The organism is Mangrovitalea sediminis, from assembly GCF_002514725.1.
Taxonomy (GTDB): Bacteria; Pseudomonadota; Gammaproteobacteria; order Pseudomonadales; family Oleiphilaceae; genus Mangrovitalea; species Mangrovitalea sediminis.
On sequence record NZ_NTLB01000008.1, the window covers coordinates 57672 to 115342 of the forward strand.

General features: G+C 57.9%; 49 protein-coding genes and 1 riboswitch (2 of these 50 cut by a window edge). Of the genes, 18 read left to right on the forward strand and 31 right to left on the reverse strand.

Features of this window, described 5'->3' with window-relative positions; genetic code table 11:
* The 15 genes from ehuA to CLR77_RS19105 form a co-directional block, all read right to left on the reverse strand.
* Positions 1-407 carry the 5' portion of an ectoine/hydroxyectoine ABC transporter ATP-binding protein EhuA gene (ehuA, locus tag CLR77_RS19035; protein WP_097462303.1) on the reverse strand. 376 nt of this gene lie to the left of the window's left edge, so 407 of the gene's 783 nt are visible here — the first part of the coding sequence; its start codon is at positions 405-407; the stop codon falls past the left edge of the window.
* Positions 404-1096 (reverse strand): ectoine/hydroxyectoine ABC transporter permease subunit EhuD, encoded by a 693-nt coding sequence (gene ehuD, locus CLR77_RS19040; RefSeq protein ID WP_097462304.1) that lies wholly within the window; start codon positions 1094-1096, stop codon positions 404-406. Before ehuD ends, ehuA begins: the two co-directional genes overlap by 4 nt.
* Positions 1096-1746, reverse strand: a complete 651-nt coding sequence (ehuC, locus tag CLR77_RS19045; protein ID WP_097462305.1) for an ectoine/hydroxyectoine ABC transporter permease subunit EhuC — start codon at positions 1744-1746, stop codon at positions 1096-1098. Before ehuC ends, ehuD begins: the two co-directional genes overlap by 1 nt.
* Positions 1747-1876: 130 nt before the next feature.
* Complete coding sequence (ehuB, locus tag CLR77_RS19050; protein ID WP_097462306.1) at positions 1877-2746, reverse strand: ectoine/hydroxyectoine ABC transporter substrate-binding protein EhuB; 870 nt, start codon at positions 2744-2746, stop codon at positions 1877-1879.
* A 425-nt stretch (positions 2747-3171) separates the two neighbouring features.
* Positions 3172-4239, reverse strand: a complete 1068-nt coding sequence (gene hemE / locus CLR77_RS19055) for a uroporphyrinogen decarboxylase (RefSeq protein WP_097462307.1) — start codon at positions 4237-4239, stop codon at positions 3172-3174.
* 111 nt (positions 4240-4350) lie between these two features.
* A complete protein-coding gene (locus CLR77_RS19060) occupies positions 4351-5769 on the reverse strand; it encodes an FAD-dependent oxidoreductase (protein ID WP_097462308.1) in 1419 nt (472 codons plus the stop codon).
* Positions 5770-5819: 50 nt separating this feature from the next.
* A complete protein-coding gene (gltB, locus tag CLR77_RS19065) occupies positions 5820-10268 on the reverse strand; it encodes a glutamate synthase large subunit (RefSeq protein ID WP_097462309.1) in 4449 nt (1482 codons plus the stop codon).
* A gap of 509 nt (positions 10269-10777) precedes the next feature.
* A complete protein-coding gene (locus tag CLR77_RS19070) occupies positions 10778-12523 on the reverse strand; it encodes an SPOR domain-containing protein (RefSeq protein WP_158227245.1) in 1746 nt (581 codons plus the stop codon).
* Positions 12498-13610 carry a 3-dehydroquinate synthase gene (gene aroB, locus CLR77_RS19075; protein WP_097462311.1) on the reverse strand — a complete coding sequence of 371 codons (1113 nt, stop codon included), beginning with the start codon at positions 13608-13610 and terminating at the stop codon, positions 12498-12500. The genes CLR77_RS19070 and aroB overlap by 26 nt, the downstream gene beginning before the upstream one ends.
* Complete coding sequence (gene aroK / locus CLR77_RS19080; protein WP_097462408.1) at positions 13603-14169, reverse strand: shikimate kinase AroK; 567 nt, start codon at positions 14167-14169, stop codon at positions 13603-13605. The genes aroB and aroK overlap by 8 nt, the downstream gene beginning before the upstream one ends.
* Positions 14170-14320: 151 nt before the next feature.
* The gene (gene pilQ, locus CLR77_RS19085) at positions 14321-16423 is read right to left on the reverse strand and encodes a type IV pilus secretin PilQ (protein ID WP_227520006.1); all 2103 of its coding nucleotides are present in this window, start codon (positions 16421-16423) and stop codon (positions 14321-14323) included.
* Positions 16424-16437: 14 nt separating this feature from the next.
* Entirely contained in the window at positions 16438-16983 is a 546-nt protein-coding gene (locus tag CLR77_RS19090) for a pilus assembly protein PilP (RefSeq protein ID WP_097462313.1), read from the reverse strand.
* Positions 16984-16987: 4 nt separating this feature from the next.
* Complete coding sequence (pilO, locus tag CLR77_RS19095) at positions 16988-17605, reverse strand: type IV pilus inner membrane component PilO (RefSeq protein ID WP_097462314.1); 618 nt, start codon at positions 17603-17605, stop codon at positions 16988-16990.
* The gene (locus CLR77_RS19100; protein ID WP_097462315.1) at positions 17602-18168 is read right to left on the reverse strand and encodes a PilN domain-containing protein; all 567 of its coding nucleotides are present in this window, start codon (positions 18166-18168) and stop codon (positions 17602-17604) included. The genes pilO and CLR77_RS19100 overlap by 4 nt, the downstream gene beginning before the upstream one ends.
* The gene (locus tag CLR77_RS19105) at positions 18168-19232 is read right to left on the reverse strand and encodes a pilus assembly protein PilM (RefSeq protein ID WP_097462316.1); all 1065 of its coding nucleotides are present in this window, start codon (positions 19230-19232) and stop codon (positions 18168-18170) included. The genes CLR77_RS19100 and CLR77_RS19105 overlap by 1 nt, the downstream gene beginning before the upstream one ends.
* Positions 19233-19424: 192 nt before the next feature.
* Here CLR77_RS19105 and CLR77_RS19110 point away from each other — a divergent pair, with 192 nt between their 5' ends.
* The gene (locus tag CLR77_RS19110; RefSeq protein ID WP_406564976.1) at positions 19425-21899 is read left to right on the forward strand and encodes a penicillin-binding protein 1A; all 2475 of its coding nucleotides are present in this window, start codon (positions 19425-19427) and stop codon (positions 21897-21899) included.
* Positions 21900-22189: 290 nt separating this feature from the next.
* Here CLR77_RS19110 and CLR77_RS19115 read toward each other — a convergent pair whose 3' ends face one another.
* Positions 22190-23464: a malic enzyme-like NAD(P)-binding protein gene (locus CLR77_RS19115; RefSeq protein ID WP_406564974.1), complete on the reverse strand. Its 1275-nt coding sequence runs from the start codon at positions 23462-23464 to the stop codon at positions 22190-22192.
* Between the two features lie 307 nt (positions 23465-23771).
* Positions 23772-23999: a 50S ribosomal protein L31 gene (gene rpmE, locus CLR77_RS19120; protein WP_097462319.1), complete on the reverse strand. Its 228-nt coding sequence runs from the start codon at positions 23997-23999 to the stop codon at positions 23772-23774.
* 179 nt (positions 24000-24178) lie between these two features.
* Here rpmE and CLR77_RS19125 point away from each other — a divergent pair, with 179 nt between their 5' ends.
* The 6 genes from CLR77_RS19125 to CLR77_RS19150 all read left to right on the forward strand — a co-directional run bounded on the left by CLR77_RS19125 (position 24179) and on the right by CLR77_RS19150 (position 31468).
* A complete protein-coding gene (locus CLR77_RS19125; RefSeq protein WP_097462409.1) occupies positions 24179-26377 on the forward strand; it encodes a primosomal protein N' in 2199 nt (732 codons plus the stop codon).
* Positions 26378-26549: 172 nt separating this feature from the next.
* Positions 26550-28304, forward strand: coding sequence for an arginine--tRNA ligase (gene argS, locus CLR77_RS19130; RefSeq protein ID WP_097462320.1), 1755 nt, complete (start codon positions 26550-26552; stop codon positions 28302-28304).
* A 138-nt stretch (positions 28305-28442) separates the two neighbouring features.
* Positions 28443-28967, forward strand: a complete 525-nt coding sequence (locus CLR77_RS19135) for an SPOR domain-containing protein (RefSeq protein WP_097462321.1) — start codon at positions 28443-28445, stop codon at positions 28965-28967.
* Positions 28968-29163: 196 nt separating this feature from the next.
* Positions 29164-29694 carry an ATP-dependent protease subunit HslV gene (gene hslV / locus CLR77_RS19140; RefSeq protein WP_097462322.1) on the forward strand — a complete coding sequence of 177 codons (531 nt, stop codon included), beginning with the start codon at positions 29164-29166 and terminating at the stop codon, positions 29692-29694.
* A 14-nt stretch (positions 29695-29708) separates the two neighbouring features.
* On the forward strand, positions 29709-31037 hold the full coding sequence (gene hslU / locus CLR77_RS19145) for an HslU--HslV peptidase ATPase subunit (RefSeq protein ID WP_097462323.1): 1329 nt from the start codon (positions 29709-29711) through the stop codon (positions 31035-31037).
* Positions 31038-31093: 56 nt separating this feature from the next.
* Complete coding sequence (locus CLR77_RS19150) at positions 31094-31468, forward strand: gamma-butyrobetaine hydroxylase-like domain-containing protein (protein WP_097462324.1); 375 nt, start codon at positions 31094-31096, stop codon at positions 31466-31468.
* Positions 31469-31483: 15 nt separating this feature from the next.
* On the opposite strand, the gene CLR77_RS19155 is transcribed toward CLR77_RS19150, so the two are convergent.
* The 3 genes from CLR77_RS19155 to CLR77_RS19165 form a co-directional block, all read right to left on the reverse strand.
* Positions 31484-32740 (reverse strand): patatin-like phospholipase family protein, encoded by a 1257-nt coding sequence (locus CLR77_RS19155; RefSeq protein WP_097462325.1) that lies wholly within the window; start codon positions 32738-32740, stop codon positions 31484-31486.
* 363 nt (positions 32741-33103) lie between these two features.
* Positions 33104-35410: a phosphoenolpyruvate--protein phosphotransferase gene (gene ptsP / locus CLR77_RS19160; RefSeq protein ID WP_097462326.1), complete on the reverse strand. Its 2307-nt coding sequence runs from the start codon at positions 35408-35410 to the stop codon at positions 33104-33106.
* 14 nt (positions 35411-35424) lie between these two features.
* On the reverse strand, positions 35425-35952 hold the full coding sequence (locus CLR77_RS19165) for an RNA pyrophosphohydrolase (RefSeq protein ID WP_097462327.1): 528 nt from the start codon (positions 35950-35952) through the stop codon (positions 35425-35427).
* A gap of 274 nt (positions 35953-36226) precedes the next feature.
* Here CLR77_RS19165 and CLR77_RS19170 point away from each other — a divergent pair, with 274 nt between their 5' ends.
* Positions 36227-36913: a histidinol-phosphatase gene (locus tag CLR77_RS19170; protein ID WP_227520007.1), complete on the forward strand. Its 687-nt coding sequence runs from the start codon at positions 36227-36229 to the stop codon at positions 36911-36913.
* Between the two features lie 25 nt (positions 36914-36938).
* On the forward strand, positions 36939-38042 hold the full coding sequence (locus CLR77_RS19175) for an imelysin family protein (protein WP_097462328.1): 1104 nt from the start codon (positions 36939-36941) through the stop codon (positions 38040-38042).
* Positions 38043-38045: 3 nt separating this feature from the next.
* Here CLR77_RS19175 and CLR77_RS19180 read toward each other — a convergent pair whose 3' ends face one another.
* On the reverse strand, positions 38046-39239 hold the full coding sequence (locus tag CLR77_RS19180; protein WP_227520008.1) for a class I SAM-dependent rRNA methyltransferase: 1194 nt from the start codon (positions 39237-39239) through the stop codon (positions 38046-38048).
* A 156-nt stretch (positions 39240-39395) separates the two neighbouring features.
* On the opposite strand from CLR77_RS19180, the gene CLR77_RS19185 reads away from it, so the two are divergent.
* Positions 39396-40274: an HDOD domain-containing protein gene (locus CLR77_RS19185; RefSeq protein WP_097462330.1), complete on the forward strand. Its 879-nt coding sequence runs from the start codon at positions 39396-39398 to the stop codon at positions 40272-40274.
* Between the two features lie 27 nt (positions 40275-40301).
* Here the strand turns inward: CLR77_RS19185 and gcvH are convergent, their stop codons facing one another.
* The 6 genes from gcvH to thiC all read right to left on the reverse strand — a co-directional run bounded on the left by gcvH (position 40302) and on the right by thiC (position 45600).
* The gene (gene gcvH / locus CLR77_RS19190; protein WP_097462331.1) at positions 40302-40697 is read right to left on the reverse strand and encodes a glycine cleavage system protein GcvH; all 396 of its coding nucleotides are present in this window, start codon (positions 40695-40697) and stop codon (positions 40302-40304) included.
* Positions 40698-40798: 101 nt separating this feature from the next.
* Entirely contained in the window at positions 40799-41428 is a 630-nt protein-coding gene (locus tag CLR77_RS19195) for a YqiA/YcfP family alpha/beta fold hydrolase (protein ID WP_227520009.1), read from the reverse strand.
* Complete coding sequence (gene cpdA / locus CLR77_RS19200) at positions 41400-42200, reverse strand: 3',5'-cyclic-AMP phosphodiesterase (RefSeq protein WP_097462333.1); 801 nt, start codon at positions 42198-42200, stop codon at positions 41400-41402. The genes CLR77_RS19195 and cpdA overlap by 29 nt, the downstream gene beginning before the upstream one ends.
* A gap of 190 nt (positions 42201-42390) precedes the next feature.
* On the reverse strand, positions 42391-42843 hold the full coding sequence (locus tag CLR77_RS19205) for a DUF1249 domain-containing protein (RefSeq protein ID WP_227520010.1): 453 nt from the start codon (positions 42841-42843) through the stop codon (positions 42391-42393).
* Positions 42840-43481: an NUDIX domain-containing protein gene (locus CLR77_RS19210; protein WP_097462334.1), complete on the reverse strand. Its 642-nt coding sequence runs from the start codon at positions 43479-43481 to the stop codon at positions 42840-42842. Before CLR77_RS19210 ends, CLR77_RS19205 begins: the two co-directional genes overlap by 4 nt.
* A gap of 238 nt (positions 43482-43719) precedes the next feature.
* Positions 43720-45600: a phosphomethylpyrimidine synthase ThiC gene (thiC, locus tag CLR77_RS19215; RefSeq protein WP_097462335.1), complete on the reverse strand. Its 1881-nt coding sequence runs from the start codon at positions 45598-45600 to the stop codon at positions 43720-43722.
* 173 nt (positions 45601-45773) lie between these two features.
* A riboswitch (TPP riboswitch) is annotated at positions 45774-45905 on the reverse strand.
* A gap of 279 nt (positions 45906-46184) precedes the next feature.
* On the opposite strand from thiC, the gene CLR77_RS19220 reads away from it, so the two are divergent.
* Complete coding sequence (locus CLR77_RS19220) at positions 46185-47594, forward strand: TolC family outer membrane protein (protein ID WP_097462336.1); 1410 nt, start codon at positions 46185-46187, stop codon at positions 47592-47594.
* A gap of 45 nt (positions 47595-47639) precedes the next feature.
* Here CLR77_RS19220 and waaA read toward each other — a convergent pair whose 3' ends face one another.
* Positions 47640-48905 (reverse strand): lipid IV(A) 3-deoxy-D-manno-octulosonic acid transferase, encoded by a 1266-nt coding sequence (gene waaA, locus CLR77_RS19225; protein ID WP_097462337.1) that lies wholly within the window; start codon positions 48903-48905, stop codon positions 47640-47642.
* Between the two features lie 119 nt (positions 48906-49024).
* Between waaA and lpxL the strand changes: the two genes are divergently transcribed.
* The 7 genes from lpxL to astE all read left to right on the forward strand — a co-directional run bounded on the left by lpxL (position 49025) and on the right by astE (position 54732).
* A complete protein-coding gene (gene lpxL, locus CLR77_RS19230) occupies positions 49025-49975 on the forward strand; it encodes an LpxL/LpxP family Kdo(2)-lipid IV(A) lauroyl/palmitoleoyl acyltransferase (RefSeq protein ID WP_097462338.1) in 951 nt (316 codons plus the stop codon).
* Between the two features lie 377 nt (positions 49976-50352).
* A complete protein-coding gene (locus CLR77_RS20480) occupies positions 50353-50484 on the forward strand; it encodes a hypothetical protein (RefSeq protein ID WP_264754708.1) in 132 nt (43 codons plus the stop codon).
* Positions 50485-50623: 139 nt separating this feature from the next.
* Entirely contained in the window at positions 50624-51394 is a 771-nt protein-coding gene (locus tag CLR77_RS19235) for an ABC transporter ATP-binding protein (RefSeq protein ID WP_097462339.1), read from the forward strand.
* A 45-nt stretch (positions 51395-51439) separates the two neighbouring features.
* On the forward strand, positions 51440-52195 hold the full coding sequence (locus CLR77_RS19240) for a transporter substrate-binding domain-containing protein (RefSeq protein WP_097462340.1): 756 nt from the start codon (positions 51440-51442) through the stop codon (positions 52193-52195).
* 64 nt (positions 52196-52259) lie between these two features.
* Positions 52260-52964, forward strand: a complete 705-nt coding sequence (locus tag CLR77_RS19245) for an ABC transporter permease (RefSeq protein WP_097462341.1) — start codon at positions 52260-52262, stop codon at positions 52962-52964.
* A gap of 4 nt (positions 52965-52968) precedes the next feature.
* Positions 52969-53691, forward strand: coding sequence for an ABC transporter permease (locus CLR77_RS19250; RefSeq protein WP_097462342.1), 723 nt, complete (start codon positions 52969-52971; stop codon positions 53689-53691).
* Between the two features lie 3 nt (positions 53692-53694).
* The gene (gene astE / locus CLR77_RS19255; protein ID WP_097462343.1) at positions 53695-54732 is read left to right on the forward strand and encodes a succinylglutamate desuccinylase; all 1038 of its coding nucleotides are present in this window, start codon (positions 53695-53697) and stop codon (positions 54730-54732) included.
* 16 nt (positions 54733-54748) lie between these two features.
* Here the strand turns inward: astE and astB are convergent, their stop codons facing one another.
* The 3 genes in view from astB to astA are tightly spaced (at most 25 nt apart) and all read right to left on the reverse strand, a layout consistent with a single transcriptional unit that may run on beyond the window.
* Entirely contained in the window at positions 54749-56086 is a 1338-nt protein-coding gene (astB, locus tag CLR77_RS19260; protein ID WP_097462344.1) for an N-succinylarginine dihydrolase, read from the reverse strand.
* A gap of 25 nt (positions 56087-56111) precedes the next feature.
* Positions 56112-57590 carry a succinylglutamate-semialdehyde dehydrogenase gene (astD, locus tag CLR77_RS19265; protein ID WP_097462345.1) on the reverse strand — a complete coding sequence of 493 codons (1479 nt, stop codon included), beginning with the start codon at positions 57588-57590 and terminating at the stop codon, positions 56112-56114.
* Positions 57587-57671, reverse strand: partial view of an arginine N-succinyltransferase gene (gene astA / locus CLR77_RS19270; RefSeq protein ID WP_097462346.1) — the 3' end only. The gene runs 986 nt beyond the window's last position; only the last 85 of its 1071 coding nucleotides appear in the window; its start codon lies beyond the right edge, outside the window; its stop codon occupies positions 57587-57589. Before astA ends, astD begins: the two co-directional genes overlap by 4 nt.

Sequence of the window (57671 nt, forward strand, 5' to 3'; positions counted from 1 at the left end):
AACAGTTCCCGCGCCCTCTCCTGGGCCTCCTTCCGGGAAAGCCCCAAAACACGGACAGGTGCTTCTGTAAGGTTCCGCATGACGGTCATATGCGGAAACAGGTTAAATTGCTGAAACACCATCCCCAGCTTTTTTCGCATCTGCCGCAGATGCGCTTCGCTCGCGGGAACCAGCTCATGGCCCCGTTTCTCATGCCATAACGGGTCACCGTCCAAATAGACGACACCCTCGTTGATCGGCTCCAGTGTCATCAGCACGCGCAGAACCGTCGATTTACCGGATCCTGACGGCCCGATGATCGTCACCTTTTCACCGCGTTTGACTTTGAAATCGAGGTTTTTCAGCACTTCGAAATCACCAAAGCGTTTGGTGACCTTGTCGAAATGAACCAGCGTGTCATCACTCATTTCAATGGAATCCCCCGTTTCGGCAAGCGCGTATCGAGAGCGCGAACCAGGAAAGATGCAAATAACGTCAAGAGAAGATAAAGCCCACCCACCATGGTGAGCGGAATCAGATACTGGAAGGTCCGGTCACCGATAATTTTTGCCACGTTCAGCATTTCCAGGACCGTGACAACGGAGAGAACCGGTACATCCTTCATGATGGATATCAGGTAATTGCCCAGCGCGGGGATAATCCGGGGAACAGCCTGGGGCAGGATGATCCGTGTAAACGTATCGGCACGGCTCAGGTTGAGCGCGCGGGAGGCTTCGGTCTGTCCACGCGAGACCGCTTCGATGCCAGCCCGATAGACTTCCGAGGTATAGGCGCTGTACTGGATCCCCAGCGCCACAGCCCCGGTCATAAAAGCCGGCAGCAAAATGCCGTAGTTCGGCAACACAAAATAAAGGAAGTACAGTTGAACCAACAGCGGGGTATCGCGAAAGAATTCGACGATAAACGCTACCGGATAGGAAATCAGCCGCGTTGGCGAACCGCGAAGAACCGCAAAGACCAACCCCAACACCGCCGCGATGAAGAATCCCAGCAGAGTGGCCTCTATGGTCACCAGCATCCCATGCAACAGGATGGGTAGAATGGAAAGGGCGAAAGTCCAGTTGGACGTCAGATCCCAATGGTAGCCAAACAGCATCAGCGACCTCCCCCGGCTTTCCAGCGCCCAATGCGTTTTTCCAACACTTTCATCACAGCCGTCAGAACCAGCGCCAGGGCAAAGTAGATAAGCAGAGTCATCCCGTAGATTTCAGTGCTCTTCTGCGTCAGGTTGCGAAGGCTTTCCGCCCTGAAGGCCAGGTCGCTCAGGGTAATCAGCGACACCAGCGCAGTATCCTTGAGGTTCTGTACCGCCAGATTGCCGAAGGGCGGCAACATTTCAGGCAGGGCCTGGGGCAGCGCGACATACCATAAGGCCTGCCAGGAGGTGAAATTCAGCGCTCGCGATGCCTCATACTGCGACTTGGGAACCGCCTGGATGGCCCCCCGCACAACTTCTGCACCGTAGGCGCCGATATTCAGAGACAAGGCGGCAATCCCGGCCGTCATCGGAGACAGGCTGACCCCCATCAAAGGGAGCGCGAAAAAAATCCAGAACATCTGGACCAACAGCGACGTGCCCCGGAACACCTCGATGTATGCCACGGAAACGGATTTGACGACAGGGTTTCCGGACAGACGCCCGATACCGAAGGCAAAGGAGCAGAGAGCACCGATCAGCGTCGACCAGAACGTCAACTCAACGGTAACCCAGGCACCGCCCAGCAAGGTCGGCAGCATATCCAACATAGATCGTTATCCCTTTCCAGCGCCGCCAGGACGGCTTGTCGGTCGCATGCCGGGGCGCCGCCAAAGTGGTCGCCACCGACTGGAAGGAGGTGTTGGCCAGGACCTCAGCAGAGACCTGGCCGATGCCCGGTTACTTGCCCGAACAGAGTTGCTTCGTGGTCTTCTTAAAGGACCCTTCGATATCGGCCTGAGGGAAACCGTACTCACTCAGGATCTTCTTCCAGGCAGCCGTCTTTTTAAACGCGACCAACTTCTTGTCGAACGCGTTACGAAATGCCGTTGAAGATTTGTTGAAGGTGAACCCCCCCCAACTACGCACTTCCTTGCCATCGATAACAGGGTCGGTAAACGGCTCGGCGACCTGCACCTTGTCACTCTTGCTGGCCAGGTTGCTGGCCGTCAGCCCGGTCGCCGCATAGGCAGCCGCACGACCGGTAGACACGGTGGAGATGGCATCGGCGTTGCTGTTGATCGTCACCATGTTGCTACTGGGCACCCCCAGTTTCTGCAGCATATCCAACTGATCGGCACCGGCCATGATCGCCACTTTCTTATCGCCGGTCTTGAAATCGCTGTAGGAGTGAACATTGCCGGGATTACCCTCTGGCACCAGAAGGCCTTCACCGTAACTGGTATTGGGTTCTGAGTAGATCACCTGCTTACAACGTGCCGGTCGGATCGCCATTTCGGCCGCGACCATGTCGAACCGGTTGGCCTTGAGCCCCGGTATCAGAGAACCGAACTGGGTCACAACCCATTGTACGTTGTCGATCCCCATTTCTTTCAGAACGGCGCGAGCAACCACGGGACCGGCACCTTCGGCTTCCCCCTTACCATTCATAAAACCGTAGGGAATTTCGTTGGCGATCGCCACACGGATATAGCCGCGTTTCTTGATTTCTTTCAGCGTTACAGCGCTGACACTGACGGCAAATACACAGCCCAAGAGCGCGATGACAGCAGAGGCAATAAGCTTTGATCTGCAATTAATAACGTTCATTATTCTTCCCTCGTATGTCTGAATTTCAAACGGGCAATCAAATAATACAACCCGTTAACAGAACCTCCAGGTTCAAGATTGTTGAACTATTATATTTAGATGTCAAATCATTAAGGTTGCCATACCAACGAAAACGAAGTACAAAAAACACCCGCCACGCGAACAAGCCACCCGGCAAGTGGCGCCTTTGATCGCACTGGTTTTCACGATAGGCCGCGGCAGCGGGCCCCAAAACAAAGCACAGCCCGGAGACAGATTTCCGGCCTAAAGACTCAACTTTTAGGGGAGGGGCTTAGCGATGCACGGGGACAGCAAGTCGTGCCGACAGAGGCATGAAGAGAGATCGATTGGACGGGGAAAACAAGACTGCGGGGAGACCGTGGTCACGGAGATCCTTACACCCAGAATCTCCGCAACTTCACAGATCAGGCGGTGTGGTATTGCGCGCTCAGCTCATGCACCGCATCGACAAAAATCCGCGGCGCCTCTGGGTCGACATCCTGTCCGATTCCATGTCCCAAATTGAATACATGCCCACTTCCCGAACCGAAACGCTGCAAAATGTCAGACACTTCTGCCCGGATACGCGACGCCGGCGCATACAGGGTTGCAGGATCCATATTCCCCTGTAGGGCGACACGATCACCGATACGGGATCGCGCCTTGTCGATATCCGTGGTCCAATCGAGACCGACCGCATCGGTACCGCTATCAGCAATCATCTCAAGCCACTGGCCGCCGTTTTTGGTGAAGAGGATAACTGGAACCTTGCGCCCCTCGTGCTCCGGGATCAGGCCGCCAATGATCTTACGCATGTAGGCCAGGGAGAACGCTTCGTATGCCGCGGTGCTAAGCACGCCACCCCAGGTGTCGAAGATCTGAACCGCCTGAGCACCCGCTCGAATCTGCGCATTGAGATAGTCGATAACCGCGAGCGCCAATTTGTCGAGCAATGCATGCGCCACATCCGGCTCAGCGAAGATCATCCGTTTGATGGTCCGAAAATCCTTACTTGAACCGCCCTCAACCATATAGGTCGCCAGGGTCCAGGGGCTGCCGGAGAAACCGATTAGCGGCACCCGCCCATTCAAAGCCTGACGAATGGTTCGGACCGCCGACATAACATAATCCAGGTCGGCATCAGCCTTGGGAACGGGCAAAGCTGCAACGTCTGCCGCGGTCCTTACCGGCTTACGGAAACGCGGCCCCTCGCCTTGCTCGAAATAGAGCCCCAAGCCCATCGCATCCGGTATGGTCAGGATATCGGAAAACAGAATGGCCGCATCCAGCGCGTAACGCTCCAGCGGTTGCAACGTGACCTCACAGGCGAGATCCGCGTTCTTGCAGAGACTGAGAAAGTCCCCGGCCCGGGCACGCGTTTCGCGGTATTCGGGCAGATAGCGCCCGGCCTGGCGCATCATCCAGACTGGCGTGCAATCCACCGGCAAGCGCTGTAGCGCCCGCAAGAAACGGTCGTTCTTCAATTCGCTCATGGAACCCTCAACGAAGTCGAACAGATGTGAATGCCGGTGACATTATGCAGGATAGAGCAGCAGAGCGCCCATTTTGCAGGGCGCCCCGTGCTTTCTGGGGAGAAGCAGCGATCAGACGTCCAGGTAATCCAGAATGCCATCCGCTGCGGAGCGGCCTTCGGCAATAGCCGTAACGACCAAGTCCGAACCGCGAACCATATCACCACCCGCAAAAATCTTCTCGTGGGTGGTCTGGAACGGGAACTTGTGCTGAGCAGGCGCCATTACGCGACCACTGCCATCAGTTTCGATACCATACTCCGAGAACCAGGACGCGGGACTTGGACGAAAACCGAAAGCGACCAGAACCGCATCCGCCGGGATCACCTCCTCACTTCCCGGGACCACTTCCGGGCGCTGCCGACCTTTCTCGTCAGGCTCTCCCAGACGGGTCTGAATAACCTTGACCCCTTCAACCTGATCTTCGCCGATAATCGCAATCGGCTGACGGTTGAACAGGAACCGGACTCCCTCCTCGCGGGCGTTAGCCACTTCGCGACGGGACCCCGGCATGTTGTCCTCATCCCGGCGATAGGCGCAGGTTACGCTGCTCGCCATTTGACGGATGGCTGTACGGTTACAGTCCATAGCCGTGTCGCCACCACCCAGAACCACAACGCGCTTGCCCTTCATGTTAATGAAGTCTGAGGGATCCTGCTCAAACCCCAGACGTCGGTTGACGTTGGAAATCAGGTAAGGCAGCGCATCATAGACACCCGGCAGTTCTTCACCCGGGAAACCACCACGCATGTAGTTATAGGTTCCCATACCCATAAAGACGGCATCGTATTCCTCGAGCAGTTCCTGTATCTGCACGTCCTTGCCGACTTCCGTATTCAGGCGGAACTCGACGCCCATGTACTCGAAGATTTCGCGACGACGTGTCATGACGCCTTTTTCCAGCTTGAACTCTGGAATCCCGAATGTCAGCAAGCCACCGATTTCCGGATAGCGGTCAAACACGACAGCCTTGACGCCGTTACGCACCAGAACATCCGCACACCCCAGTCCCGCAGGCCCTGCGCCGATCACGGCAACTTTCTTGTCGGTCCAGACTACCCGGGACACGTCCGGACGCCAGCCCAAGGCAAAAGCGGTATCGGTGATGTACTTCTCCACCGAACCGATGGTGACCGCTCCAAAGCCGTCGTTCAGGGTACAGGCGCCTTCACACAGGCGATCCTGCGGACAGACGCGGCCACAGACTTCCGGCAACGAGTTGGTCTGATGACACAGCTCCGCGGCCTCAAGAATGTTGCCCTCAGAGATCAGCTTCAACCAATTCGGAATGTAGTTGTGAACCGGGCATTTCCATTCGCAATAAGGGTTACCGCAGGCCAGACAGCGATGTGCCTGGCTGGAGGCTTCCTCCTCGCGAAACGGCTTGTAGATTTCTGCGAATTGGCGCTTGCGCTCATCTGCGGAAACCTTCTCGGGATCGTGCCGCCCGACCTCAACAAACTGGAAATCGTTATTCAAACGCTCTTTCATTAATCGCACCTCTGGAATCCTTCACGCTCGACAATCAGCACAACCCGTCCTTATTCCGGACGGGCTCGGGTGCTTGCCAGCAGGACCTTCAGGTTGGCCGCCTTGGGCTTAACCAGCCAGAACCGGCCCACGTAATCATCAAAGTTGTCGAGTATGTGCTGCGCCCACTCGCTTTCCGTTTCGGCAACATGCTCGCCAATGACGCGGCGCAGATGGTTGCGATAGGGTTCCATTTCTTCACTCGAGATACGGTGAATCTCGACCAGTTCGTGATTATATTTGTCCACAAAACTGTTCTGCTGATCCAGGACATAGGCAAATCCGCCCGTCATACCCGCGCCGAAGTTGTAGCCGGTCTGCCCCAGCACAGTAACGATACCGCCGGTCATATATTCGCAGCAGTGGTCGCCAGCCCCTTCGACGACAGCATGCACGCCGGAGTTACGCACACCGAACCGCTCACCTGCCGTACCAGCCGCAAACAATTTGCCGCCCGTTGCACCGTACAGACAGGTATTACCGATGATCGCGGTTTCCTGGGTCTTGAAGCTACTATCACTTGGCGGACGAATCACCAGTTTGCCACCGGTCATCCCTTTGCCGACGTAGTCGTTGGCATCGCCGTCCAGATACATGTGCAGACCGCCCGCATTCCAGACACCGAAACTCTGACCCGCAGTCCCTTCGAAACGGACTTTGATCGGCTGGTCCGCCATCCCCTGGTTGCCGTGGCGCTTGGCAATTTCACCGGACACCCGCGCACCGATTGACCGGTCGCAGTTGGTGATTCGATAAGCCCACTCGCCACCCGCCTTTTGTTCAACAGCCGCCAGCATATCAGCCACCATCTTCTCGGCCAGGCTGCCCTTGTCAAAGGGCTCGTTGCGCTCCAACTGACAGGTCTGGGGCTTGTCCGTGGGAATATGATCGTTGCGCAGGATCGGCATCAGGTCCAACTGTTTCTGACGCGGGGTCTGGCCCGGCAATACCTCAAGCAGATCCGTACGTCCGACCAGCTCCTCCAGCGTACGGACACCCAGTTTGGCCATCCATTCGCGGGTTTCCGCCGCCACAAAGCGGAAGAAATTCATGGCCATCTCGACGGTTCCGTTGAAATGGTCATCACGCAACCCTTTGTCCTGAGTGGCGACACCGGTGGCGCAGTTGTTGAGGTGACAGATACGCAGATACTTACAGCCCAGCGCCACCATCGGCGTGGTGCCGAAGCCAAAGCTTTCCGCGCCCAGGATCGCCGCCTTGACCACGTCCAGACCGGTCTTCAGACCGCCATCGGTCTGCAGGCGAACCTTGCCGCGCAAATCGTTGATGCGCAGCGCCTGGTGCGCTTCGCTCAACCCCAGCTCCCAGGGCGAACCCGCGTAGCGGATGGAGGTCAGCGGACTTGCCGCCGTCCCGCCGTCATACCCGGAGATCGTAATCAGGTCCGCATAGGCCTTGGCCACACCGGCCGCAATGGTACCGACACCCGGTTCGGACACCAGCTTGACGGACACCAGCGCTTCCGGGTTGATCTGTTTCAAGTCGAAGATCAACTGCGCCAGATCCTCGATCGAATAGATGTCGTGATGCGGCGGCGGTGAGATCAGCGTCACACCCGGCACCGAATAGCGCAGGCGCGCGATCAGTTCGTTGACCTTGCCTCCGGGCAGCTGGCCACCTTCACCGGGTTTGGCGCCCTGAGCCACCTTGATCTGCATGACATCGGCGCTCATCAGGTATTCCGGGGTTACCCCAAAACGGCCCGATGCCACCTGTTTGATCTTGGAGCGTCGCTCAGTGCCGTAGCGAGCAGGATCTTCGCCACCTTCACCGGAGTTGGAGCGCCCACCCAGACGGTTCATTGCCGTCGCCAATGCTTCATGGGCTTCCGGCGACAGAGCCCCCAACGACATCGCCGCTGAGTCAAACCGGGTGAACAGGCCCTCAACCGGCTCAACTTCGTCGATATCGATCGGGCTGACCTTGTCACTGAATCCCAGAAGATCCCGCAAGGTGGCAACCGGACGCTCGTTGACCAGCGCGGCGTACTCCTGGTAACGACCGTAGTCACCGGTCTGCACAGCCGCCTGCAGCTTGCCGACAACATCAGGGTTGAAGGCATGGTACTCGCCACCATGGATGTATTTGAGCAAACCACCCTGCAAAATGGGCTTGCGCGACTTCCAGGCCATATCGGCCAGCAGAACCTGGTCTTCCTGGAAATCGTAGAAGCCCGCCCCCTGAATACGGCTGGCGACGCCCTTGAAACACAGGTCGACGACTTCATCCGCCAGACCAATCGCCTCGAACAACTGGGAACCGCGATAGGAAGCTACGGTCGAGATACCCATCTTCGACAGGATCTTGAGCAGGCCCTTGTTGATGCCCTTACGGTAATTGTTCTTCGCCTCAATCGGATCCATCAGCAATTCGCCGGTACGGATCAGATCATTGAGAACCTGATATGACAGGTACGGATAGACCGCTGTCGCACCGAAGCCAAAGAGTACGGCGAAGTGGTGCGGATCCCGGGCCCAGCCGGTCTCGACGATGATATTGGAATCACAGCGCAGTCCCTGTTCCACCAAACGGTGATGAACCGCGCCGGTTGCCATCAGCGCATTGATCGGCAACTCACCACGGACCAGCTGGCTATCACTGAGAATAATCAACACCTTGCCACTGCGCACCGCCTGCTCGGCCTGATCGCAGACGGACTCGACCGCCTGCTTCAACCCCAACTCCGGGCGATAGCTGAGCTTGATGCGCATTGCCTCGAAGCCGGGGCGAGTATTGTTCGCTATCTTGAGGAACTTGGCTGGCGACAACACCGGCGTCGACAGGATCATCCGGTTGGCGTGCTCTGGCGTCTCTTCGAAAACGTTGCGCTCCGCCCCCAGGCAGGTCTCAAGGGACATGACAACGGCTTCACGCAGCGGGTCGATCGGCGGATTGGTTACCTGCGCGAATTTCTCACGAAAATAATCGGCCACGTGGCGAACACGGCTGGAGAGGACCGCCATCGGCGTATCGTCGCCCATGGAACCAACGGCCTCCTGGCCGTTTTCGGCCAGCGGGCGCAGGATCTGGTCGCGCTCCTCGAAGGACACCATGAACATTTTCTGATAGATCAGCAGCTCATCGCGATCCATCAGTTTGAAGTCAGGCGTATCCAGGTTCAGTGTGGACTCGACACGCAATGCATTCTCACGCAACCAGCGTTTGTAGGGCTGAGCGGTCTTCAGGCGCTGATCAACGTCATGGGTATGCATGACATCGCCCGTTTCCGTGTCGATGGCCAACATCTGCCCGGGCCCGACGCGCCCCTTGGCAACGACATCTTCGGGCTTGTAACTGTAAGTGCCGATTTCGGAGGCCAGGGTGATAAAGCCATTGCGGTTGATGACCCAGCGCGCCGGACGCAGGCCATTACGGTCCAGCATACAAACCGCATAGCGGCCATCCGACATAACGAGGCCGGCAGGGCCATCCCAGGGCTCCATGTGCATGGAGTTGTATTCATAGAACGCACGCAGGTCGGCGTCCATGGTGTCAACGTTCTGCCAGGCGGGCGGCACCATCATGCGCGCCGCACGGAACAGGTCGACACCTCCGGCCAGCAATACCTCCAGCATGTTATCCATACTGGACGAGTCGGAACCGGTCCGGTTGACCAGAGGCTGAATGTCCTGCAGATCGGGCAGGTCAGGCGACTTGAACTTGGACGCACGCGCCACCGCCCAGTTACGGTTGGCCTCAATGGTGTTGATTTCACCATTGTGCGCCAGGAAACGGAAGGGCTGGGCCAGCGGCCAACGCGGCATGGTGTTGGTCGAGAAGCGCTGATGGAACACGCAGATCGCCGTTTTCATATCCGGGTCACCGAGGTCCGGATAGAAGCTGGTCAAATCCGCAGGCATCATCAGCCCTTTGTAGGACAGCGTCTTGTGGGACAGGCTGCAAATATAGAAATCCCTGTCCTCCTTCAGGTCCTGCTCTGCCAAACGGCGTGCAATAAACAGGCTGATTGCGAACGAGCGCTCATCCTTGCCGTTGGCGGAGACGAAGATCTGCTCGATACGTGGCAGACAGTCCAGCGCCATCTGACCCAGGCAGCTGGTATCCGTAGGCACTTCACGCCAACCATGGACCTTTAGCCCTTCCTTCTGAAGACGGGCTTCCAAGGCATCACGGGCAATTCCGGCAAGCGCATCGTCCTGGTTGAGAAACACCATGCCAACGGCATACAGGTCACCGAGATCGGCGCCCAGGGTTTCGCGACCGACCTTACGCAGAAAGGCATCAGGTTTCTGCAACAGCAGACCACAACCATCGCCCGTCTTCCCGTCTGCCGCGATACCACCCCGGTGTGTCATACAGGTCAGCGATTCGATGGCGGTTTGCAGCAGTTCATGGCTGACTTCACCCTGCATATGGGCGATTAGACCGAACCCGCAGTTGTCCCTGAACTCTTCAGGATGATACAAACCAGTCATCATAAGCGTTCTCTCGCAATAAGCTCTTTCCAATCAGAAACTTGTCGCCAAAAAGCACGAACGTCCAGCTTCTGACCCTGAAATTGGGGGCTGGCTATTTTACACGCACAGCCCTACCCACTCAAACCGGGCAAACTTTCGCTCCCTGCCACCAGCACTTCCCGCCCCGGCGCGGGCAGCCCGTCGCAGCGATACAAGGCGCCGCAACAGAGCGTTTTGATAGAGACTGGGGTCCACCGTTCACTGCCGCCCAGGGTACTGAAAAGGCCTTTCGGCCAGAAAGCAGACACTGACGGAGTTGAATACAGGCGCGGAACTATTTTGGTTATTAGGGGGATGCCGCCCAGCCCTTTGTGGGGCCCGGATAACGGCTATGCACCGGCGAGCGGCAAACGAGCGCGGCCAACTTCACCTTACCTGATGCATCGACACTCAGAGATCGATTGGCAGGCGCTGCTTCACTGACGGTGCATCCACAGTGCACACGCCGCACCGTGAAAATTCATCGGACTCTAGAGACCTGCCGTTCGGCGGACCCAGGGTCCCTGCTTTCGAATTGCCTTGGATAGCTGATCAAGCGCCTTGTGAGCCTCTTGAGAATCCCTATACGTTCCATGTACTACCACATACCAAGGCTTGCCCTTGTAGGACGAGCGAGTATACACCAAAGATACTGACGCATGCTGGTGTATAAAATCAATGGCTGTGCTCTCATTATGCCCCGCCGCCATCTGAATGGTATAGGCTCCGCGCGATTTGAGTGCATCGACCGCGACAAATTTCGACGGCATCGACGGCGAGAAAACGTTCCTCGACAGCGCCTTTTTCTCGGGAGCGGGAGCCTTCACCGTAGGCACCACCTGCTGGCGATCCTGCGACGCCGGCGCGGACGATGCAACCGGTTGAACGGGCCGGGGCAAAACACTTGGCTCCGCCGAGACATCCGGCTTAGGCGCCACTGACGTTGGCGTCACAGGGCGCGGAGCCGCCTGAGCAGTCTGCGGCTCCGTCATCGCAGCCGTGCTGGACGCCCCGGGGTTTTCTGACGCAGGCTCACCCGAAGAAGGTGCGGAAGACGACGACTCCGGCGAGGCCGCTACCCTCTCGGGCGACGAAGAAGCGGGAGCCTGCGCCACAGGCAGGTGAGACGGCGAAGCCCGGCCTTCGTCACCTGGCACAGCGGCCCCCGTTTCTGGAGATGGCACAGCCGGCTGAGCAGCAGGCATCTGTGGCGGTGACGCAGGCTCCGCCATATGAACCATGGGGCGCTCAGGAATCACCGTTGTCTGGACAAGCGAGGAACGTGATATATCCGGCTTGTAGAACCATGACACGGCAAGATAAGACACCAGCATGAGCAACACCACCAGCGCCAACCAGCGCGCCGGACCGAACCCGCCCGGGGTCTTTTTCGATTTCGGCGGACTGGGAGGCGTCCCCTGGCTCAATCCAGAGAGCACGGCCGGGGTGACCCGACGCAAGCGCCCCAGGGAGCCCTCGCTCTGCTGCAGGATCTGTTTCAACTTAGCCTTACTGGGAGCCTCTGCCCTCTGCCCGCCCCCAAAGCTAAGCGCCTGATCGACATACTCCGCGATATCATCGAGACTCAGGGGGTTTAAGGCGATCTGGTGCAGCCAGGGGGAACCTTCCGCATCCTCTTCGCCCGTCAGCGTTCGCACCAGCGATTCCTCGCCGGCCAGCAAAGGGATTGCTGCCTGACTCCGGCTGGCACGCCGAAAGGCGCTCACCAGAACTTTCAACACCTCTGGCGGAACACGCTCGGCATCATCCACCAGAAGAACCATTCGGCGGTCTTTACGCGCAGCGGTCTCACTCCACCGAAAAAAACCGGAGATAACCAGCTCAGGAGATTGCCCTAGCGGCAGTTCACTATTGGCTTGGGCCAGAAGGGCGGCCGCCAGCTCACGAATCGACGTTAACTGGGAGGCGGGAAGAAGCCTGAAATCGAGTTGAGTTTTCTCTCGCCGGCAAAGTTCGGCAAGTGTCCGCGTCTTGCCCGCGCCACGGGCGCCGCTGACCAGCAGCACCATGTCACCGAAACAGGCCAGGTGCCGCAGCGATTCAATACTATGCTGACGGCGGGCACCGGTGAAGAAGAAGCCCGAATCTTCAGTGAAAGGGTCTCGAGCCAACCCATATTGCTCTCTAAGACGGCCACGGACATCGTCTTCGGCACTTAACCCGCTGACAACATCCTCAGCGAGCGTTCCGCTAATTGTGACTCGATCCTCTTTCATGAGAGCAAAACGATTCCAGCGTTTGACGCAGCACAACCTGCGCCACATCGTCAGTTATTTCAGCACGTCCTAACGTTCTCATCAGCACGAGACGCAGGCGGCCATCCACATTCTTTTTATCTACGGCCATCAACCGCAGGAAATCGTCCGGCATCATACCCTTGGGAGGCAGGAGCGGCAAAGCGGACCGCTGCAGCAAGGCCTGGACACGCGACACATCCTCTGCGGACAACCAGCCAAGGCGTGCGGAAAGATCGGCCGCCATCAGCATACCGACAGCAACAGCCTCACCATGCAGCCACTCACTATAACCGGTATGGGTCTCGATAGCGTGACCAAAGGTGTGACCGAGGTTCAGAATGGCACGCAAGCCCCCTTCTCGCTCATCCAAGGCGACAACTTCCGCCTTACAGGCACAGGACCGGTATATCGCTTCACTCAATGCCAAGGGGTCCAGCGCGACAACGTCGTCCAGATGCTCGTCCAACCAGCGCAGGAAGGCAGGCTCACGAATCAGTCCGTACTTGATCACTTCCGCCAGGCCGGCGGCAAACTCTCGCGGCGGCAAACTCTTCAATGTGTCCGTATCGATCAACACAACGCCGGGCTGATGGAAGGCACCAATCATGTTCTTCCCCAGGGAATGGTTGATGCCGGTCTTACCGCCCACCGAGGAATCCACTTGCGACAACAGGGTCGTCGGAATCTGGATAAAATCGACGCCCCGCTGATAACAGGCCGCCGCGAAGCCGGTCATATCGCCAACCACACCGCCACCCAGTGCGACCAAAGTCGTTTTACGGGTGTGCCGATTGGACAACAAACCGTCGAAAATCAGGTTAAGCGTCTGCCAGTTCTTGTAGCGCTCTCCATCCGGCAGGACAACCGAATCAACCGCCTTGCCCGGCAGACTCCCCAGCAGAGATTCCAGGTAAAGTGGCGCGACAGTCTCATTCGTCACAACGAGGACCTGATTCCCCCGGACCCAGGGCGTCAGGTCAAAGTGCCCCAGCAGGCCCTGACCAATCACGATAGGGTAACTGCGTTCACCAAGATCCAAATCCAGACGCTTAACAATTTCAGGCATGATGCCGCCCCTCTTTTCTGGCTTTCCGGTAATGCCTTGGCGTCCTCGGTTTCAACCGGTTAATCACCTGACGAACGACCAGCCGAGGACTTTTGCGATCAGTCATCATCACCAGATTGGCAAGAGAGTGATACAGAGGATCCCTGCGCTCAAAAAGGTCTGTCAGGACGGCCAACGGGTCATCACGCTGGAGCAGCGGCCGATTGCGGTCTCGACGGGTACGTTCGTATTGCTGGGAAATGGAGGTCTTCAGGTAGATCACCATGGCATTGCGACTCAGGAGTTCGCGGTTCTGCTCCCGCATCACTGCGCCTCCGCCCGTAGCGATAACAACATGATCGAGCTGACACAACTCTTCCAGAATATGGGTTTCGCGATTGCGAAAGCCTTCCTCCCCCTCAACATCGAAAATCCAGGGAATATTAGCCCCACACCGCTCTTCGATCAGGCGATCGGAATCAATAAAGGTATATCCGAGCTCTCGGGCCAGCAGGCGCCCGATTGTGCTCTTCCCGGCACCCATCGGCCCCACCAGCACAACACGCTGAGGCAGTTCCATCATCATGCGCTACCAATTGGACTGGCCGCAGAGGATAGCACAGGGCAGCGGAGTGCATAAGCCGGTAAAACCATTACTGGGAGATGAAACGAAAAAGCCCCGAAGGAGAACCTTCGGGGCTTTGGATTGCAGCGCAGAGTAGCCGCCTTGCTTACTGAGTAAGGTCGCTCTTCACGATTTTAGGCGTGATGAACACCAGCAACTCGCTACGCTGATTACTCTTACTGGTCTGGCGGAACAGCCGGCCCAGGTAGGGAATGTCACCCAGGAACGGCGTCTTGGTGATTGTTGTAGTCTGCTGGGACTGGAAGATCCCGCCGAGAACAATGGTTTCGCCATTGTTGACCAACACCTGCGTTTTTACCGAATTGGTATCGATCGCAGGAACATTGTTCACCACCTGCCCCTCGGAATCCTGATGCACTTCCAGATCCATGATGATCTTGTCATCAGGCGTGATCTGCGGAGTCACATCAAGTGAAAGGACCGCATCCTTGAAGGATACCGAAGTCGCGCCACTGGACGAGGCCTCCTGATAAGGAATCTCGGTACCGGACTGAATCTTCGCCTGCTGACGGTCTGCCGTTACCACCTTCGGCTGAGCCACGATTTCCGCCTTGCCGTCACTTTCCAGAGCGGACAGTTCGAGATCGATCAGGTAGTCGCTCTTCAGGTAACCGAATGCGATAGAGCTGGTGCTGCTCTTGGTCACGCCAAGGTCAACCATCATGCCGGAGTTATTGAAGCCCGTGCCGCTGGACTGCAGAGTCCCCAGGTTGCTGGAACTGTTACCGACCACAAAGTTGTTGTTGGAATCACCCACATATTGAGCGCCCCAACGAACCCCCAGATCCGAGGATACCGTGGTTTGAGCCCGCACAATCCGCGCTTCGATCAGGACTTGTCGAACCGGAACGTCCCAGGTCGTCACCAGGCGGCGAATCTGCTCGAGCTTGTCCGTCGTTTCCCGCACGCTGATGGTATTGGTGCGGGAATCGGAGGAGATGAATCCGCGGGAAGAGATCAGGTCCTTGTCTTGCTTGAGCAGTTTGACGATGTCAGCCGCCTTCGCATAGTTGATCTGGATAATATCCAGGTGCAGCGGCGCCAATTCAGAGATCTGCTGATTGGCCTGAGCCTCCAGCTTCTCCTGTGCCGCCAATTCCGCAGCAGGCGCGACCAACAGCACGTTACCCACCTGACGCTTCGCCAGCCCCTTGGTCTTGAGGATCAGGTCCAGCGCCTGGTCCCAGGGCACATTCTGCAGACGCAGGGTGATATTTCCTTTAACCGTATCGCTCGCCACCAGATTCAGGCCTGTAAAGTCCGCAATCAACTGGAGTACGGAACGGACTTCGATATCCTGGAAGTTCAGCGACAGTTTCTCACCCGTATAGGGGAATTTCTCTTTCTGACGCTTGTCCGCTTCCTGCTGGGTCAGCTTCTCGACACTGACCGTAAACTGATTATTGGTCTGGTAAGCCAGATAGTCGTAAGTCCCCTCCGGCTTGATACTGATAACCGTGGTGTTGTCTTCGGTGTAGCTGTCGATTCGTTTGACGGGCGTGGCGAAGTCAGTAACGTCCAGCTGACGACGCAGCTTTTGCGGCAACGTCACACCGTGCGCACGCAGGATGATCTTTCCACCTTTTTCCGACATATCCACGTCGACTTTCGGGTTTGAGAAGGTCACCACGACCTGCCCCTGACCATGATCTCCGCGATGGAAGTCCACATTGGTCACGCTGGGCTCAGCCGCAGCAGCCGAATCACTGTTCGAAACCGGCGTGGCGGAGTCGGCGGACGCCACCATGGCAGCACCCTGCTGCCCACCGATGACGACCTTCAACTGATCGCCATCCACCTTGGCACTGTAGGGCACCAGTTGCACCAGGTTGAAAATCAGCCGTGTACGGTCTTTCGCATCGACCACCGTCAGACTCTGCGCATTGCCACCGCCGAGACTCAGGTAGCGAGACTTCAGCGCCGCATCCACGCCTTTAAGATCCAGCGCGATTCGCGCCGGTTGCTGGATGGTATAGCCGGTAGGCTGGGGAGGCGGTCCGCTGAATGTCAATGTCACCAGCGTCCGGTCACCCGGCAACGACGAAAAGTTTGCGTCCTTGAGGGTAACGCCCCAGGCCAGGTTGGCCACCATCGCCAGGGCGGTTACCGCCGTCCAACTCTTGAGTTTCCTGAACATCGTTAGCCTCAACCCCAAGCGTTTTTGTTCAATGTTTTTACGAGTATTCATGACAGCGCCCCAGGTCATCCTTCATTCAACGAAAGGGTTCTGGGTCTTTGCACCCAGCCGCCGTGACCATCAGGGACGATTTCCACCAACTGTATCTGTGTGTCCGTGATGCTGACGATACGGCCATAGTTCTTACCCATATGGTTACCGACTCGCACTCGGTGAATACCACCCTGCCCATCCGAAACCAGCGCCCAAAGCGTCTTGCTGCCAGCCTTGTGCAACGTGCCAACCATCTTCAGCTTGTTGAGATCGAAATTTTCCAGCACTTCCTTCGGCCGGTTGAAATCCGGCTTGATGGAGCTGGTGTTCTCCTTCTGCAGCATAGCCAGCTTGGCATCGACAGGCGGCTCAAACGGTGAGCGCTTACCAGCCTCACTGTAGGTGAACGCCTCATAAGCCTTAAATTGGGGCAGCGGCTCGACATGACCGCGCGGAGCCGAACGGGCCTGCGCCATGAATTTGTCGAGATCCCCATAGCCCTGATTCTTCGAACAGGCCGTCAATAACAGCAGCGCCGCCATCATTCCCAGAAGCCTAGCTGCATTCCGAAAATTCATGCGCTCAACCTCCCGACTTCTTGTTATACCGGTAGGTCTTGGCAAGGATCTGCATGGTCAGCCCATTCTCCTTCCCATTGGCCGGCTTGATCGTGAAGTCGTGCAACGTGACGATACGCGGCAACCCTGCGACACCGCTGACAAAAGAACCCAGTTCATGGTAAGTGCCTGTAACGTCGATATTTATCGGCAACTCCGCATAAAAGTCCTTCTTGATCACCGGTTGCAGCTTGACCTGCTTGAGACTCAAGCCGCTGCCAAGCGCCGTATTGGTGATGTCCTCAAGCAACCCGGGCACTTCGGTATCGCTCGGCAGCTGACGCACCAAGGCCCCAAAGGTCTGCTCCATCTCCTTCATCTGCTGGCGATAAACAGCGAGATTCGCGACCCGGTACGCCTTGGACTCGTAATCCTTTTTCAGCGTCTGTTCCTTGGCCTGAACCATAGCCAGTCGACTGTATTGGTCCTTGACGAAGAACCAGTAGCCACCGCCAAAGACAAGGCCGAATACGATAAGCAACACAATGCCTTTGATCGGCGCCGGCCAGATGCCCGCGTTGTTGACATCAAGATCATTGATGTCAAAGTTTTTGATGCTTTCTAATGACTCTGCCAGGCTCACTTCTTCTTCTCCAAATCGACATCCGGGGCCTTCTGCATCACTGTCATATGAAATTCACTGTAGCCCGCCTTGCGGCTGTCTGCTGCGGAAACATTGGAAAGATTGGGATCTGTGAACCACTCGGACTTTTCAAAATTTCGCATCAGCTGGGAAATACGGCTATTCGACTCCGCCATACCCGTAATCGACAGTGTGTTTCCTTTCTTGCTCAGATCCGTGTAATAGACCCCGTCGGGCAATGTCCGAACCAGCTCATCGAACACATGCACGATGATGGCGCGCTTACCCTGAAGATCCTGAATGACCTTCATTCGAGCCAGCAACTCCTCACGCTTTTTCTTGAGGTCTTCTATTTCACGGATTTTCTTGTCCAGCTGCTTTGTCGCGTTCTGCAAGTAGGCATTGCGGCTATTTTGGTAGGAGATCTGGCTATCCATATGTGCATTCCAGAGGAACGCCAGGCCGGCACCGATGATCACGGCGCCAACGAGCATCACGACAAACTGCTTCTGCCGCTCGGCGCGAAGCTCCTCACGCCAGGGTCTGAGGTTTATCCGTGCCATCAGTCAAAACTCCTCATAGCCAGACCGCAGGCAATCATCAGAGAAGGGGCATCATTACTCAACGCAGAGGCATTAACTCTGGACCCGACAGCCATATCGGCAAAAGGATTGGCAATGAGTGTAGGCGTGCCCACCTTGTCCTGAACCATATCCGCCAGGTGCGGTATCGACGCTGTCCCACCCGCTAGGATGACGTAATCCACGGTATTGTACTGAGCCGCACCGAAGAAGAATTGCAAAGCGCGCGCAACCTGCTGGACAACAGCTTCACGGAACGGCGACAAAACCTCGTTCTCGTAATCGTCCGGCAGCCCACCCTGCTTCTTGGCCAGCCCGGCCTCTTCCAATGAAAGGCCATAGCGCCGCTGTATTTCCTCCGTCAGCTGCTTTCCACCGAACAGCTGCTCACGGGTATATATTGTCTTGCCATCGACAAGAACGCTCAGCGTCGTCATGGTGGCGCCCACATCGACGACAGCCACGACCTGCTCTTCGCCATCGTTTTCGAGCTGCGGCTCGATCATGGCGAAAGCCCGCTCCATCGCATAGGCCTCAACATCGACGATTTTCGCCGTCAGCCCGCCGATCTGCAGCGCATCCTCACGGATATCCACATTTTCCTTACGACAGGCGGCCAACAGAACGTCGACCTGATCAGGATTGCTTTCGGAAGGCCCTATGACCTCGAAATCGATAGCGACTTCGTCGAGTGGGTAGGGAATATATTGATCCGCTTCGAGACTGATCTGATCCTCCATCTCGAACCCATTCAGCCCTCCATTCATCTGGATCACCTTGGTGATGACCGCAGAGCCGGAAACCGCGACCGCAGCCAGCTTGAGTCCAGTCTTGGACTTGCCGACGACGCGTTTGATAACATCACCCACGGCTTCAACGTCAGTGATATTCTTTTCGACCACAGCATTGGACGGAATCGGCTCGACAGCATAGCTTTCGACCCGAAATCGATCCCCCTGCTTCGACAACTCCAACAGTTTGACGGAGCTGGAGCTGATATCGACGCCCAGAACGGCAGTAGCCTTCTTAGAGAACAATCCGAACACGAGTTCACCCTATCCTGGTTACATGCACCCGGTTTCTTTTACTTTGTTAAGAGAATTTGTCGCGTAATCCGACTAAACTGCCTAACTCGCTTTGCGTTAAGGCAACGAAAGGGCGTAAATAACTCACCCTTTCTAAAGCAGTTTCTGAAATGATAGACCTATATCCAAAGGTTGTCAGAAAAAATGTCTCGTATGTTACGTATTTCAAAAGTCGTTTTCTGGTGGTTCCTGGCAGGTATTTGCGGGACCGGACTCATCCTCTCCAGCTTCTATCTCTTCCTGCAACCAGGACTGCCTCCAGTCGGCGATTTGCGCGATGTAAAACTTCAGATCCCGCTACGCATCTATTCCAGCGACAACAAACTAATAGCAGAATTCGGCGAAAAGAGAAGGACACCCATCACAATCGATCAGGTGCCCCAACTTCAGATCGACGCCTTTCTGGCCGCTGAGGACAGTCGTTTTTACCAGCATCATGGGGTCGACCCGAAAGGCCTGATGCGGGCTGCAGTCGAATTGGCAACCACCGGCTCGATCCAATCCGGCGGCAGCACGATCACCATGCAGGTTGCAAAAAACTACTTTTTGTCACGAGAACAAACGTTCATTCGTAAATTCAAGCAGATACTGCTGGCTATTCAGATTGAGAACGAACTCACAAAAAGCCAGATCCTGGAGCTCTATCTCAATAAGATTTATCTCGGCAATCGGGCCTACGGCATCGAAGCCGCCGCTCAGGTTTACTACGGCCAAACCGACAAACACCTGACGCTACCCCAAATGGCCATGCTGGCCGGCCTCCCCAAGGCGCCTTCCGCCTATAACCCTCTGGCCGACGCACAACGCGCCATGGTTCGCCGGAACTGGATCCTGCAACGCATGCACAAGCTGGGCTACATTACGGAGGAACAGCTGAACAGCGCGGTCATGACGCCACTCACGGCGTCCTATCACGGCCCACGCTCGCAACTGCACGCGCCCTACGTGGCGGAGATGGCCCGGGCGGATGTGGTTTCCAAATTCGGAGACGCTGCCTACACCGACGGTTACCAGGTGAAACTGACCGTCAACAGCGCCCGTCAAGAGGCCGCCAACCAGGCCATCCACGACGGCCTGGAAGCCTATACCAAGCGCCACGGTTATCTCGGCCCCGCTGCCCACTGGGATATCGGACAGACGCCGGATCAAGCCAAGCTGCAGGACCGGCTGAATGGGCTGAACACCATTGCGAACCTGACGCCCGCGGTCGTCCTCAGTATGACGGACCAAGCGGCCACAGTGCTGGTCAAGGATCACGGGCTGGCCACCATGCCGCTATCCAGTATGCAATGGGCCCGCCGTTACATTGATCAGGACCGCCGCGGCCCCGAGCCCAAGAAACCGTCTGACATCCTTCAGGACGGCGATGTCGTTTATGTCACACTCGCACAGCCGACAAGCGACGGCCAGGCAGCCAACGACACCTCAGCAACGGACGGCGGCAGTGTGGCACCGCCCGCCGCATCACTCACCGTTGACCTGGCACAGGTTCCCAAAGTGGAAGGCGCACTGGTCGCACTGGATCCACACACCGGCGCAATAGAAGCACTGGAAGGTGGCTTCAGCTTTAGCGACAGCAAATATAACCGGGCCCTCCTGGCCAAACGGCAGCCCGGCTCCAACTTCAAGCCCTTCCTATACTTGGCGGCACTGGAAAACGGTGACTCTGCTGCCACGATCATCAATGACGCCCCTATCGTCTTCAACGACAGCCAGCTGGAAACAGAGTGGCGCCCGGAAAATGCCGGAGGGCACTTTAATGGCCCGACACGCCTTCGCCAGGCGCTATACCAGTCGCGCAACCTGGTTTCCATCCGCCTGCTGCGCGACATTGGTATCGACAAGGTACTCAGCTATGTCAAACACCTGGGCCTGGACACCAGCACGCTGCCGGACAACCTGACCCTGGCCCTGGGGAGCGGCACACTGACCCCGATGGACATCGCCCGCGGGTTTGCGGTCATTGCCAATGGCGGCTACAGCATCCAGCCCTACCTCATCCAATCGATCACGGACGGGTCTGGAAAGGAAGTCTATCAAGCTCCCAAAGTCGTGCTTTGTGACACGAATTGCGATGATCTCAAGGCCCAGCATGCAGGCGACCAAACAGTGACCATCGCGCCGCGGGTGGCAGACGCCAGAGCGGTCTACATCATGCATTCCATACTGCATGACGTCATCACCAAGGGCACAGGAAGACGCGCACTGGCACTGAATCGCACGGATATTGCCGGCAAAACCGGCACCACCAACGATCAGCGAGACGCCTGGTTCTCCGGTTTCAATTACAATCTGAGCGCCTCCGTCTGGGTAGGTTTTGACCAACCTGCACCGCTTGGACGCGGAGAATACGGGGCTGTTGCAGCATTGCCCGTCTGGATGGAATTCATGAAGTCGGCCCTGAAAGGAAGCCCGCCGGCCGTTATGCCTGAGCCGCCGGGCATTGTCACCGTCCGCATTGATCCGGAAACCGGCAAACGAGCGCCCCCTGGCGACAAAAACGCCATGTTTGAACTCTTCCGCCAGAATAATGTGCCACCGGAAGAATCAGCAGCGGCGGAAAGCGCGAACCAACCCAACAACAGTACCAATGGGGGCGGCAAGGTTCTTCCACAGCAGCTCTTCTGATAAGCCGCAAGGCGAGGCTGGCGCAACCCGCCACTCGCCTTGCACGACCATCGGCTACAGCGACAGCCTCATGCTCAGGTCAGGTCAGGTCAGATCAGGTCAGGTCAGGTCAGGTCAGGTCAGGTGAAACGCTCGCCGACCGACCAGCGCACCCGGTTCAAAAGCACATCCCGGCCTGACCAGGTTATTGGTCACACGCAAGAGGCACCAAGGCAACAGAGAGAGGATTTAGGAAGAAGCTGGAGCCATCCAGCCCGACGCAGCCGCCGGACTGGAGCCAGGCAGCAGGCTTACCAGCGGATATCGTCGACCGATTTCAGCGGGTAGTGTTCAGGATAAGGGAATCGGGCAACACCGGAATCCACGGCAGCCTTCGCCACCGCCGAGGCAACGAACTCCATCAGGCGGGCATCCAGCGGCTTGGGAATGATGTAGTCTCGCCCAAACTCCAGATGGTCGACGCCGTAAGCTTCACAGATAGCCTTCGGCACCGGTTGCTTGGCCAGATCGCGCAGCGCCTGGACAGCGGCAACCTTCATCTCCTCATTGATTTCCGTAGCACGCACATCCAGCGCTCCCCGGAAGATAAAGGGGAAGCCCAGAACGTTGTTAACCTGGTTCGGATAGTCCGAACGGCCTGTCGCCATAATCAGGTCGTTACGCGTCGCCAACGCCAACTCCGGCCGGATTTCCGGATCCGGGTTGGAGCAGGCAAACACAATGGGGTTCTCCGCCATGCTGGCCAGCATTTCAGCCTTGAGCAGATCTGCGCCGGAAAGACCGACGAAGACATCGGCGCCATTACAGGCATCGGCCAACGTCCGGCAATCTGTCTCGTTGGCAAACTGTGCTTTATACTCATTGAGATCGGTCCGTCCAGCGTGAATGACGCCCTTCCGGTCGACCATCAGAATATTTTCCGACTTGGCACCACAGGCAAGCAGCAACTTCATGCAAGCCGTCGCCGCCGCCCCCGCGCCCAAACAGACTACACGGGCCGTTTCCAGGGTCTTACCCTGCAATTCCAAGGCATTCAGCATACCGGCCGCCGTCACAATGGCTGTGCCATGCTGGTCGTCGTGAAATACCGGGATGCTGCACTGCTCGATCAGCGCCTTCTCAATCTCAAAGCACTCTGGCGCCTTGATATCCTCAAGGTTGATACCACCGAAGGTATCGGCGATACGCGCGACCGTATCGATAAAATCCTTGGGATTTTCTGTATCGACCTCAATATCGAAAACATCGATACCGGCAAACCGCTTGAAGAGAACACCCTTACCTTCCATCACCGGCTTGCTGGCCAACGCCCCCAGATTACCAAGCCCCAGAATGGCCGAGCCATTGGAAATCACCGCAACCAGATTACCCTTACCGGTATACCGGTAGGCATTTTCCGGATCCTTTGCAATTTCACGCACAGGCTCCGCAACACCAGGGCTGTAGGCCAGCGCCAAGTCACGGGCGTTCTGAGTGGGCTTGGTGATTTCTACGCTCAGTTTACCGGGCCGCGGCTTGGCATGGTATTCAAGTGCCGCTGCTTTCAGATCTTGAGACATTGCCATGCATCCGTTTTTTCAGTTTGATGGAAGGGAGTTTCAGGGGGCAGCTAGCCCTATTGAACTCCACGTCGACCTTTACCGCAACGGTCGACCTCCAGCCCTCGCGAAAAACCCGGGGAAATGCCCTTCGGGCCTGCCAAGGGCGCGACATTATGGCGCGTTTGGCGACGACTGCACAAGGCCGGTACACAAAAGCAGTGACCTGTTTCATAAGCCTTTTAGAACAGATTTCACAGGCCATATTCCCAAAACGAAAAAAGGCGCCGTAATACGACGCCTTTTCTTGAACCGCAGAATATCTCTGTCAGGCTCAGTCTTCTTTGCGACCGCCAGCAATGCGTCCGCCGAAGCGCTTGTTGAAACGGTCGATACGACCGCCCGCATCCATTACTTTCTGCTTGCCGGTATAGAACGGGTGGCAGGCGGAACAGACATCCAGCTGGATATCCTTACAAATGGTGGAACGGGTTTTGATGACATTACCGCAACTGCAGGTTGCAGCAATCTCTTCATATTTTGGATGGATACCTTCTTTCATCACGAACCTCCAATAATGCCGCCACCTGAGCACTCCCCTGTTCCAACATGGACAGGCGGCCAATGTCAGGCACCGCATTTGAATCACGCGCCGAAGGCATGCAAAATCATGCACCGCCGCAATCAGACGGCGCATATTATCAGATCCTGTCCGATTCGCAAGCGGCGGTAGCGAGGCCTATGTCCAGCAAGACTCCCGAGACGTTGTCAGTCAACGCCGTGCGCGTCGCACTTGCGCGACCACTACGCCGCCTGTTTGATTACAGCATTCCCGAAGGCATGAACGTAACGCCAGGACAGCGGGTGCGCGTGCCTTTCGGGCACCATTACCTCACCGGCATCGTCGTCTCACGATGCGCGGAAGCACCGACAGAGTTCAAGCTCAAACCCATCGACGAAGTGCTCGACGAGGATGCACTGATTCCACAAGACCTCCTCGATCTTCTCAGTTGGGCAGCACGCTATTACCAGCATCCGCCAGGAGAGTGCCTGTTCGCGGCCCTCCCCCCCCAACTCAGGACAGCGAGAGCCGCCGAACTGCCGCAGCCCGAGCGCTGGTTCGCCAACACGGCCGAGGCACCAGACATCCCCGCCAGGGCGCATCGACAGAGAGCCTTACTCGACTGGCTGGGCGCACAGCCCCAGGGCGCAGACAAAACAACCATAGACGCTGCAGGATTCAACCAGACACTGCTGAAGGCGCTCGCAGACCGGGGGCTGGCATTCAACCGCCCCGTCGAGCCTAAAACCATTACCACAACCGGTGAGCCCCTCGTCGCATTGAACCCGGGACAACAACAGGTACTGGAAGCGCTCCCCCCGCCCGACGACGGGTTTAGTACCACCCTGGTCTACGGTGTGACGGGCAGCGGAAAAACCGAAGTCTATCTTCATTACCTGAACAACTGGCTCGACGATACCAGCCAGGCGCTGGTCATGGTGCCGGAAATCAACCTGACACCGCAGACTGTGAACCGTTTCCGCCGCCATTTTGGTGAGCGCATCATTGTATGGCACTCAGCCCTGAACGACACCGAGCGCACCAGGGCCTGGCTGAGAGTGCAGCGAGGCGAGCCGTTGATCGTCGTCGGAACCCGATCAGCCATTCTGCTGCCCTTCCGAAAGCTTAAGACCCTGATTGTCGATGAGGAGCACGACAGCTCTTACAAACAGAACGAGGGCTTCCGCTACTCCGGCCGCGATCTCGCCGTTTACCGTGGCCAAGTGTCATCCTGCCCGGTCATCCTTGGCACCGCGACACCTTCGCTGGAATCGCTGCACAACGTTCGACTCGGACGTTACCAGATGCTGAAACTGGAACAGCGGGCGGCGTCGGCGAAGCCCCCCAAAATTCGGATTCTGGATATTCGCAGCCGGCCACTCGACGGCGGACTCTCGCGACCGTTAATCGACGAAATCGGGCAACGCGTCGAAGCTGGCGACCAGGTCCTCATCTTTATCAACCGCCGAGGTTTTGCACCGGTGATGATGTGCTTCGACTGTGGGCATATCATGGAGTGTCCACACTGCGACAGCCGCCTGGCGCTGCACCGGCAGGACCAATTGCTGCATTGTCATCATTGCGACTTCCGCATGCGCGCGACACCCCAATGCCCGAAATGCAAAAGCGGTAAGCTGTCACCGGTTGGCGAGGGCACGGAACGGACGGAGGAAGTGCTGCAGCAGCACTTCCCCAACACCCCGGTCCTTCGTGTCGATCGCGATAGCACCCGCCGCAAGGGCAGCATGGAGCAGATTCTGGAAAACGTGCATCAGGGCACACCCTGCATTCTGGTCGGCACCCAAATGCTGGCCAAGGGTCACGACTTCCCGAATGTCACGTTGGTTGCCGTCGTCAATGCGGACGGCGGCCTCTTTAGTGTCGACTTTCGCGCCCCGGAACAGCTTCTGCAGACACTGACCCAGGTCAGTGGCCGTGCCGGCCGCGGCAAAAAGGAAGGACATGTCCTGATCCAGACCTGCCACGGAGAACACCCGTTATTGCAAGGTCTCGCCGATAACGACTATCTCGGCCTCGCCCGTCTGCTGCTGGATGAACGCACGGAAGCCGAGCTGCCGCCAGCAAGCTTCATGGCCATCATCCGGGCGGAAGCCGTCGACATGGCACAAAGCGTCGGACTATTGGATGCTTTGAGCCAGCACGTGCTGGCCAGCGGCGACGACATTCAGGTTCTCGGCCCGCTACCCTCCGTGATGGCTCGCAAGGCTGGCCGTTACCGGGCACAACTGATCTTCCAGGCCGCCACCCGCAAACCATTGCATACCCAACTGCAGAACGCTTGCCTGTGGCTGGAGCGACAGAAGCTCCCCCGCCACCTTCGCTGGCAAGTGGATGTGGACCCCGTCGAAACCGGCTGATAGCGGGATATCCCCATCGGCCAATGCCCTTCGCCGGGACGCCAACGACATTTGACGGGCAACAGCATGCATCTTCATTGAGTCTGCCTGCTCCTTTGGGGATAATACGCGGTTCGTTACATCCGATTTTCAACTTTCCGACCGCCTGCCGGCATCGAGTCTATCCGCCCGTATGAAAGATAAAATCAGCCAGCTCCTGGAGCACGCTCTCAACGCCCTGAAATCTGAAGGCATTCTGCCCGAGGATCTCGCGGCAACGCCTGCCATCGACAATACCAAGGATAAAGCGCACGGCGACTTCGCCACCAATATTGCGCTGGTGTCTGCCAAGGCGGCCCGACGCAATCCTCGCGAGCTTGCGCAGCTGATCGTTGATCGCTTGCCGGCGGATAAGGCGGTGACACAGGTGGAGATTGCAGGCCCTGGCTTTATCAATTTCTTTATCAGCGATGCCAGCAGTTTCAGTGTGATCGGCGACATCCTGCAAAAAGGCGACGCTTTCGGGAAAAGCAACATTGGCGGCGGACAGCATATCCAGGTGGAATTCGTTTCCGCCAACCCCACAGGGCCGCTGCACGTGGGACACGGCCGCGGAGCAGCCTACGGCGCTACGGTAGCGGACCTGCTGGCTGCCATCGGTTACGACGTACAGCGCGAATACTACGTCAACGACGCCGGCCGCCAGATGAACATTCTCGCCGCAAGTGTCTGGTTGCGCTATCTGGAGCTGGAGGGAGAGCGTTTCACCTTCCCCAGCAATGGTTACAAGGGCGAATACGTTCTGGACATCGCGCGCCAGCTCCAACAGGATGCCGGCAACCGTTTACGGCATTCGGCAGAGACAGTATTCACCGACATTCCGGCCGACGCCCCACAGGGGGGCGATAAGGAAACCCATATCGATGCCCTGATCGAGCGCTGCAAAAAGCTGCTCGGTGCGGATGACTACCGCCTTGTCTTCGACTTGGGCCTGAATGCCATTCTCGACGACATCCGGGACGATCTTGCGGGCTTCGGTGTGCATTATCAGGAATGGTTTTCCGAGCGCACGCTGGAAAACGATGTCGATGCAGCCATCCAGTTGCTGCAGGACAAAGGCTGCCTCTACGAAAAGGAAGGCGCCCTCTGGTTCCGTTCCACGGATTTCGGCGACGACAAGGACCGCGTCGTACGTCGCGATAACGGCGAAACCACCTATTTCGCCTCGGACATAGCCTACCACCGCAATAAATTCGAACGCGGCTTCGATCGCGTCATCAACATCTGGGGCGCCGATCACCATGGCTACATTCCCCGGGTGAAAGCTGCACTGCAGGCGATGGGCATCGACCCCGACCGGCTCGATGTGCGCCTGGTGCAGTTTGCGATCCTCTATCGCGGCGGAGAGCGCGTCCAGATGTCCACGCGTAGCGGCTCCTTCGTGACGCTACGGGAGTTGCGTGAGGAAGTCGGCAATGATGCCGCTCGTTTCTTCTATGTGACGCGCAAGGCCGAACAGCACATGGACTTCGACCTGGATCTGGCGAAATCCGAAAGCAAGGATAATCCCGTCTACTATATTCAGTACGCGCACGCCCGGATCTGCAGTATCCAGCGTAAACTGGAAGAGGCTGGAGATGTCGTGTCCACAGAACAACTGATCGGCGCAGTAGACGCACTCAACCTGGATGAAGAGCGCGACCTGGCAGGTTTGCTGGCGAGATATCCGGAAGTGCTTGCGCAATCGGCCAGCCAGTTGGAGCCGCATCAGTTGACGCACTACCTGCGCGAGCTGGCGGGACAGTTCCACACCTACTACAACGCCCATAAGGTGCTGGTGGAGGAATCGGCGATTCGTGATGCCCGGATCGCACTGAGTTACGCCGTGCGCCAGGTACTGAAAAACGGCCTGACGCTGCTGGGAGTCAGCACGCCAAGTGAGATGTAAGCGACGCTGTCGCGGCAAGGGGCATCAACCAGTGTATTACGGGAGCAATTGCCGTTGAGTCGGGATTACGCAAAGAAGTCAGGCGGCCGCCGTAGTGGTAGCTCCGGAACAAAAACCAAAAGCAGTCCGCCGCCCAAGATGACCTTTCGTTGGCGCTGGCTTCTACCTATCGGTCTCGTGAGCGGCTTTGCCGGCCTGCTGGTCTATCTGCACAGCATTCCGCCGGTCAATCCGCCCGTCCGGAAAGCCCCTGCGGTCACACACCAGCCCGCGACCACATCGACGCCCTCGAAGACGGATTCTGCGGGAGCCGGCAAACCGGCACAGCACTTTCATTTTTATGACATGCTGCCGGAGTCGAAGGTCGTAACGCCCAAGGTTAAAGCCTATAACCCGGGCCCGGCGATCGACGACAAGAACTACCAGTACTACATACAGACCGGCTCTTTCCATCACGCGGCAGACGCCGAGCAACAGCGGGCGCGCATTGCGTTCCAGGGCCTGCGTGCCGACGTCAAGAAAATCACCCTGCCCAATAACGACATCTGGTACCGGGTGCAGATCGGGCCCTTCGCTTCACGCAGCAAGATGAACAGCGCCGTGGATAAGCTCGTCGCCATCAACATTGCACCGCTGATCCGCAAGATCCCCGCCGGAAAATAGGCCGAAGAGGCCGGACCCGGGGAAAGCTTTTCCCTGTATCGGCGCCGGCCTTGAAATCGTTATCCCACGACTCCATATGACCGAAAGTAATGCAACGTGCTGTTAGTCGGCGGTTCCGCCAGAGAACGCCGTGCCTCCCGCCCCTCAATCCGGGCCCCCAACAGCCAATTCGCAGCCTCGGTCCAATGGAGATGAAATGACTACCATTCTTTCGGTTCGCCGTGATGACGAAGTTGCCATGGGTGGCGACGGTCAGGTGTCGCTCGGCAACACCATTATGAAAGGCAATGCCCGCAAAGTTCGGCGACTTTATAACGGCAAGGTTCTCGCCGGATTCGCCGGCGGCACTGCCGACGCCTTTACCCTGTTTGAACGCTTCGAGGCACAACTGGAAAAACATCAGGGCAATCTCACCCGAGCCGCGGTGGAACTCGCCAAAGAATGGCGAACGGACCGAGCCCTGCGGCGACTGGAGGCCCTATTGGCCGTTGCGGACAAAACCACCTCACTGATCATTACCGGCAATGGCGACGTTATCGAACCGGAAAACAGCCTGATTGCCATTGGCTCCGGCGGCCCCTTCGCACAAGCCGCCGCCCGGGCCCTGCTGGAAAATACCGAACTCGGTGCAACCGATATCGTAGAACGTGGCCTGGATATCGCCGCCGATATCTGCATATACACCAACCATCACCGCACCCTGGAAACGCTCCGGGACGCAGACTGATCGCAGGAGTTCCCATGTCATCCATGACCCCTCGTGAAATCGTCCACGAGCTGAACAAACACATCATTGGCCAGGATGAAGCGAAACGCGCCGTTGCCATCGCCCTCCGCAACCGCTGGCGCCGTATGCAGCTGGAAGATGACCTCCGGGAAGAGATCACGCCCAAAAACATTCTCATGATCGGTCCCACCGGCGTGGGCAAGACCGAAATCGCCCGCCGTCTTGCCAAACTTGCCGATGCGCCGTTCATCAAGGTGGAAGCCACCAAGTTTACCGAGGTAGGCTACGTCGGGCGGGACGTGGAATCCATCATCCGCGACTTAACCGATCAGGCCGTCAAAATGTTCCGCGAAAAGGAAATGCACCGGGTCCGCGAACGAGCGATGGACGCGGCAGAGGACCGGATTCTCGACGCGCTGCTGCCGCCCGCGCGCAATTTCGGGGAAGACCAGCCTGCCAGTGGCGAATCCAGCACGCGGCAACTGTTCCGCAAGAAACTGCGGGAAGGCGAACTCGACGACAAGGAGATCGAGGTCGAACTGAAGAGTGCGCCGATGGGTGTCGAGATCATGGCCCCCCCTGGCATGGAAGAGATGACCAACCAGCTTCAGAGCCTGTTTTCCAACATGTCCAACGAGCGCCGCCGGCCGCGCAAGATGCGTGTCGCCGACGCGTTGAAGAGCATCCGGGAAGAAGAAGCCGCCAAACTGGTCAACGACGAAGAGGTCAAGCAGAAAGCCCTGCTGGCCGTGGAACAAAACGGGATTGTCTTCATCGACGAAATCGACAAGGTTGCCAAACGTGCAGACCATGGCTCCGCAGACGTTTCCCGCGAGGGCGTGCAACGCGACCTGCTGCCCCTGATCGAAGGCAGCACCGTCACCACCAAATACGGCACCTTAAAGACCGACCATATCCTGTTCATTGCCTCTGGCGCCTTCCACCTGTCAAAACCCTCCGACCTGATACCGGAACTACAGGGGCGACTGCCGATTCGCGTTGAACTGAATGCCCTTTCGCCAGATGACTTCAAGCGCATACTGACCGAGCCGAATGCATCATTGGTCCAGCAATACCGCTCGCTGATGAAAACCGAGGGACTTGAACTGAGTTTCTCTGACGATGCCCTGACCCGCATTGCGGAAATCGCCTGGAAGGTGAACGAGACGACGGAGAACATCGGCGCACGACGCCTGCACACAGTCCTGGAAAGGCTGTTGGAAAGCGTCTCCTTCGATGCCGGCGACCGCCTGACGAGCGAGTTCAACGTCACTGCGAATTACGTGGACGAACAGCTCGGCGACCTGTCCGAAGACGAAGATCTCAGCCGCTACATTCTGTAATCACAGCGCCCCGCCTATTGGCGGGGCAAGCCCCCCATTAGAGAGGCCGGTCCCTCATGACCGCAACCCATATCCCAGCCCACATTCACCTGCGCAAGAAATCCCGCGTACTGGAACTCGTCTATTCCAACGGCGAAAGCGTGCAACTGGATTTTGAATACCTGCGAGTGTTCTCACCCTCGGCCGAAGTCCGGGGGCATGGCGGAGGCGAGGGTTATCTACAGACAGGAAAAAAGGACGTGACCATCGAGAAACTGGAACCTGTGGGCAACTATGCCCTCAAGATCCATTTCAGCGACGGCCACGACTCGGGCCTGTACAGTTGGGAGTTTCTACGCGATCTGGCCGACAACCATGAACGCTACTGGCAGCGCTATCTGGAGCGATTGGCTGAAGCGGGCGCCTCCCGAGAGTCGCCTACCCCCAAATAGCACTCGGCAAAGGGGTCAAAGAATGCTGCGCGCGTTGTGGATCAAATCCGCCACGTTCTCCAGCTTCGACCCGAGCTTTCCCCAAGGTTTGCGCTGGCTACGCTCCTTCGCCACATAAAGCGGCAGCATTTCACCGTAGAGGCTGGTGCTAATGGTTCGCTGCTCATCTTCGAGACGATCGCGGCGCAGTGTAATACCGTAGGGCGCCAGTTGCTTCTCCAGGGCATCTGCGCGCTGCAGCAGGTCCCGTCGGGTCATCTGATAAGCATGCTCACACGCCATACGTCTTGATTGAAAACTGAAAACATTGGAGAAGAACAGCTTCGCGTCATCCCTCGTCGGCTCGAACAACAGGACCTCTTTGCCCGGATATTCCCGGTCATACTGGGCGATACCCGCCTTCATCCGGGAATAGATCATGGTCCGGAACGTCTGCGCCAGAATATTCGGCATGCCGGAGTGTGCCAGCTCACCCGGCTTCATGGTGCCCGCCCGCACCGCGGCACTGGCATCGATAGGCACCAGAGGATTGATGGCAATCACCAGGTCTGCCCCGTCTTCGAGGGCGACCGAGGCATGCAACCCCTTACGCAAGGTACCGTCCATGTAATAACGGCCATCGATCTCCACCGGCATATAGAGCCCCGGCGAGGCGACGCTCGCCTGCACCGCACGGGAAATCGGCACATGGTCAAAGCCGGGCGCCCCAAAACGCACAGCCTCGCTGCTTTCCAGGTCGGCGGCGATCACATAGAGACGACGGCGCAACTGGCGGAAATCATTGGTCCGCCCCAGCATGCTGAAGGCGCGCTGGAGATATTCATGCAGGCCTTCGTTGTCGAAAAGTCCCGCCGGCGCTGCTTGCGCAAGCAGCGTCATGGCTTCGAGCAGGCTTTGATCGTACGGATTGTTGACGAAACGCCCCACCGCCTCCCACAGGATGCCAGGCACGGCCAATGCACGACGGAAATATTCACGGAATGCCGGCCGGTAAAACACTTCCGGGTGAAACGGATGCACCTCGGCTTCGTTTTTGACGAAGATCCGGCACAGCTGCGCGGTGGTCATCTGGTTCGCCAGGTTTGCCGCGACAAAGGCGCCGGCACTAACACCGACATAGGCGTACAGATCGTTGAAATCGATGCCCTCCAACGACTCATCCAGCGCCCTCAAGGCTCCGATTTCGTATATTCCACCTAATGGACCACCGCCACCCAACGCCAGGGCTATACGGTTTTTTGTCCCAGTGGATTGCTGCCTGTTCTCTGCCATCGGAATCCCATTCTGTTTTAGGGTACCCGGCGCTGCGGGTTACGGCTCAATCTGTCGATACAATACGCCCCTGCCGCAATCCGGCCAGAAATTGGGCGACTGACTCCGCTACGCCGGACACCAACAGGGCACAGCCCCCAAGAGACGCGAGCCAAAGGCTGCGCCCATCAAGTTTCACAGGCTTGCGAACCCTACCCCTGTCGTTGCACTGATCCTTGGCCATTGAATAGAGGCTCCGATAGACTCACCGGACCACCTTGCCACTCAGGGAGCCATTAAACTCCCTGCCGGACGCCATCCCCGCCATCAAGCACGATGGACGCTGCTCCCCGCAAGCTACCAAGCGGAATTAGAATAATCATACTAGGTCGCTGCAGCAGCCCCCGGCGCTCCCCCGGCACCACGCTCGGGCCTGAGGTACCGACCGAAACCCGCCTGGCGCAAGGCGAGATCGACCGAACTCTTGATTACATGCGGTGAATCCAGTCGTACGACATCGTCGAGCAAAGCTTTTGCCCAGTCGAAGGAAACCGCCCTTATAACGGACTTAACCTTTAGCAAGTTCGCCGCATTCATCGACAAGGCGTCATATCCCATCGCCAACAGCAACACAGCTCCGCCAGGGTCGCCGGCCAACTCGCCGCAGATGGAAATGGGAGTACCCGCTGCATGGGCGTCCTGCGCCACACGATAGAGCGCCTGCAGCACAGCAGGATGGTAGGAGTGATACAACGAGGCGACACGCGGGTTATTGCGGTCGACCGCCAACAGATACTGTGTCAGGTCGTTGGAACCGACGGACAGGAAATCAACCCGATCGCACAGTGCTTTCACCTGATAGACCGCCGCAGGCACCTCGATCATCACGCCGACTTTGGGCATAACGATGTCGTAACCTTCCTCGCGGACCTCGTGATAGACCCTGTAAATCAGATGCAGTGCCTCTTCGACTTCCGACACATTGCTGATCATGGGCAGCATGATTCGAAGGTTATTGAGGCCGTCGCTGGCCTTGAGCATGGCGCGAACCTGAACCAGGAATATTTCCGGGTGGTCCAGTGTCACCCGAATACCCCGCCATCCCAGGAAAGGGTTTTCCTCGCTGATAGGGAAATAGGTCAGCGCCTTGTCGCCTCCGACGTCCAGGGTTCGCATGGTGACTTCGCAGGGTGCGAAAGCCTCCAACTGCTCCCGGTAGTATTCCCTTTGCTCCTGTTCCGACGGGAAGCGTTCATTGATCATGAACGGCACTTCGGTGCGGTAGAGGCCGATCCCTTCAGCCCCATTATTGAGTGAGCGCACCACATCAGTCATCAGGCCGGTGTTGACCATCAGAGGAATACGGTGCCTGTCCAAGGTTTCGCAGGGCAGATCACGGAGTTCTTCGAGACCGCGGATCAGTTCCTGTTCTTCCAGGCAGATCGACTCGTAGAAGGCTCGCAATTCTGGTGACGGCGATGCATAGATCTGGCCTTCATAGCCGTCTACGATAAGCTCCCGGCTGTCCAACTGGTTAACCGGAACATCGACCATACCCATCACGGTCGGTACACCCATAGCCCGCGCCAGGATGGCCACGTGAGAGTTGCTCGACCCTCGCACCGATACCAGGCCGACCAGCTGGCCGCGAGGCACCTCACCCAGCATCGCTGGCGTCAATTCTTCACTGACCAAAATGGCCTGCTGCGGGAAAACGCGCTCCTGCTGATCCCCTTCCTGCAAATGCGCCAGCAGGCGACGGCCGAGATCGCGGATATCGACAGCCCTTTCGCGCAGATAATGGTCACCCATCATTTCGAAGTGACGCACATACTGCTGCACCACTTCCTTCAATGCACCCTGGGCCCACTTGCCCTCACGAATACGCAGAACGACTTCACCGGGAAGGGCATTGTCGTCCAGTATTCGCAGATAAACCTCGAACAGAGCCTGCTCTTCCGGCCGCAACTGTGTTGCCAGACGCTCGGCAACCCGATTGATATCCTCTCGCACCGCATCGGTGGCTTCACCGAAAAGCGCGATCTCCGCCTCAACGTCTTCACAGGCCTTTTCCGGTACCGCGTCCAGGTCGGCAGGCGGATAAACCACCACCCCCTGCCCAATCGCCACCCCTGGGGCTCCCGCCACACCATTGAAACTGACATCCTGGGCGACACGGCCGGTCAATGACAGCCCGCCTATCGCACCGGTGGCTTCGCTGTGAGCGATCACGCCCGCCAACTGGGCGGAAATCGTGACCAGAAACGCCTCTTCCCCCTCGTCGAAACAGCGACTGTTATGGCGCTGCTGAACCACCAGTACACCCAGTACACGACGGTGGTGGATAATCGGAACCCCAAGGAAAGACTTGAAGCGCTCTTCTCCCGTCTCCGGAAAATAGCGATAACGCGGATGTGAGGGCGCGTCTTCGAGGTTGATGGGCTCTTCACGACTGCCGACCAGGCCGACCAACCCTTCCGAGTACCCGAGAGTAATCTTGCCCACCGCCGATTTGTAGAGGCCTTCGGTGGCCATCAGGATGTAGCGATTACTTTCCGGATCCAGCAGGTAGACGGAGCAGACTTCCGTATTCATCGCTTTCTGAACACGCGTGACGATGATCTCCAGGGCATCCCGGAGATCTTTGGCAGCGTTCACTTCCTGAACGATGTTCCGTAGCGTATTCAGCATGGTAGGCACGTCCGTCAGCGCCCTTGCGGTTGAAGTTGAATGGCATTGAGTTCGCCGGTTTGTTCCTGATACCGGAACAACCGCGGCGCCAGCTCGCGCAAGGCCTTACGATAGACCTCCCGCTTAAACGCCACGACCTGCCCCAGAGGATACCAATAGCTGACCCACTGCCAGCCATCGAATTCCGGCGACTCCGAGTTACTGACGCAGACATGTGCGTCAGGCGACAACATCCTCAGTAGGAACCATTTCTGTTTTTGCCCCACACACACCGGGCGCGAGTTATGGCGAATCATCCGCCGCGGCAGGCGATAACGCAGCCATCCGCGCGTACAGGCAATGATTTCCACATCCCCGGAAACGAGACCGACTTCCTCACCCAGTTCGCGAAACAGCGCTTCCTCAGGCGACTCATGCGCCTTGATACCGCCTTGCGGAAACTGCCATGCGTTCTGTCCTATCCGCCTCGCCCAGAGAACTTCGCCACGGTGGTTGGCCAGAATGATCCCGACGTTCGGCCTGAAACCGTCGACATCGATCACGGCGCACACCTACACAAATTTGAAATCTAATAACCGTAAGTTGCCTTCATTCTTCCAGAAATTGCCAGACACGGCAAACGACGCAGCGGCAATGCATCATGCTAAAATGGCGGCCGTTACGGACAAAGAACACTTCCGGTCATCCTCGACTAACTCCAAGCTTAGTCAAGATTACCGGATCGCGGCGAATCAATCCTCGCCATCCAGGGCATCCGGCCTCGCTTTGACGGCCCAGCCCCGACCTCAACAGCGAACGAACGACAAAGGTAAGCCCTTGAGCAGCAACAACAGCGCCCTCGAAAAATCCGGACTGGCCATTTTCGACCTCGACCACACCCTCATCACCGGCGACAGCGACTATGCCTGGGGCGAGTACCTGGTCGAGACCGGCATTGTAGACGCCGAGACATACCGCAAGGCCAACGACCAGTTCTACCACGACTACCTGGACGGTACACTCGACATCCATCGTTATCTGGAATTCGCCTTGCAGCCGCTGACCCAGCACCCGCTGGAACAGTTGCATCAGTGGCGGGAGGATTTCGTCGAACGCAAAATTCTGCCGCTGATTACCGCAAAATCACTGGAACTGCTCTCCGCACATCGCGAACAGGGCCATTATCTGCTGATTATCACCGCCACCAATCGCTTCGTCACCGAGCCGATTGCCCGACACCTGGGGGTGGACGACCTGATCGCGACAGATCCGGAGCAGCTGGAGGGACGCTACACCGGCAAGGTCGCCGGCATTCCGAGCTTCCAGGACGGCAAGGTGGCGCGACTGGAGCAATGGCTGGCCGACCATCACCAGACTTACTCGGAGAGCTGGTTCTACAGCGACTCCCACAACGACATCCCGTTGCTCGAACGCGTCGAGCATCCCTATGCCGTCAACCCGGACCCTACACTGGAAAAAGTGGCAGCGGCGCGAGGCTGGCCCGTTATCAGCCTGCACGACTGACACCTGACGTCGCGGAACCGCCTCAATGTCTCAGCGCCTCCAAAGACTGCCGTCAGCACTAGCGGCCATCATCCTGGCGCTGGGCCTGACTGCCTGCAATCGACCGTCCTCCGATGCACACAAAAAGTCCATAGCCCCGCCATCGGCCAGCCAGAGCACAACAACGGCCCCGGTACCGGAGGCGGCAGCGGTGTCGGCGGTTGCCAACCATAGCTGCGATGCCGCCAAGTCATTACAGGCCCGCGTGGATTCGTTTGCAGGGCAGCCAGATGCCGCATCGCTCCAATCTGCGCAGACCGCCTGGAAAATCGCGCACCTGGCCTATCGGGAATACCAGCAAATGCGGGCACTGGCAGGCTTACCGAAGGACAAGGGAAGCGCCGACACTGTCGACGCCACGCCGATGCTACCCGGCTATCTGGACAGCGTGCCCGGTTATCCTGCAAGCGGCCTCGTGCATGCGGGAACGCCACTGACACCAGCCTACCTACGCCAGGAACACCGCTCAACCGATCCCTACTTCCTGACCCTCGGCTTTCATCCGCTGGCCTTTATGTTGTTCGGGACACCTCAGGAAAAAGGGGGTGCACGCAAGGCGTCGGACTTCGTCAGCCCAAAACCATTGCCCGCAGATCATATCGATAACGCTGCGCGGCGACGCCAACTGGTTCGGATCATGGCCGCAGAGCTAACCCCTGAGGTGCAATCATTGTGCGGCAATGCGCCACTACAAAAGGTCACGGCGGCCATGCAGAAGACGCTCAGAGACCCGGCCCTGTTCCGCCAGCATCTTGCCGCCTGGCTCAACACCGAGATCGTCTTCCCTCTGAACGCCTGGAAAACGAATCCCGGAGGCGAGGACAATAACGGCGTACCGGTCAGTCATACCGCACTTCCGGGCATCGACTTCGAGGAGTGGCAAGCCATGCTGGAAAGCGTCTCATCAACATGGGTACCGCTAACCAGGCCCGACGCCCGTCTGACGCTGCAGGCTGACATCAAACAATTGGAAGATGCCATCAAACCCTTGACCCGGCCGCCATATCCTCCCGCCCCGGCAGCCGTCGCTACCGCCCTGGATCAGGTGAGCCAAGTGATCCGCCAGTGGGTGTCGCCAACAACCCCCTGAGCCTCAATCACCCGGCATCAAGGAGCGCACAAAGAAAGCCTTCAGGTAGTCGGTCTCGGCAATGGAAGGCACAATCGGGTGATCCGGTCCCTGATGCCCCTGCTCCAGCACCTGAAGGAAGCGGTCGACCTTGCGGCCACTGGCCCGAATAATATCCAGCAATTGATCCCGCCCCAGATGCATGGAACAGGACGCCGACGCCAGCACACCACCAGGGCTTAGCAGACGTAATGCCCATTGATTGAGACGGGCGTAGGCCTGTTCACCTTCCTTCTGATCCCTGCGACGGGGAATCAGCGCCGGCGGGTCGAGGATAATCACGTCAAAGCGCTCGCGCTCGTCGCAAAGCGTCTTCAGTACCTGGAAGGCATCCCCCTGCAACGTATCGACATTGGAGAACCCATTCAGCGCCGCATTGCGCCCAACCCACTCCAGCGCCTGGGCCGAAGCATCCACGCAAGTGACGCTGGCCGCCCCCGCCGCCGCCATCTGCACCCCCCAGCCGCCGACATAACTGAAGACATCGAGAACCCGGGCCCCACGTACGTATTGCTGCAAACGCGCACGGTTGAGCCGGTGATCGTAGAACCAGCCGGTTTTCTGCCCCTCCAGCGGCGCCTCGAAACGCACACCGTTTTCTTCCACCGCCAGCACGTCGACGGAATCACCCACAGTTTCGAGGCCTAGCGGCAACCCTTCCGCCTGCCGCATCTTGCTGTCATTCTTGAATACGATGGCCCGCGGATGCAGCAGCCGGGTCAGCGCCCGGGTAATCGATGTTTTCAACAACTCCATGCCCGCAATCGCCACTTGCACCACGCAGACATCGTCATAACGGTCGACAACCAATCCCGGCAAACCGTCGCTATCGCCGAAGGCCAGCCGGTAGAAGGGGCGTGAAAATACCTGTTCCCGCGCGGCAAGTGCCCTGGCAAGACGCTGTTCAAGGAGCTGGGGCGTCATGGACTGGCCCGGATCGCGACTGATCACGCGACCGCAGATCAAGGGATGAGGATTAACGAAAACAGTCCCCAGCGCTTTTCCATTTGAGGCTGCGATAATCGCCTGTTCCCCAGGCTCGAACGTTTTCAGTGCGCTGCGGCCAATATCCACCTCATTGCTATATACCCAGAGATGGCCGGCCCGCAGTCGACGCTCCGCCCCTTTTCGAAGAAAAACCGTTTTCAATTGCTTCACCCTTGCAGTCAGGCCATGCGGCGAGGCGGCGATTATACCGGAATTGGCACCCCAGGCCCCAGTACGGATGCGGTAGCAAACTGTAACGGGCAAGGGCAGAATGAAGGATTACACTATGAGTCGAATGTCATTTTTTGATGGGGATGGACGCTACCGATGTCGCGTGAACTTACTGAAGAGCAGATTCAGCATATCCTTCAGGGAATCCGCCTGCCGCCGCAGCCGCAGATTCTGGTCGACCTGCAGATGGAGCAGGCGATGCCGGATCCCGATATCGCGCAGATCGCCGCCCTGATCCGCCAGGACGTCTCGCTCTCCGGCATGATCCTGAAATTCGTCAACTCGCCGTTTTTCGGCCTGGGCAACAAAATCAGCTCCATCGAACAGGCTGTGTCCCTGCTGGGCGCAGACACCGTCATCAACATCATCAACGGCCTGTCGATCAAGGGCGAGATGACAGACGACGCGATCCAGGAAATGACCCGATTCTGGGACACCACTACCGATATCGCCATGGTGTCCGCCACGTTAGCCAAGCACATCGGCGCGAAGAATCCGGATGAAGCCTATGCCATCGGCCTATTCCACAATGTCGGCATTCCCCTGATGATGGCGCGCTTCCCCAACTACAACCTCATCATGCAGGAAGCCTACGCCAACCCGGAACCGCGCATCATCGACGTCGAAAACCGCGAACTGAACACCAACCACGCCGTGGTTGGCTACTATGCGGCGAAATCCTGGAACCTGCCCCGCCACATCTGCGAAGTCATCGCCGAACATCACAACGCCGAGCAGGTCTTTGCACAGAAAGACGGCAAGAACCAGGAGAAGAAGACGCTGCTGGCCATCCTGAAGATCGCCGAGCATATCTGCGGCAACTACCGTATTCTGGGGCAGCAGGATAAGGATCTGGAATGGGAGGAGAATGGCCAGGATATCCTTGAATATACTGGCCTGACGACCTATGACATCGACGAGATGTCAGAAAACTTCCGGGACATGGGCATCTCGGTGTACTGCAACTACCGCTGACGCACAGTCATGCGGCCCGCGGCGGAGTCAGTCTTCCTCCGCCTCGACCACGCCGCGATAGGCCTCTGCATCCAGCAACGTATCAAGCTCGGAAGGGTCGCTCAGCCGAACGCGAAACATCCAGCCGTCCCCGTACGGATCTTCGTTGACGCGCTCAGGATCGTCCTCGAGGTCCTCGTTCACCGCGACGACCTCTCCCGTTACCGGACTGAAAACATCGGAGGCGGACTTCACAGACTCCACCACACCCGCTTCCTCACCACCCCGCACCTGACCGCCCACCTCGGGCAATTCCACGAAAACCACATCACCCAGCGACTCCTGAGCAAAATGTGTAATACCGACAGTGCCAACGCCGTCCTCATCCAGACGGATCCATTGGTGTGTGGCAATGTACTTCAACTCCTGCGGAATCTGGCTCACGGGCCTTCTCCTGACGCTTTGTCATCAAAGGGGACGAATGGGACTCAATGGGGGCGAAGTCTACTCATTTTCGCAGGAGATTTCAGCATACGGCAGCCCCTTCAACGGCGCCGGACACCCAGAAAATTGAGCGCGGCAGGCAAGGTCGACACAAAATTATCGAACGCATGGCTACCGCCAGGCTGAATCCATTGCGGGCTACCCTGGAATCGTGACACCGCCTCACGGTAATTCAATGTCTCGTCGCCGGTCTGCAGCAGGACGAATACCTGCTCAGGCCGTTCCAGCGGCCCCACTTCCAAGGCTTCCAGCGTATCCATATGGGACATTTCCAACACATACCGCTCGCCGGTGTAGGGGTTCTCCTGCGGCCCCAGATAATCGCGGAGTAGACGATAGGGATAGACGGCCGGATTGATCAGCACTGCCGGCAACGCGTAACGCTGCGCCGCCCAGGTCGCGTAATACCCCCCCAGAGAGCTGCCCATCAGCACCACGCGCCGCCCCTTCCCCGATGCGATCAAACCATCGATACGGGCGGCGGCTTTCACCGGCGAAAAAGGCAGCTCCGGCACCAGTAACTCACAGCCATAGTCGTCCGCGATCAGGTGCTCGGCCAACAACCGGGCCTTGTGAGATCCCGGAGAGCTATTGAAGCCATGCAGATAAACGAGAAGAGGGGGCAACATGCCGGACAGAGAATCAATAGCCACGGCTGTCGTAGTCGACATCGAACTCAATATGGTCAGCACGAACGACACCCGACTCTATCCGGCCGTCAGCATACAAATCGAGCCATCGGTATCCTGGGGAAAGCCGGTCGACGCTGAATTCCGAAGACCCTGGCTCGAACTGGACACAGGTTGAAGGTGTCGCCATCAGCCGAACGCCCACGCGGGTCAGATCGAGTTCCTGATGGATATGCCCCCAGATCACGCCTTTCACCTGGGCATAACGATCAATGACATCGAAGAACTCGTCACCATTGCTCAGGCCGATCGGTGCCATCCAACGACAGTCGATATCCACAGGATGATGATGAAAGGCGATCAGGGCATGTTTATCGGGGTACTCGGCAAGAGCCGATTCGAGCCAGTGCAACTCCCTGGCGTCCAGGCGGCCAAACACTTTGCCAGGGACTGAGGAGTCGAGAAAGATCAATTGCCAATGGTCGCTAAGCATACGACGTTGCGCCGCCTGGGTACCGGCAATCACACTCTGCATCGCGTGACGATCGTCATGATTCCCTGCAAACCAGAACACCGGGCAGGCGAAGGTCGCCATCTTCTCTTCGAAGCAGCGATAGGCCTCGATCGATCCATCCTGTGCAATATCGCCCGTAGCCAGCACCACGTCGGGACGAGGGTGATGATGTTTCACCAACTCAAGTACGGCATCCAGGCTGTCACGGGTATTCATACCCAACAGCGTGCCGCTCGGTTCCTTGCACAAATGTGGATCAGTGATCTGAACCAATTGCAGGACAGGGGCAGATCGCGCCATGGCCCAGCGTCGTCTCCAAGTCGACCAAATTCCAGCAAAGTGACCGGTACAGCTAAACCTGTTGCGCCAGTATTGTTATGTAATGCGCGCAATTAAACCCCGGTCGATTGCCAACAGCATAGCGTGGAAATGAAGGTTTTTCCGGAATTGCAGTCACATTTCCTGAGAGGTCGAGGAAAGATACGCCAAATCAACGCTCAGGCCAGGCCACCGCCTGATCCGCGATATGACCAAAGCGCAGGCAGTAGCTTAACCAATCAGCCAGAAAGGCGTTGATCTGAACCTTTTCATCGGGATGGTGCATAAAGCGGTTGGGGTAGTCGTGCACGGCTTCGATACGCCGATAACGATAGCAGCTGATGACCTCCGCCACGCGCGCATCGTGGTAAACCCGCACCGTCATGCGAGGATTATTCAGCCAGCGCCCGGCGTTGTGCACCTGCTCCAGATAGTAGGTGTCCGTGTAGCGTTCCCTTTGCAGACGTTCGATGCTGACGCGACCAAGATAGGCACTACCATTATGCAGCGCGAACTGAGCGGCCTCAGAATCCTCCGCCAGCCCCCACAACTGCTGCAAACGCGCATAGTTTCCCTCGCACAGCGCCCCCAGGCGCCTGAGGTCAGGAATATACTGCCGGCTCACCGAAGACTCCCCAGCCAACGTTCGTCAATACGACGACGGTTGAGCGCCAGCCACTGCAACGAAATAATCGCCGCGGCGTTATCGATGCGCCCGTCATACACCATCGCCAGCGCACCCTCGAACGGCATCACATGGACGCGGATATCCTCATGCTCATCGGCCAGACCATGCAGCCCTCCCGCCTCTTCAGACGAGACACAGCCGCAGAAAAGCGTGGTCTGTTCAGTACATCCGCCCGGCGATCCCAGGTAATTGCAGATGTGTTCCAGGCCAAGAAAATGCAGATTGGCCTCTTCAACACCTTCCCGGCGAGCAACCTGCTCCGGCGTTTCACCCGGCTCGTTCATGCCCGCCACCAGCTCCATCAGCCAGGGTGTGCGATCACGCCCCAGCGCGCCCGGTCGAAATTGTTCCAGCAGGACCACCTCGCCACGACGGGGATCGTATGGCAACACGCAGGTAGCATCGCCGCGCAGAAAAAGCTCACGGTCGAAGGCCGGTGTCCAGCCGCCCTCAAAGCGCCGATGTCGCAAGGTGACCTTCTCCATGGCGAAGAAGCCCTGGTACAAAGGCTGACGGTCGAGAATTTCGACATCGCCCGTGCCGAAAACAAAGGGACTGTTTTGTTCTTCCGACATGACTAACTCGCTTCGCGACAGCATCTGCGTCGCGTTCAAACCAAGCCAACTCCGCACTTTACTGGCAAGCAGGAGGGCGATCCAAGGAGGATTTTTGCCGACAGGTGCGGCGCTGCCCGGGTACAGACGACACCAGACCTATCGGTACCAGTGTCACCCTGAACTGTTGCGGAGGGATGATACCGCCGCCGGTCATCCGGCACCAAGGTACCGGATGACCAACGACCGTTATCGATCACTATACCTTATGGTACAGCTCACTGCCTTGTGCACGAAACTCGCTCGACTTCTCTTCCATCCCGGACTCGACGGCTTTCTTCTCGTCCAACCCATGATCCCTCGCGTATTCGCGAACCTCCTGGGTGATTTTCATGGAGCAGAATTTCGGACCGCACATCGAGCAGAAATGCGCCACCTTGGCCGAGTCCTTTGGCAGCGTTTCGTCGTGATAACTACGCGCCGTGTCGGGATCCAGGCCCAGATTGAACTGGTCCTCCCAGCGGAATTCAAAGCGCGCTTTGGACAGGGCGTTGTCACGAATCTGCGCACCCGGATGCCCCTTTGCCAAGTCCGCTGCGTGTGCCGCGATCTTGTAGGTGATGATGCCGGTCTTGACGTCATCCTTGTTGGGCAGCCCAAGGTGCTCCTTGGGCGTCACGTAACAGAGCATGGCACAACCAAACCAACCGATCATGGCGGCGCCGATGCCCGAGGTGATGTGATCGTAACCCGGAGCGATGTCGGTCACCAGCGGCCCAAGCGTATAGAACGGCGCTTCATCGCACTCGCGCAACTGCTTGTCCATATTCTCTTTGACCAGGTGCATGGGCACATGGCCGGGACCTTCGATCATGACCTGCACATCGTGCTTCCAGGCGATCTTGGTCAATTCGCCAAGGGTTTCGAGCTCACCGAACTGGGCCTCGTCGTTGGCATCGGCCACCGAGCCCGGACGCAAACCGTCACCGAGGCTGAAGGACACGTCGTAGGCCTTCATGATTTCGCAGATTTCCTCAAAATGGGTGTAGAGGAAACTCTCCTTGTGGTGGGCCAGGCACCACTTGGCCATGATAGAGCCACCGCGAGAGACGATACCGGTGACGCGCTTGGCAGTCAGCGGCACGTAGCGCAGCAGGACGCCAGCATGAATGGTGAAGTAATCGACCCCCTGCTCCGCCTGCTCGATCAGCGTATCGCGGAAGATTTCCCAGGTCAGGTCCTCTGCCACGCCACCGACTTTCTCCAGCGCCTGATAAATCGGCACCGTACCGATGGGGACCGGCGAGTTGCGCACAATCCACTCACGGGTTTCGTGAATGTTCTTGCCGGTGGACAGGTCCATCACCGTATCGGCACCCCAGCGAATACCCCAGACCAGCTTGGAGACTTCGTCTTCGATGGAGGAGGTGACGGCGGAGTTACCGATGTTGCCGTTGATCTTCACCAGGAAGTTACGGCCGATAATCATCGGCTCGATTTCCGGGTGATTGATATTTGCAGGAATAATTGCCCGCCCCCGTGCCACCTCATCACGCACGAATTCCGCCGTAATTTCGGCGGGAATGCTGGCGCCGAAGGATTGGCCGGGATGCTGGTTGCGCAGTAAGCCCTTCTCCCTCGCTTCCTGCAATTTCAGGTTTTCGCGGATGGCGATGTACTCCATCTCCGGCGTGATAATGCCCTGCCGCGCATAGTGCATCTGGGTAACATTGCGACCGGCCTTGGCACGCCGCGGCTTGCGGAAATGACCGAAACGCATGGGATCAAGCATGGGATCACGCAAACGGCGGCGCGCAAATTCGGAGGAAAAGTCCGGCAAGACCTCGGTATCGCCACGCTCCTCGATCCAGGCCTGACGCAACGGCGCCAAGCCTTCGCGCAGATCGATACGAACATTGGGATCCGAATAGGGACCCGAGGTGTCATACACCAGCACAGGGTCGTTTACCTCACCACCAAAATCGGTCGGGGTATCGGACAGGCTGATCTCACGCATCGGAACTTTCAGGTCCTCTCGCGACCCCTGCACATAGATTTTGCGTGAATTGGGTAATGGCTTAATGGATGCGTCATCGACGCGAGCGGATTCGCTGAGAAAATCTCCAGGGCGAGCACTCATATGAAGGGACCCCCGTTTACGGTCACAGAAAAATGGACGTGGGGACACTCTGCACACCCGAGCCTGTTAGACGCGGACGGGGAGCCCAGAGAATCCTCGGACACCGTAACGCATGACGGGGCAATGATAAAAGCCGCGACGCAAGCTGCGCCCTGAAGCTTTACAGGAAAACACGGCCTGCCGGTCTCGAATCCCTACGCCGGTATTAACCGGATCAGGTTCTCGGGTTCTGGAAAGCGGCGAAAACGCCCTCTTCAACAATCTCAGCCGACGACCGAAAGTCGCCAGCACCCCGTCAAGACGCTATTGGTTGAGATGCTCAAGTGTAGAGATTCGCTGTTTTTTTGTCCATAATGAGCGCTCGATCACTTTCTCGCACAGGCAGGTCCATTCAAACGCCACCAAAGCCTTCATTCTGGCGGCTGTTTCGTCCGGACACCTGGCTCTGAAGTCTTCCCCATGAGTCCGGACCCGGATCCAACCAACCTGCAATGCGCATGACCCGGAATTTACAGAACCCTCCCCAATGATCGACGGGTGGAGACTAAAAGGTTTATTTCACTAGACATTAACCAGGGGTTTGCATGAAGAAGCATGTTCTCTCGGGCCTGATCGCCTTGATGGCGAGCCAGCCTGCGCTGGCAGTGGACCTGGTCCAGGTATATGAAAAAGCGCTGTCCTACGACTCCACACTGGCCGCCTCGAAGTATGCCTTCGACGCGACCCAGGCCGCCATCAACCAGTCGCGGGCAGGATTACTTCCCCAGCTGAGTGCCGTAGGATCCGTCGGCCATACCGATGAGAACCTGGCAAACGGTTATCACGACTCCTGGAAGACCGCCAGCTACGGTCTGCAGCTCACACAACCCCTGTTTCAGGCAAGCACCTGGTTCGGCTACCAGGAGAGCAAGTTTGCCAGCAAAAGCGCTGAAGCCGATTACAACTATGCCCAGCAGCAACTGATGCTGGACGTTTCCACGGCCTACTTCAACGTGCTGCGCGCCCGGGACAACCTGACCACCGCCAAGGCCTCCGAAGCCGCCATCAAGCGACAGTGGGAACAGGCGAAAGAACAGTACGATGTCGGCCTGATCGCCATCACCGGTGTCCAGGAAGCTCGCGCCAGTTATGACGCCAGCATTTCCCAGCGCATTTCCGCCGAGAACAACCTGGACATTGCCAAGGAAAAGCTGGCTCGCCTCACCGGTGAAGCGGAAGACAACCTGGACAACCTGGAGCAGGACTTCCCCGTCGGAGCGCCCCAGCCCAACAATCCGAAGGCTTGGGAAAAACAGTCACTGGCGCAAAACTGGTCCGTCAAGTCAGCCGAATACAAGCTGCAGGCTTCCGGCCAGAACCTGAAGGTCCAGAAATCAGGTTACTACCCGACCGTGAGCCTGACGGCGGATTACACCAAGAACGACCTCAACGGCAGCTCAATCACCCAGACGGGTAACGGCTGGAGCCGCGACGCGACCATCGGCCTGCAGCTTAAAATGCCTCTGTATGAAGGCGGCGGCACCCAGGCCAGCGTTCGCCGGGCACGTGCGACCTACAACCTGACCGATGAGCAGCTGAGCACCGCAAGACGCAATGTCAGCCTGAGCGCACGGACCATTTTCCGCACGATCAACAGCGACATCGAAACCGTCGCCGCCCAACGCCAGACCATCGTCTCCAGCCGCAGTGCATTGGAAGCGACCCGCGCCGGCTACACGGTGGGAACCCGCAACATCGTGGAAGTGCTCAACGCAGAGCAGGCTTACTATGTGGCCCTGAAGAATTACGCCAATGCCCGCTACGACTACGTGATCAACACGTTAACGCTGAAGCAGGTCGCCGGAACCCTGAGCCCACAGGACCTGATTGACCTGAACCATTGGCTCAGCGCTGGCGCCCCCGGCATAGAAGCCCTGGCAAACGAGCCGACCGACAGCAGCAGCGACATCAATGCGGCCAAACCGCCTAAAGGCAGCACCAAGCCCAAGCGTTAATACCGGCCAGAAGGGCTGCCTTCCATGAGGATGGCAGCCCTTCGCTTAACCGGAATGACGGGATTCGACCCCTTCGAGCAATCGCTGCAAAGCTCCCCGATTTGACGCCACAAAGTCCAAGGCCTGCTGCCCGATGGCACGGCGATGCTCAGGGTCGTCGAAGAAATTCGTCAGACGCTGCGCCAGCACTTCGGCAGAGCCGGCAAAACACATGCCCTTCACCTCAACCAGCCGCTGACAGATATCCGCGAAGTTGAACACATGGGGGCCCATCAATGTCGGCAATCCCCAGGCCGCAGGCTCGAGCGGATTATGCCCTCCACTTTCAATGAGAGAGCCGCCGACAAAAGCCACGTCCGCCGCACCATACATCATCCGCAATTCACCCATGGTGTCGCCCAGCAATACCTGGCACCCCGCTGCAGGCGCGCCCTGGGAGCGGCGACTCAGCGTAAAGCCTGAGAGTTCGACCAAACGTGCGACATCGTTGAAACGTTCGGGATGCCTGGGCACAAGTATCAGGGCTGCATCGGGATAGCTCTTCAGTAAGCGACGGTGAGCATCCAGCAGAATCTCATCCTCGCCTTCGTGGGTGCTTGCGGCAATCCAGACAGGACGCGAGCCCCCCAACTGGCTCCGCAACTGCCGCGCCGCCTCGCGGAGATTATCCGACAGGCTGAAATCGAATTTGATGCTGCCACAGACGGACACATGATCCGGATGCGCACCCAGGGCCAGGAAACGCTCCGCATCGGCATCGGCCTGGGCGGCAATCCAATCCAGGCGCTGCAGCATCGGCCGGGACAGCCAGGCCACACGCCCGTACCCCCGCGCAGAGCGCTCCGACAGGCGGGCATTCGCCAACACCACCGGGATTCCCCGCTTGCTACAGGCGTGAATCAGATTGGGCCAGAGCTCCGTCTCCATGACGATCAGCTCCGCCGGCCGCACCCGGCGCAGAAAGCGGGCAACAGCATCCGGCAAATCGTAAGGCGCATAGACATGCAATACGCGGTCGCCAAACGATTTACGGACCTGATCGGATCCAGTCGGCGTCATGGTCGTGACCAACACCCGCTCCCCCGGATGACGAGCCAGCAGGGCCTCTACCAAGGGAACCGCTGCAATGGTTTCGCCTACGGAAACCGAGTGTACCCAAAAGCGCACCCCTTCTGGCACCGGGGTCACCCACCCGAAGCGCTCCCGCCAACGACGCCGATAGGCGGGGGCCCGCCGCCCCCGCTGCCACAAGCGCAACAGGACCAACGGGGAAAACAGATAAAGGAGCAGACAATACAACCAGCGCGCCATGGGAACCCGAATTCGACCGATCAAAGCGAGGCATTGTACACAACTGAGAGCACCACTGCCGCGCGCGCATCTACGCAACGACATCTGGTAGAATCGGCGCGGCTTTGAGAGGGAACCCCGTGAGTTCGACCAAACGCACACTCAGCTATCGACACTATTGGCATCCCCGCTGGTGGCCCACCTGGCTGACACTCGGCGCCATATGGCTTATTGCCCAACTCCCGTTACGTCTCCAGCAGGCCCTTGGGCGCCTGCTGGGAGGGCTGGCTTATCATCTCCTGAGTCGGCGGCGGCATATCGCCGAAACCAACATTCGCCTCTGCTTTCCCGAACTGAATGCGAAGCAACAGGCGGCGCTGGTCAAAGAGAGCTTTCGCTCCAACGGGATCGGACTCTTCGAATCAGCCACCGGCTGGTTTCGCAACCCGGAACGCCTGCGCCGTTACACCCGCGTCCATGGCCTCGAGCATATCGAAAAAGCGCTACAGCATGGCAAGGGCATCCTCCTGCTGGGAGGGCACTACAGTACGCTGGATCTCAGCGGCAGCCTGGTGACACTCTTCATCGAGGCGGACGTCACGCAGCGAGATCATGACAACCCCCTGTTCAATGCCGTCATGACCCGGTCCCGGGAAAGCCGGTACGGCACGGCCCTCGGACGAAAGGATCTACGAGGCCTGCTCCGGCGGCTCAAGGCGAACCGCATCGTCTGGTATGCACCAGATCAGGATTACGGCACGCGCAACAGTGTCTTCGCCCCGTTTTTCGGCGTTCCTGCCGCAACCATCACCACTACTGCCCGTATTGCCGGCAGCAGCGGCTGTAAAGTCGTCCCCTTCAGCCATTTCCGGCACGATGCCGGTATTGGTTACGACATCTATTTCCATCCCCCGCTGGAAGACTTCCCATCGGGCGACGACATCGCGGATGCGACAAGAGTCAACCAGGCCCTGGAATCGGAAATCCGCAAGCATCCGGCCCAGTACCTCTGGATGCACCGACGTTTTAAATCAAGACCCGACAAGAGCATGCCGGACCGCTATGTCAGGCCGCCCCAAAAAAAGGCATAAAAAGCTGTCGCCCGGCTCATACGCACCAAAAGCGGGCCTATTAACCTGAAAACCCCTGCGTCCGAAGCGCCGCGACCAACCCCACGGCACAAGAGATTCAAGGCCGCCCAAACAACGGCCCAAGGCCCACATATAGGACTAATCGCTAATACCTACGCTTCATCCGAATGAAATCAAGGCTTGCTTTTTCTCCCCAGACTCCGTGAAAATCAACCCTGGAGTTCTGCAGGCCTCCAAAGGCGATGGCCAAAAACCGTGTTTTTTATGCCTGCGGATCAAATAAGAAAATAAACGGCACAGTTGTTGCTATTCAGCATCGAGATACAGAAACAATTCACGATACTGATTCAAGTCACGACTGGCCCAGGACACAGACCATGCACGGCTCGATCCGGACAACGCTCCGTCAATCGCAAATCTCTGCCGTCGTTAGACGTCCCCTGCCTGCGGCACTGATCCGTCAGTCGCCCGTCGCCAAGCTTGTGCTCGCCAAAGTTCTCGACGAATAGCCACTGGCTTTCCCCAATTCAAGGATGACCCAACCGGCCACGATGTCGCATGATATTCGTGTACTGGTACTCGGCCGGATTACGGCTAATGTTTACTTGAACGAGCCAGTTGCAGACACCACTTAGTCAGGAGAACCCCATGGCCGAAACCGCGCCATTGATCGTTCGCGATATCCACAAAACCTTCGGCAAACTCGAAGTCCTGAAAGGGGTATCGCTCCAGGCACAGAAGGGCGACGTCATTTCGATGATTGGCTCGTCCGGTTCAGGAAAGAGTACTTTCCTTCGCTGCATCAACCTTCTTGAGACCCCGACTGCCGGCACCATCTGCCTTCATGGCGAGGAAATCGCCTTCGCACAGAAGCGTAACGGCGATCGTGTTCCCGCCGACCACAAGCAGGTCGAACGCGTACGGGCACGCCTGTCGATGGTGTTTCAAAGCTTCAATCTCTGGTCGCATATGACGGTCCTCGAAAACATCATCGAGGCCCCCATCCACGTGCTCGGCATTCCCAAAAAGGAAGCGATCGAACGCGCTGAGCGCTACCTGAACAAAGTCGGCATCTATGAGCGCAAGGACTACTACCCCGCGCAGATGTCCGGCGGTCAGCAGCAACGTGCAGCCATTGCGCGAGCCCTGGCCATGGAACCCGAAGTCATGCTTTTCGACGAACCAACCTCGGCGCTGGATCCCGAGTTGGTCGGCGAAGTCCTGCGCGTCATGCAGGGCCTGGCCGAAGAAGGCCGCACCATGATCGTCGTCACCCACGAGATGGGATTTGCCCGCGATGTATCCACCAAGGTGCTGTTCCTGCACCAGGGTTGCATCGAGGAACAAGGCCCGCCCACCGAGGTGTTCGACAATCCGAAGTCTGAGCGCATGAAGCAGTTTCTTGCGCCCAAATACTAAAAAAGAGCAGTCCCCCTGAACGGTTAATCCCCACGGAGAGAAACGATGAAAAAAATACTGATCGCTCTGAGCTGTGCGCTGGCAGTGCTGACCTCGGCGGTTCACGCCAAAGACTGGAAGACTGTCCGGATTGCGTATGACGTCCCCTACAAGCCTTTCGAATGGAAGGACCCCAACGGCCAGTTCACCGGCTTCGAGCCTGACCTGGCCCGTGCGGTCTGTAAGGAAATCCATGCCAAGTGCGAGTTCATCGTACAATCCTGGGATGGCATCATTCCTGGCCTGCTGGCACGCAAGTACGACGCCATCATGTCCTCCATGTCCATCACGCCTGAGCGTGCCAAGAAAGTCCTCTTCTCCAAGCCTTACTACAATACGCCTTCCGCTTGGTTCACTCGTGACGGCGTAAACATCAACCCGGCTGACAAGGCCGAGATGAAAGGCAAAATCGTCGGCGTACAGCGTGGTACCACTCAGGATACTTACGTAACGCAAAACCTGGCTGACGTTGTTCAAATCAAGCGTTATACCACCGCTGACGACCTGGTTCTCGACCTCCAGGGTCAACGTACCGACATCGTTCTCCTTGACTACCCTGTTGGTCAGCAGACCCTCCTGAAGAAGGGCGGTTTCCACGTTGTCGGTAAGCCAGTCAAGCTGGGCGAAGGCGTCGGTGTTGCCTTCCGTAAGCACGACAAGGACCTGGCTGAGAAATTCAACAAGGCCCTGGACAAGCTGAAGAACGATGGCACCTACGACAAGATCATGAAGAAGTATTTCGACTACAGCATCAAGATGTAAGCTGAGTTATTCGTAGCCATCCGGGTTGCCGTTTTGGCGGCAACCCGCCCTTCAGGTGGACATTATGCTAATCAACTTCAATGGCTACGGGCCATCCATCCTCAAGGGCGCCGTCCTGACGATTGAACTGGCGTTCCTATCCCTCTTGCTGTCGCTGGTTCTCGGCCTGCTCAGCGCTTCGGCCAAGTTATCCGGCCAGAGGGTCCTCAACGCTATTGCGACGGCCTACACCACGGTCATACGCGGTGTACCGGACCTGGTATTGATGATGCTCCTGTACTTCGGTGGCCAAGTACTGATGAATGACTTCGGCGACTTCCTGAGCGATCATTTCAATATTGATTTCTATGTGAATTTCGATGCCTTTACCGCCGGTGTGATTTCCATTGGTTTCATTTTCGGCGCTTATATGGCGGAGACTTTTCGCGGTGCTTTTCTGGCTGTGAACCGAGGGCAGATCGAGGCAGGCCTCGCCTATGGCATGAATCGGTGGCAAGTGTTCCATCGCGTGATGTTTCCGCAGATGCTGCGCCACGCCTTACCCGGCCTGGGCAACAATTGGCAGGTTCTGCTGAAGACCACCGCACTGGTGTCGATCATCGGGCTGGCCGACATGGTGAGGCTGGCTGACGTTGCCTCCAAGGCCGTCCACTCGCCCTTCAAGTTCTTTATCCCGGTCGCCTTTATCTATCTCGCGCTGACCGCTTTCTCCGAATTGTTCATCCGCTGGTTGAACCAAAAATACAGCGCTGGCGTGGTCAGGGAGTAATAGCATGTTCGACCAGATTTATACCCTACTCTCACATAACGACATTTTTACGCCGGAAACGCTGATCCACTATTGGCACGGCTTCGTCACCACCGTGCAGTTGGTCTTCCTCTGCCTGGCACTGGGACTGGCGTTCTCGATTCCGCTGGCGTTGATGCGCGCCTCCAGGAATATGTGGATCTCCGGCCCAATCTGGGTCTATACCTACGTGTTTCGGGGCACCCCCCTTCTGGTGCAGCTGTATATCATCTATTACGGATCGGCACAGATCCCCGGCATCCAGCACACCTTCCTGTGGGATTTTCTGCGATCGCCGTTCTATCCGGCCCTGATCGCATTTACCCTCAACACGGTCGCCTACCAGACAGAAATCATTCGAGGTGCCATCGTCGCCACGCCTCATGGCGAAATCGAAGCCGCCAGAGCCTATGGCATGTCCTGGGCCAAGTACACCTGGCGTATCGTCCTGCCGAGTGCCCTGCGGCGCGGCCTCCAGGCCTACAGCAATGAAGTGATCTTCATGCTGCATGCCAGTGCCATTGCCAGTGCAGTGACGATTATCGACCTGACCGGTGCAGCCTATGACATATACGCCAAATTCTATGCGCCGTTCGATGCGTTCCTGTTTGTAGCTGCCATCTACCTGATCGTCAGTTTCTCCATCATCTACGGCTTCAAGCGACTGGAGCGACGACTACTCGCCCATTTGCGCCCCGTAGGAAGCTGATCGATGGAGCAAACCAAGGAAAACCCGCGACACGCCCTGTTTGGCGATCACAGGGACTTCCTCGCCCACACGCTGGCCCATGCCGGCGAGAGCAGCGCGCACGCCGCAGCCCACCTGGAAAGCGGCGTGATCATAGAGCGGCTGGAAACCGGCATCCTGCTGATCCGGCCGCCTCTGCCATCGCAGCGACAGCTGATTATCTCTGCAGGCGTTCACGGTAACGAAACGGCCCCGATCGAAGTCTGCAACCTACTGCTCGGGGAAATCCTCGACGGAAACTGGGTGCCGGAGTCGGCGACACTGCTCATCTTCGGCAATCCGGTCGCCATGGTGCAGGGCGAACGCTTCGTGGATCACAACCTGAACCGTCTTTTTACGGGCGTCCACGAAAAGCCGCCCTATCGGGGCAGCCTCGAGGGGGAGCGCGCCCGACAGCTGGAATACTGGGTCGACCGCTTCGTCGAAGCCGGCACGCCCCTCTTTCACTATGACCTGCACACGGCGATCCGCCCCTCCAAGCGGGAAAAGTTCGCCGTCTATCCCTTCATTCCCGGCCGTCATGTGCCAGACCAGCAACTCGCATTCCTGGTCGCCAGCGATGTGAAAACGCTGCTTCTGCAGCACAAGACCGCCAGTACCTTCGCCTCACATAGCGCCATACGCTATGGGGCGGAAAGCTTTACCGTGGAATTAGGGAAAGTGCAGCCTTTCGGTCAGAATGACCTCGCTCGCTTTTCCGGTATCCGCAATAGCTTACGCCAACTGCTAGGCGGCGCGGAGATTGCGGTGACGGGGGATGTACGCGAACAGATTGACCTGTTCCAGGTGGTACATGAAATCATCAACACGGGAGAGGATTTCCATCTCCACGTGCCGGACGACGTTGCCAATTTCACGGAATACCCGAGTGGCGCCATCATCTGGCAGGATCGAAAGACGGATTACAAGGTAGGTCCGGAACCTGAGGCGATCGTGTTCCCCAACCGGAATGTGCCGATCGGGCAACGGGCAGGCTTGATGGTCAGGCGTTGTACCGCCTGACCCTTAGGCTCAACCCTTAGCGCTGGAACTCGTAGATACTGCCCAATCCGAGGATCCCGGTCAGCGCATCCAACGCCTCCCGACTCTCCCGCAACAGGCTGGGATCAGCCAGATCCTTCTGCGACAGGCGATCCCGGTAATAGCGCTCAACCCATTGCATCAGCTGTTCAAAGAGCGCATCCGTCATCATTACCCCCGGGTGCATCGCCTGTAGCTCTGATTCATTCAGGGCAACACGCAAACGCAGGCAGGCTGGCCCGCCCCCATTCTGCATGGACTGCTTGAGATCGAAAGTGCGCACCTCGGCAATAGGCCCGCCGTCCGCTACCAAGGCATCCAGATAAGCGGACACGTTGGGCGTATCGCGACACTCCTGCGGCACCACCAGCAACATACGGCCGTCCTGCCGGGTCAACAATTGGCTGTTGAACAGGTAGGACTTGACAGCATCCTGCAGGCCCACATCCGACGCAGCAACGCGTATCGGCACCAACTGTGCACCAGCCAGTTTGCCGCGAATATCCGTCAGTACCCACTCCTCATCGAGAAAGGCCCTCTCGTGATAGAAGAGGACATTGCCATTGCCAACCGCGATAACGTCATTGTGAAAAACGCCGGCATCGATCGCTTCGGGATTCTGTTGTGCGAGGACCTGGCAGCGCTCGGGCAAACCATGCAGGCGGGCAATGGCCTCACAGGCTTCCCGGGTTTGACGGGCCGGATAGCGGATTGGGCGGGGAGCTGATTCGTTGAAGGCCTCTCGACCGTAGACAAAGAGCTCCACGCCGGGCTCCCCATAAGCCGCACACAGGCGCGTGTGATTGGCAGCCCCTTCATCACCGAATTGGGAAACCGCCGGCAGGGCCGGATGATGGGCAAAATACTGCGGGTTGGCGAAAATCGTCTGCAACACCCGTCCCGTCGTTTCGTGTTCGATGGAACGATGGAACTTGGCGTTGAGATTGGCCGGCGTGAAATGCACACGGCCGTCGGCAGTGTCGGCGCTGGGCGATACCGTGGCAGCATTGGCCGTCCACATACAGGAGGCCGAACTGGCTGCAGACAGCAGGACCGGATCCGTTTTTTCCGCTTCAGCAAGCACCTCAGCGTCGCTACCACTGAACCCGATACGACGCAGCGTCGGCAGATGGGGGCGTTCGTGAGGCGGCAGAACGCCCTGCGTCAGCCCCAAATCCGCCAGCGCCTTCATCTTGAGCAACCCCTGACGGGCCGCTTCCCTGGGGTTGGAAACCGCATTGACGTTCGTCTGCGACGCGACATTACCCCAGGATAGGCCGGCATAGTTGTGGGTCGGTCCTACCAGTCCATCGAAATTCGCTTCAACCGCTTTCATGTTTTACCACTCCCGCCGCATCGGTTTAAAAGGTCAGCCCCGGCGGCAGCGATGCCGGCATGGACGACTGCTCTGCTTCCAACGACGCCATCGGCCAGGCACAGTAGTCGGCCGCGTAATAAGCGCTGGGACGGTGATTGCCGCTCGCACCAATGCCGCCAAACGGTGCCGCACTGCTGGCACCGGTCAGGGGCCGGTTCCAGTTGACGATACCCGCGCGCGCCTCTTCCAGCAGGCTCTCGTACTTGCTGCGATCATCGGTGAGGATGCCCGCGGACAGGCCATAACGGGTGTCGTTGGCAATGTGCAGCGCCTCATCGAAATCCTTGAAACGAATAACGCTCAGCAAGGGGCCAAAGAACTCTTCATCAATCCGTTGCTTCATCGCGGTAACATCGATAATACCCGGCGAAACCATGGCACCACTGTCGCCCACCGGCGCCATTCTCAGCAGGACCTCGGCACCGCCGCGTTCGAAGCTGTCCTGGGCATCCAGCATATGGCGCGCCGCCTGTGCCGACACCAGCGAGCCCATGAACGGCTGCGGTTCGTCGTCAAAGCGCCCCACACGGATCGAACGGCTCACCTCCAGAAGGCGCTGCAGGAAGCGGTCACCTTCGCTACCTTCCGGTAACAGCAGACGGCGGGCACAGGTGCAACGCTGGCCAGCGGAAATAAACGCAGAAAAGATCGTGTGATGAACAGCGCCGTCGATATCGGAAATACCGTCGACGATCAGCGGATTGTTACCGCCCATTTCCAATGCCAGGATCTTCTCGGGCTGGCCACCGAACTGCCGGTGCAACAGCTGTCCGGTTGCCGAGCTGCCGGTGAAAAAGAGGCCGTCGATACCGGAATGGCCCGCCAGGGCGATCCCCGTTTCACGGGCACCCTGTACCAGGTTGATCACGCCGTCGGGCAAACCCGCTTCCTGCCACAGCCGCAAGGTGAGCTCCGCCACACCCGGCGTCAGCTCACTCGGTTTGAAGACCACGGTGTTGCCGGCGAGCAGAGCCGGCACGATGTGCCCATTGGGCAGATGGCCCGGAAAGTTGTAGGGGCCAAAAACCGCTACCACGCCATGGGGGCGATGACGCAACACGGCATGCCCGGCGGCACCATCGGCGTGACGCTCACCGGTACGCTCCTCATAGGCTCGCAAAGAGATGGCGATCTTGCCCGTCATGGCGGTCACTTCGGTACGCGATTCCCACAGGGGCTTGCCGGTTTCCCGACCGATCGCGTGGGCCAGTTCCTCACTACGCTCCCCGAGCAACGCCGCAAAGCGCTCCAGAATGGCCTTGCGTTCATCCAGAGAACGGCGGCGCCACCCCGGATAGGCTGCACGGGCCGCATCAACAGCACTCTGTACGTCCTGTTCGGTGGCGCTGTTTCCCTGCCATACAACATCCTGGGTAACCGGTTGAAAGGATGTCAGGGCTTCGCCCTGCCCATTTTTCCATTGTCCACCAATGAACAACTGACCCGTCATGGCAATAGTCATGAAAATCTCCTCTTGGGAACGTTCGCGACGTGCTTGTCCTTCAGTGCGACGATGCGGACCACATCCCCCGAACTGATCTGC

Excerpts from the sequence above, each read along its gene's own strand:
- ehuD (WP_097462304.1), bottom strand. The coding sequence starts at position 1,096 with ATGCTGTTTGGCTACCATTGGGATCTGACGTCCAACTGGACTTTCGCC.
- ehuC (WP_097462305.1), bottom strand. The coding sequence starts at position 1,746 with ATGTTGGATATGCTGCCGACCTTGCTGGGCGGTGCCTGGGTTACCGTT.
- ehuB (WP_097462306.1), bottom strand. The coding sequence starts at position 2,746 with ATGAACGTTATTAATTGCAGATCAAAGCTTATTGCCTCTGCTGTCATC.
- hemE (WP_097462307.1), bottom strand. The coding sequence starts at position 4,239 with ATGAGCGAATTGAAGAACGACCGTTTCTTGCGGGCGCTACAGCGCTTG.
- CLR77_RS19060 (WP_097462308.1), bottom strand. The coding sequence starts at position 5,769 with ATGAAAGAGCGTTTGAATAACGATTTCCAGTTTGTTGAGGTCGGGCGG.
- gltB (WP_097462309.1), bottom strand. The coding sequence starts at position 10,268 with ATGATGACTGGTTTGTATCATCCTGAAGAGTTCAGGGACAACTGCGGG.
- CLR77_RS19070 (WP_158227245.1), bottom strand. The coding sequence starts at position 12,523 with ATGAAAGAGGATCGAGTCACAATTAGCGGAACGCTCGCTGAGGATGTT.
- aroB (WP_097462311.1), bottom strand. The coding sequence starts at position 13,610 with ATGCCTGAAATTGTTAAGCGTCTGGATTTGGATCTTGGTGAACGCAGT.
- aroK (WP_097462408.1), bottom strand. The coding sequence starts at position 14,169 with ATGGAACTGCCTCAGCGTGTTGTGCTGGTGGGGCCGATGGGTGCCGGG.
- pilQ (WP_227520006.1), bottom strand. The coding sequence starts at position 16,423 with ATGAATACTCGTAAAAACATTGAACAAAAACGCTTGGGGTTGAGGCTA.
- CLR77_RS19090 (WP_097462313.1), bottom strand. The coding sequence starts at position 16,983 with ATGAATTTTCGGAATGCAGCTAGGCTTCTGGGAATGATGGCGGCGCTG.
- CLR77_RS19100 (WP_097462315.1), bottom strand. The coding sequence starts at position 18,168 with ATGGCACGGATAAACCTCAGACCCTGGCGTGAGGAGCTTCGCGCCGAG.
- CLR77_RS19110 (WP_406564976.1), top strand. The coding sequence starts at position 19,425 with ATGTTACGTATTTCAAAAGTCGTTTTCTGGTGGTTCCTGGCAGGTATT.
- CLR77_RS19115 (WP_406564974.1), bottom strand. The coding sequence starts at position 23,464 with ATGGCAATGTCTCAAGATCTGAAAGCAGCGGCACTTGAATACCATGCC.
- rpmE (WP_097462319.1), bottom strand. The coding sequence starts at position 23,999 with ATGAAAGAAGGTATCCATCCAAAATATGAAGAGATTGCTGCAACCTGC.
- CLR77_RS19125 (WP_097462409.1), top strand. The coding sequence starts at position 24,179 with ATGTCCAGCAAGACTCCCGAGACGTTGTCAGTCAACGCCGTGCGCGTC.
- argS (WP_097462320.1), top strand. The coding sequence starts at position 26,550 with ATGAAAGATAAAATCAGCCAGCTCCTGGAGCACGCTCTCAACGCCCTG.
- CLR77_RS19135 (WP_097462321.1), top strand. The coding sequence starts at position 28,443 with ATGACCTTTCGTTGGCGCTGGCTTCTACCTATCGGTCTCGTGAGCGGC.
- hslV (WP_097462322.1), top strand. The coding sequence starts at position 29,164 with ATGACTACCATTCTTTCGGTTCGCCGTGATGACGAAGTTGCCATGGGT.
- hslU (WP_097462323.1), top strand. The coding sequence starts at position 29,709 with ATGTCATCCATGACCCCTCGTGAAATCGTCCACGAGCTGAACAAACAC.
- CLR77_RS19150 (WP_097462324.1), top strand. The coding sequence starts at position 31,094 with ATGACCGCAACCCATATCCCAGCCCACATTCACCTGCGCAAGAAATCC.
- CLR77_RS19155 (WP_097462325.1), bottom strand. The coding sequence starts at position 32,740 with ATGGCAGAGAACAGGCAGCAATCCACTGGGACAAAAAACCGTATAGCC.
- ptsP (WP_097462326.1), bottom strand. The coding sequence starts at position 35,410 with ATGCTGAATACGCTACGGAACATCGTTCAGGAAGTGAACGCTGCCAAA.
- CLR77_RS19175 (WP_097462328.1), top strand. The coding sequence starts at position 36,939 with ATGTCTCAGCGCCTCCAAAGACTGCCGTCAGCACTAGCGGCCATCATC.
- CLR77_RS19185 (WP_097462330.1), top strand. The coding sequence starts at position 39,396 with ATGTCGCGTGAACTTACTGAAGAGCAGATTCAGCATATCCTTCAGGGA.
- CLR77_RS19195 (WP_227520009.1), bottom strand. The coding sequence starts at position 41,428 with ATGTCGACTACGACAGCCGTGGCTATTGATTCTCTGTCCGGCATGTTG.
- cpdA (WP_097462333.1), bottom strand. The coding sequence starts at position 42,200 with ATGGCGCGATCTGCCCCTGTCCTGCAATTGGTTCAGATCACTGATCCA.
- CLR77_RS19210 (WP_097462334.1), bottom strand. The coding sequence starts at position 43,481 with ATGTCGGAAGAACAAAACAGTCCCTTTGTTTTCGGCACGGGCGATGTC.
- thiC (WP_097462335.1), bottom strand. The coding sequence starts at position 45,600 with ATGAGTGCTCGCCCTGGAGATTTTCTCAGCGAATCCGCTCGCGTCGAT.
- CLR77_RS19220 (WP_097462336.1), top strand. The coding sequence starts at position 46,185 with ATGAAGAAGCATGTTCTCTCGGGCCTGATCGCCTTGATGGCGAGCCAG.
- waaA (WP_097462337.1), bottom strand. The coding sequence starts at position 48,905 with ATGGCGCGCTGGTTGTATTGTCTGCTCCTTTATCTGTTTTCCCCGTTG.
- CLR77_RS20480 (WP_264754708.1), top strand. The coding sequence starts at position 50,353 with ATGCACGGCTCGATCCGGACAACGCTCCGTCAATCGCAAATCTCTGCC.
- CLR77_RS19235 (WP_097462339.1), top strand. The coding sequence starts at position 50,624 with ATGGCCGAAACCGCGCCATTGATCGTTCGCGATATCCACAAAACCTTC.
- CLR77_RS19240 (WP_097462340.1), top strand. The coding sequence starts at position 51,440 with ATGAAAAAAATACTGATCGCTCTGAGCTGTGCGCTGGCAGTGCTGACC.
- CLR77_RS19245 (WP_097462341.1), top strand. The coding sequence starts at position 52,260 with ATGCTAATCAACTTCAATGGCTACGGGCCATCCATCCTCAAGGGCGCC.
- CLR77_RS19250 (WP_097462342.1), top strand. The coding sequence starts at position 52,969 with ATGTTCGACCAGATTTATACCCTACTCTCACATAACGACATTTTTACG.
- astE (WP_097462343.1), top strand. The coding sequence starts at position 53,695 with ATGGAGCAAACCAAGGAAAACCCGCGACACGCCCTGTTTGGCGATCAC.
- astB (WP_097462344.1), bottom strand. The coding sequence starts at position 56,086 with ATGAAAGCGGTTGAAGCGAATTTCGATGGACTGGTAGGACCGACCCAC.
- astD (WP_097462345.1), bottom strand. The coding sequence starts at position 57,590 with ATGACTATTGCCATGACGGGTCAGTTGTTCATTGGTGGACAATGGAAA.